The sequence below is a fragment of the Streptomyces sp. NPDC039736 genome (genome assembly GCF_055596485.1).
In genome coordinates this window covers 601,798-659,006 of the sequence record NZ_JBVIUQ010000003.1, presented here as the reverse complement: position 1 = coordinate 659,006, position 57,209 = coordinate 601,798, and the positions used below count along the sequence as shown (strand labels likewise).

Annotated in this window: 42 protein-coding genes (1 of these 42 running past the window's edge); 15 read left to right on the top strand and 27 right to left on the bottom strand. The window is 75.2% G+C overall.

Going from position 1 to position 57,209, the window contains the following annotated elements; translation table 11 throughout:
• On the top strand, positions 1 to 330 hold the 3' end of the coding sequence (locus ACZ56L_RS12430; RefSeq protein WP_345227970.1) for a DUF5914 domain-containing protein. Its footprint begins 642 nt before the window's first position; 330 of the gene's 972 nt are visible here — the last part of the coding sequence; its start codon lies off the left edge, out of view; the stop codon is at positions 328 to 330.
• Between the two features lie 58 nt (positions 331 to 388).
• Here ACZ56L_RS12430 and ACZ56L_RS12425 read toward each other — a convergent pair whose 3' ends face one another.
• From ACZ56L_RS12425 to ACZ56L_RS12405, 5 genes are all read right to left on the bottom strand, one after another.
• Positions 389 to 1,939 (bottom strand): FAD-dependent oxidoreductase, encoded by a 1,551-nt coding sequence (locus ACZ56L_RS12425; RefSeq protein ID WP_471063601.1) that lies wholly within the window; start codon positions 1,937 to 1,939, stop codon positions 389 to 391.
• On the bottom strand, positions 1,936 to 2,691 hold the full coding sequence (locus ACZ56L_RS12420; RefSeq protein WP_471063599.1) for a class I SAM-dependent methyltransferase: 756 nt from the start codon (positions 2,689 to 2,691) through the stop codon (positions 1,936 to 1,938). Before ACZ56L_RS12420 ends, ACZ56L_RS12425 begins: the two co-directional genes overlap by 4 nt.
• 58 nt (positions 2,692 to 2,749) lie before the next feature.
• Positions 2,750 to 3,982, bottom strand: coding sequence for a lycopene cyclase family protein (locus tag ACZ56L_RS12415; RefSeq protein ID WP_345227329.1), 1,233 nt, complete (start codon positions 3,980 to 3,982; stop codon positions 2,750 to 2,752).
• Positions 3,983 to 4,102: 120 nt separating this feature from the next.
• Complete coding sequence (locus ACZ56L_RS12410; RefSeq protein WP_345227332.1) at positions 4,103 to 5,113, bottom strand: MerR family transcriptional regulator; 1,011 nt, start codon at positions 5,111 to 5,113, stop codon at positions 4,103 to 4,105.
• A 51-nt stretch (positions 5,114 to 5,164) separates the two neighbouring features.
• A complete protein-coding gene (locus ACZ56L_RS12405) occupies positions 5,165 to 5,761 on the bottom strand; it encodes an anti-sigma factor domain-containing protein (protein ID WP_471063596.1) in 597 nt (198 codons plus the stop codon).
• A gap of 380 nt (positions 5,762 to 6,141) precedes the next feature.
• Between ACZ56L_RS12405 and ACZ56L_RS12400 the strand changes: the two genes are divergently transcribed.
• Together ACZ56L_RS12400 and ACZ56L_RS12395 are read left to right on the top strand one after the other, a co-directional pair.
• The gene (locus ACZ56L_RS12400) at positions 6,142 to 6,765 is read left to right on the top strand and encodes a sigma-70 family RNA polymerase sigma factor (RefSeq protein WP_345227336.1); all 624 of its coding nucleotides are present in this window, start codon (positions 6,142 to 6,144) and stop codon (positions 6,763 to 6,765) included.
• 66 nt (positions 6,766 to 6,831) lie between these two features.
• Positions 6,832 to 9,798 carry an AfsR/SARP family transcriptional regulator gene (locus ACZ56L_RS12395; RefSeq protein ID WP_471063593.1) on the top strand — a complete coding sequence of 989 codons (2,967 nt, stop codon included), beginning with the start codon at positions 6,832 to 6,834 and terminating at the stop codon, positions 9,796 to 9,798.
• A gap of 131 nt (positions 9,799 to 9,929) precedes the next feature.
• On the opposite strand, the gene ACZ56L_RS12390 is transcribed toward ACZ56L_RS12395, so the two are convergent.
• Positions 9,930 to 10,313 (bottom strand): peptidase inhibitor family I36 protein, encoded by a 384-nt coding sequence (locus ACZ56L_RS12390; protein WP_345227340.1) that lies wholly within the window; start codon positions 10,311 to 10,313, stop codon positions 9,930 to 9,932.
• Between the two features lie 263 nt (positions 10,314 to 10,576).
• Between ACZ56L_RS12390 and ACZ56L_RS12385 the strand changes: the two genes are divergently transcribed.
• Positions 10,577 to 11,752, top strand: coding sequence for a serine hydrolase domain-containing protein (locus ACZ56L_RS12385; protein WP_471063591.1), 1,176 nt, complete (start codon positions 10,577 to 10,579; stop codon positions 11,750 to 11,752).
• On the opposite strand, the gene ACZ56L_RS12380 is transcribed toward ACZ56L_RS12385, so the two are convergent.
• The 8 genes from ACZ56L_RS12380 to ACZ56L_RS12345 form a co-directional block, all read right to left on the bottom strand.
• On the bottom strand, positions 11,724 to 12,359 hold the full coding sequence (locus ACZ56L_RS12380; protein ID WP_345227342.1) for a 2'-5' RNA ligase family protein: 636 nt from the start codon (positions 12,357 to 12,359) through the stop codon (positions 11,724 to 11,726). The two genes, ACZ56L_RS12385 and ACZ56L_RS12380, sit on opposite strands and share 29 nt — an antisense overlap.
• A gap of 112 nt (positions 12,360 to 12,471) precedes the next feature.
• On the bottom strand, positions 12,472 to 13,149 hold the full coding sequence (locus ACZ56L_RS12375) for an esterase/lipase family protein (protein ID WP_471063854.1): 678 nt from the start codon (positions 13,147 to 13,149) through the stop codon (positions 12,472 to 12,474).
• A gap of 120 nt (positions 13,150 to 13,269) precedes the next feature.
• Entirely contained in the window at positions 13,270 to 13,431 is a 162-nt protein-coding gene (locus ACZ56L_RS12370; RefSeq protein ID WP_345227347.1) for a carbohydrate-binding protein, read from the bottom strand.
• Positions 13,432 to 13,525: 94 nt separating this feature from the next.
• Entirely contained in the window at positions 13,526 to 15,409 is a 1,884-nt protein-coding gene (locus ACZ56L_RS12365; protein WP_471063588.1) for a hypothetical protein, read from the bottom strand.
• A complete protein-coding gene (locus ACZ56L_RS12360) occupies positions 15,406 to 19,215 on the bottom strand; it encodes a vWA domain-containing protein (protein WP_471063586.1) in 3,810 nt (1,269 codons plus the stop codon). Before ACZ56L_RS12360 ends, ACZ56L_RS12365 begins: the two co-directional genes overlap by 4 nt.
• A 3-nt stretch (positions 19,216 to 19,218) precedes the next feature.
• The gene (locus ACZ56L_RS12355; protein WP_468689074.1) at positions 19,219 to 20,421 is read right to left on the bottom strand and encodes an ATP-binding protein; all 1,203 of its coding nucleotides are present in this window, start codon (positions 20,419 to 20,421) and stop codon (positions 19,219 to 19,221) included.
• Positions 20,418 to 25,709 carry a hypothetical protein gene (locus ACZ56L_RS12350; protein ID WP_471063584.1) on the bottom strand — a complete coding sequence of 1,764 codons (5,292 nt, stop codon included), beginning with the start codon at positions 25,707 to 25,709 and terminating at the stop codon, positions 20,418 to 20,420. Before ACZ56L_RS12350 ends, ACZ56L_RS12355 begins: the two co-directional genes overlap by 4 nt.
• Positions 25,706 to 26,566 carry a DUF4132 domain-containing protein gene (locus ACZ56L_RS12345; RefSeq protein ID WP_401761999.1) on the bottom strand — a complete coding sequence of 287 codons (861 nt, stop codon included), beginning with the start codon at positions 26,564 to 26,566 and terminating at the stop codon, positions 25,706 to 25,708. The genes ACZ56L_RS12350 and ACZ56L_RS12345 overlap by 4 nt, the downstream gene beginning before the upstream one ends.
• A 368-nt stretch (positions 26,567 to 26,934) precedes the next feature.
• On the opposite strand from ACZ56L_RS12345, the gene ACZ56L_RS12340 reads away from it, so the two are divergent.
• Positions 26,935 to 27,597, top strand: a complete 663-nt coding sequence (locus tag ACZ56L_RS12340; RefSeq protein WP_471063581.1) for a class I SAM-dependent methyltransferase — start codon at positions 26,935 to 26,937, stop codon at positions 27,595 to 27,597.
• Positions 27,578 to 29,146, top strand: a complete 1,569-nt coding sequence (locus ACZ56L_RS12335; protein WP_471063579.1) for a DUF4246 domain-containing protein — start codon at positions 27,578 to 27,580, stop codon at positions 29,144 to 29,146. The genes ACZ56L_RS12340 and ACZ56L_RS12335 overlap by 20 nt, the downstream gene beginning before the upstream one ends.
• A 144-nt stretch (positions 29,147 to 29,290) precedes the next feature.
• Here ACZ56L_RS12335 and ACZ56L_RS12330 read toward each other — a convergent pair whose 3' ends face one another.
• Positions 29,291 to 29,446, bottom strand: a complete 156-nt coding sequence (locus ACZ56L_RS12330; RefSeq protein WP_345227363.1) for a DUF6131 family protein — start codon at positions 29,444 to 29,446, stop codon at positions 29,291 to 29,293.
• Between the two features lie 340 nt (positions 29,447 to 29,786).
• Here ACZ56L_RS12330 and ACZ56L_RS12325 point away from each other — a divergent pair, with 340 nt between their 5' ends.
• From ACZ56L_RS12325 to ACZ56L_RS12315, 3 genes are all read left to right on the top strand, one after another.
• Positions 29,787 to 30,845: an alpha/beta hydrolase family protein gene (locus ACZ56L_RS12325; protein ID WP_471063577.1), complete on the top strand. Its 1,059-nt coding sequence runs from the start codon at positions 29,787 to 29,789 to the stop codon at positions 30,843 to 30,845.
• A gap of 379 nt (positions 30,846 to 31,224) precedes the next feature.
• The gene (gene uppS / locus ACZ56L_RS12320; protein WP_380837151.1) at positions 31,225 to 31,914 is read left to right on the top strand and encodes a polyprenyl diphosphate synthase; all 690 of its coding nucleotides are present in this window, start codon (positions 31,225 to 31,227) and stop codon (positions 31,912 to 31,914) included.
• Positions 31,911 to 33,419 (top strand): oxygenase MpaB family protein, encoded by a 1,509-nt coding sequence (locus ACZ56L_RS12315; protein ID WP_471063575.1) that lies wholly within the window; start codon positions 31,911 to 31,913, stop codon positions 33,417 to 33,419. The genes uppS and ACZ56L_RS12315 overlap by 4 nt, the downstream gene beginning before the upstream one ends.
• Positions 33,420 to 33,465: 46 nt before the next feature.
• Here the strand turns inward: ACZ56L_RS12315 and ACZ56L_RS12310 are convergent, their stop codons facing one another.
• Complete coding sequence (locus tag ACZ56L_RS12310; protein WP_345227373.1) at positions 33,466 to 33,978, bottom strand: MarR family winged helix-turn-helix transcriptional regulator; 513 nt, start codon at positions 33,976 to 33,978, stop codon at positions 33,466 to 33,468.
• 39 nt (positions 33,979 to 34,017) lie between these two features.
• Here ACZ56L_RS12310 and ACZ56L_RS12305 point away from each other — a divergent pair, with 39 nt between their 5' ends.
• The gene (locus ACZ56L_RS12305) at positions 34,018 to 35,352 is read left to right on the top strand and encodes an MFS transporter (RefSeq protein ID WP_471063572.1); all 1,335 of its coding nucleotides are present in this window, start codon (positions 34,018 to 34,020) and stop codon (positions 35,350 to 35,352) included.
• Positions 35,353 to 35,398: 46 nt separating this feature from the next.
• On the opposite strand, the gene ACZ56L_RS12300 is transcribed toward ACZ56L_RS12305, so the two are convergent.
• Entirely contained in the window at positions 35,399 to 36,268 is an 870-nt protein-coding gene (locus ACZ56L_RS12300; protein ID WP_471063570.1) for an SCO4651 family lipoprotein, read from the bottom strand.
• 224 nt (positions 36,269 to 36,492) lie between these two features.
• Here ACZ56L_RS12300 and ACZ56L_RS12295 point away from each other — a divergent pair, with 224 nt between their 5' ends.
• Complete coding sequence (locus ACZ56L_RS12295; protein WP_471063568.1) at positions 36,493 to 38,217, top strand: thiamine pyrophosphate-dependent enzyme; 1,725 nt, start codon at positions 36,493 to 36,495, stop codon at positions 38,215 to 38,217.
• Between the two features lie 26 nt (positions 38,218 to 38,243).
• Here the strand turns inward: ACZ56L_RS12295 and ACZ56L_RS12290 are convergent, their stop codons facing one another.
• A complete protein-coding gene (locus ACZ56L_RS12290) occupies positions 38,244 to 39,260 on the bottom strand; it encodes a DNA topoisomerase IB (protein ID WP_468689057.1) in 1,017 nt (338 codons plus the stop codon).
• Positions 39,261 to 39,384: 124 nt separating this feature from the next.
• A complete protein-coding gene (locus ACZ56L_RS12285) occupies positions 39,385 to 39,723 on the bottom strand; it encodes a hypothetical protein (RefSeq protein ID WP_468689056.1) in 339 nt (112 codons plus the stop codon).
• 167 nt (positions 39,724 to 39,890) lie between these two features.
• Between ACZ56L_RS12285 and ACZ56L_RS12280 the strand changes: the two genes are divergently transcribed.
• Positions 39,891 to 41,534 carry a PP2C family protein-serine/threonine phosphatase gene (locus ACZ56L_RS12280; protein ID WP_401762016.1) on the top strand — a complete coding sequence of 548 codons (1,644 nt, stop codon included), beginning with the start codon at positions 39,891 to 39,893 and terminating at the stop codon, positions 41,532 to 41,534.
• A gap of 8 nt (positions 41,535 to 41,542) precedes the next feature.
• On the opposite strand, the gene ACZ56L_RS12275 is transcribed toward ACZ56L_RS12280, so the two are convergent.
• Positions 41,543 to 42,799 (bottom strand): cation:proton antiporter, encoded by a 1,257-nt coding sequence (locus ACZ56L_RS12275; protein ID WP_345227386.1) that lies wholly within the window; start codon positions 42,797 to 42,799, stop codon positions 41,543 to 41,545.
• A gap of 329 nt (positions 42,800 to 43,128) precedes the next feature.
• Here ACZ56L_RS12275 and ACZ56L_RS12270 point away from each other — a divergent pair, with 329 nt between their 5' ends.
• Entirely contained in the window at positions 43,129 to 43,842 is a 714-nt protein-coding gene (locus ACZ56L_RS12270; protein WP_345227388.1) for a S1 family peptidase, read from the top strand.
• Positions 43,843 to 43,915: 73 nt separating this feature from the next.
• Here ACZ56L_RS12270 and ACZ56L_RS12265 read toward each other — a convergent pair whose 3' ends face one another.
• The 5 genes from ACZ56L_RS12265 to ACZ56L_RS12245 all read right to left on the bottom strand — a co-directional run bounded on the left by ACZ56L_RS12265 (position 43,916) and on the right by ACZ56L_RS12245 (position 52,119).
• Entirely contained in the window at positions 43,916 to 45,190 is a 1,275-nt protein-coding gene (locus ACZ56L_RS12265) for a hypothetical protein (RefSeq protein WP_471063564.1), read from the bottom strand.
• A 121-nt stretch (positions 45,191 to 45,311) separates the two neighbouring features.
• Positions 45,312 to 49,448 carry a protein kinase domain-containing protein gene (locus tag ACZ56L_RS12260; protein ID WP_471063562.1) on the bottom strand — a complete coding sequence of 1,379 codons (4,137 nt, stop codon included), beginning with the start codon at positions 49,446 to 49,448 and terminating at the stop codon, positions 45,312 to 45,314.
• 1 nt (position 49,449) lies between these two features.
• Positions 49,450 to 50,097, bottom strand: a complete 648-nt coding sequence (locus ACZ56L_RS12255; protein WP_345227396.1) for a hypothetical protein — start codon at positions 50,095 to 50,097, stop codon at positions 49,450 to 49,452.
• Between the two features lie 70 nt (positions 50,098 to 50,167).
• Positions 50,168 to 50,755: a hypothetical protein gene (locus ACZ56L_RS12250; protein WP_345227975.1), complete on the bottom strand. Its 588-nt coding sequence runs from the start codon at positions 50,753 to 50,755 to the stop codon at positions 50,168 to 50,170.
• Positions 50,756 to 50,934: 179 nt separating this feature from the next.
• Positions 50,935 to 52,119 carry a zinc-dependent alcohol dehydrogenase gene (locus tag ACZ56L_RS12245; RefSeq protein ID WP_401762023.1) on the bottom strand — a complete coding sequence of 395 codons (1,185 nt, stop codon included), beginning with the start codon at positions 52,117 to 52,119 and terminating at the stop codon, positions 50,935 to 50,937.
• A 216-nt stretch (positions 52,120 to 52,335) separates the two neighbouring features.
• Between ACZ56L_RS12245 and ACZ56L_RS12240 the strand changes: the two genes are divergently transcribed.
• Together ACZ56L_RS12240 and ACZ56L_RS12235 are read left to right on the top strand one after the other, a co-directional pair.
• Positions 52,336 to 53,340 carry an SDR family NAD(P)-dependent oxidoreductase gene (locus ACZ56L_RS12240; protein ID WP_345227400.1) on the top strand — a complete coding sequence of 335 codons (1,005 nt, stop codon included), beginning with the start codon at positions 52,336 to 52,338 and terminating at the stop codon, positions 53,338 to 53,340.
• Positions 53,341 to 53,439: 99 nt separating this feature from the next.
• Positions 53,440 to 53,859, top strand: coding sequence for a hypothetical protein (locus tag ACZ56L_RS12235; protein ID WP_468689043.1), 420 nt, complete (start codon positions 53,440 to 53,442; stop codon positions 53,857 to 53,859).
• A 28-nt stretch (positions 53,860 to 53,887) separates the two neighbouring features.
• Here ACZ56L_RS12235 and ACZ56L_RS12230 read toward each other — a convergent pair whose 3' ends face one another.
• Together ACZ56L_RS12230 and ACZ56L_RS12225 are read right to left on the bottom strand one after the other, a co-directional pair.
• Positions 53,888 to 54,754, bottom strand: a complete 867-nt coding sequence (locus ACZ56L_RS12230) for a PRD domain-containing protein (RefSeq protein WP_345227405.1) — start codon at positions 54,752 to 54,754, stop codon at positions 53,888 to 53,890.
• Positions 54,755 to 54,978: 224 nt separating this feature from the next.
• Positions 54,979 to 57,120, bottom strand: coding sequence for a glucose PTS transporter subunit IIA (locus ACZ56L_RS12225; RefSeq protein ID WP_401762029.1), 2,142 nt, complete (start codon positions 57,118 to 57,120; stop codon positions 54,979 to 54,981).
• Between the last annotated feature and the right edge of the window lie 89 nt (positions 57,121 to 57,209).

Sequence of the window (57,209 nt, the reverse complement as noted above, 5' to 3'; positions counted from 1 at the left end):
GCGGGGCGCGCGGTGGTGCCGGTGCGGGCGGTCTTCACCGCGCCCGAGCCGCGCACCGTCGTCATGCACATCACCCGGGGCGAGGGCGAGGGGTCCGTCGTGGAGACGCACGCCACCCCGCTGGGCCCGGACGCCTCCGGCCGGCCGCGCACCGCCGTCGTGGAGGCGGTCGTCGCGGCCTCCGACCGCCGGGGCTTCGCGGTGGCGCGGGCCGCCGCGCCCGTCCTGCGTCCGCTGATGCGGGCGGCGGCGGGGCGGCTGTGGCGCGACGACATCGCCTACGCGGAGCGCCGCTGGGCGCTGCGCAGCACCGGGCGCTTCCCGGGCTGAGCCCGTCGGCCCGGTGCCGTACGCCCGTCGGCGGCGCCGGGCCGTGCCCGTGCCGGTCTCAGGTGCCGGCGAGGCGGGCCAGGGCGCGCAGCACGGGCACCCGGCCCCGGTCGGGGACCGTCCACAGGGTCTGGCCGCGCAGCCCCCACTCCCGCAGGAGCGCGTTGGCGGCGAGGAACCCGGTGGTGGCGGCCCGCTCCATCAGCGCGACCGGCAGCGAGGTGCGCACCAGGTCACCGGCGAGCACCACCGCCGGGTCGGGGGTGCGCACGCCGGGCCGCGCACGGTGGCCGCCCACCTCGAACAGGGGGCAGTCGGCCCGCCATTCGTGCCGGGCGTCGACCACTTTCGCGTCCCGGGTCTCGGGGTACACCCGGTGGAGTTCGGCCAGCGCCCGGTTCTGGACGGTCCTGCGGTCGGCGGCCGGATCGACGGCGTACGCGTGGAGTTCGACGACGGAGCCGCCGGTGCGGGCGGCCCAGCGGGCGGCCTCGCCCTCCCAGCGGTCCAGCACGCTGACGTTGTCCAGCGGACCGAAGCCGCCGGTGCCGAGGAAGCCGGGGCGGTCCGCCGCGACGGGACGGTCCAGCCAGAGCCGGGAGACCAGGAAGGGCGGGGCGGTGCGCAGCCGGCCGATCCGCTGCCGCCAGGCGGCGTCGCCGAGCGACGGGGAGCCGTCCACCACCTTGCGCAGGCCGCCGGTGTCCAGGGCCAGGACCAGTCCGTCGTACGCCTCCTGGCCGGTGGCGGTGCTGACGGTGACGCCGCCGCCGCGCGCCGGGGCGGCGGCGAGCACGGGGGTCCCGGTGCGCAGCCGCACGCCGTGCCCGGCCAGGTAGTCGCCGAGGGGGTTCCACAGGGCGGCGGGGAAGGGTTCGCGGGGCACGTCGAAGAGCAGGCCCTCGCTGGAGCCCAGGAAGTAGATGTGGAACATCAGCACCAGTTCGGCGGCGGACAGTTCGCGCGGGTCGGCGAAGAAGCTGCGGGAGAACACCTCGAAGGCGAGGTGTTCGGCGGCCTCGGGGAAGCGGATGCGGTCCAGGAAGTCGCGGGCGCTGACGTGGTCGAGCCGGTCGTACACCTCGGGGACGCGGACGTCGAGCAGCGGCAGGGCGGCGCGGGCGTCCATCCGGGCGAGGTCGCCCCAGCCGAAGGCGGGGCTGAGCGCGACGAAGCCGAGCGCGCTGAACGGCGGGGTGCGCGGCACCCGGGCGAAGCTGTCGCGCAGGCCGTCGCTGTGCTGGAGGGGGTAGTCGGGCAGGCCGGTGAGGGAGTCCAGGTGGGGGTCGACCCGGCGGAGCAGGCCGCGGAGGTTGTAGTACTGGCGGAAGAAGGCGTGGAAGCCGCGGCTCATGGTGGCGGTGGAGCCGTCGGCGAGTTCGACGGGCCAGCCGGCGAGGCGTCCGCCGAGGGTGTTCTCGCGTTCGTACAGGGTGACGCGGACGCCGCGTTCGGCGAGGGCGGTGGCCGCGGCGAGGCCCGCGATGCCGCCGCCGACGACGGCGGCCTCGGGCCCCGGGCCCTGGGCGCGGGGGCGTCCGGCGGGGCCGGGGACGGTCACCGCGCGGCGGTCGCGGCCCCTGCGGGGTGCGGGCGGGCGGGTCCTCATCGGGCGGCCTCCGCGGGGACGGCGGCGGACCGGGGAGCGGCGGGCCGGGGGGCGGCGGCGAGCACGGTGTGGACGATGCCGGTCTGCCAGCCGGGCATCGGCAGCGCGCGCACGGAGGTGAAGCCGGCCCGGCGGAGGCGTTCCGCGCACGCGTCGGCGGTGTCGAAGTCGACGACGCTGCGCAGCAGGTGGCGGTAGAGGTCGCCGTCGCCGAAGGCCCGGCCGGCGGGCAGCACGATGCCGTGGCAGACCGCGCTCCACACCAGGCGGTCCAGGGGCCTGCCGCTGAGGGTGTACTCGTGCACCGCGAGCCGTCCGCCGGGGGCGAGGAGGTCGCGTACGGAGGCCAGCACGGCGTCCGGGTCGGCCACGTTGCGCAGCAGGTACGCGGCGAGCACGGCGTCGAACGGGCCGTCCACGCCCGCCTCCCGGAGCCCTTCGGCGGGGGCGTGCACGAAGGTGACGTTCGACGGCCAGGGCTTGGCCCCGGCCTGGTCGAGCATGCCCCGTGAGGCGTCCGCGGCGACGATCTCCGCCCGGGGCGCGACCCGCAGCAGGGCGGCCGTGGAGGCGCCGGTGCCGCAGCCGAGGTCGAGCAGGCGCAGCCCGGCGCCGCCGTCGGGCAGCCCGAGCCGGCGGGCGGAGCGGCGCAGGTGGGAGTGGTAGCCGGGGTTGGCCGCCGTCAGCCGGTCGTAGGTGCGGGCGGCGTGGTCGAACGCGGTGGACAGGTCCTCGTCGCGGAGCAGGCTCATGCGGTCCTTCCGGGGGTGGTGGGTGGGGGCGGAGGGGGTGGTGCGGTCGTGGGCCCGGTCACGGCCGGGGGTCGGGGCGGCGGCGCAGCCAGGGCAGTTCCACGGCCGTGCGCAGCATCGGCAGGACGGGGGTGCGCAGGCCGACGGCGAAGTCCTCGGGCCACGAGGTGCGGCCGTCCAGGAAGCGGAGCATGCGTTCCGGGCCGACCTCGCGGAAGAGGCCGGTGAAGAACCGCGATCCGTCCACCCGCCCGGTGGCCAGGGCGCGCAGCAGGACGCCGTCCATGGCCCGGGAGCGCGCCGGGTAGGCCGGCGGCGGCTGCGGCAGCCGGCCCCGCGCCCAGGCGTCCGCGACGGCCCGGCTCTGGCGCTGCACGGCGGCGAAGGTGTAGCCGGTGGACGGCCGGGTGGCCCCGCCCGCCGTGCCGATGCGGAAGGCCGAGGAGCCCGTGCGGCGCGGGAAGCGGGCGTCCGTCATGGGGATCACCCCCTGCTCGACGCCCGTCACCTCGAACGCGCCGAGCTCCAGGACCTTCGCGGTGTAGTGGCGCAGGGCCCGGTCGTACCCCTCGTCGTCCAGCGGCCGCGCGGAGAACTCCGTGTACTCCACCAGTGCTTCGCGCGTCCCCAGCGGCAGCACGTACCCGAAGGACAGGCCGTGCGGCGGCTGCGGGGTGCGGAAGTCCATCAGGTCGGCGACGGCGGGGTCGAAGCACGCCGCCTCGGTACGGACGAACCAGCCCCGGAAGTGCTGGAGCAGCAGCGTGCGCGAGGGCGGCGGGACCGGCGGCGGGCGGGAGTCGAACACCCACCGGGCGCGCAGCCGCAGCGGTGCGCCCGCGGGGTCGCGGCCCCGGACGACGGCTCCCGGGCGCAGGTCGTCGACGCCGTCGACCGTCGCCGCCACCCGCCGCACGCCCGGCGCCGCGTCGATCCGCTCGTACACCATCCGCTCGAAGTCGGTGGAGCGGAGCATCTTGTAGCGGGAGGGCGCGAGCGGGCAGCGCACCTCGTCCCCGGTGCGTCCGCGCAGGCGCAGCCGGTCCCAGGACGCCGTGAGCACGTCGTCGTACGCGCCGCCGGGTCCCTCCCAGAAGCACCAGGTGCGCTCCGGCGGCCGCAGCGGGCCCGGCGGCGCGTCGAGGAGCGTCACGTCGGGGGTGCGGCGGCCGGGGGCGGGCGCGCAGAGCCGGTGGGCGAGGGAGAGACCGGCCGCACCGGCGCCGATGACGGCGATCTCCGTGTCGTACGCCGCCCGGGGGCCGGGGGTGCGCGGGTGCGAGGGGGGCAAGGCGGGCCTCCGTTCCTTCCTCTCGCGGCGAAGTGCTGGGCACCCGCCCTTCCGTTCGGGGGGCCCGTTCGGATGCACCGGAACCGTGCGGGAGCGGGAGGGGCACGCCGGGGAGGCGGATCAGCGGGGGGAACGGCCGGGCGGGGGGCGGCGGCCCGCGGTGAAGAGGGCCACGCGCGACTCCACCGCCGCGACGGCCTCCGCGAGACCCGGCGGGCGGGCCAGGCCGGTGGCGCCGGCCCAGCCCGGGCCGAGCGCGAGGACGGCGGGTTTCCTGCGGGCCCCCCGCGGGCCCCATTCGGTGTGCGCCACCCGGTCCGCGAGGGCGCGGTCGGCCGTGCCGCGGGACTGCGCCCACAGGCCGACGACGACGGGCCCGGTGCGCTCCACGGCGGCGAGCAGGCACTCGGCCGGCAGCGCGGCGCCGAACATGCGCACCAGGAGGGTGCGTTCGGTCAGGGCGGCCGCCAGGACCTCCAGGGGCAGCGTGTGGTTCTCGTCGGGCATGCAGGCCAGCAGGGTGGCGGTGCCGTGGGGGCGGCCGGGGGCGAGCGGCGGGCAGGCGCGGCGCAGCGCGCCGGAGACGTGCCAGGACAGGAAGTGCTCGACCTCGACGTACCGGTCCGGCTCGCCCTCCCACTTGCGGCCCGCCGCGTGCAGCGCGGGCATGATCACTTCGGTCCAGGCGGTGATCAGTCCCAGGTCCCGTATGGCGACGGCCAGCAGTTCGTCCAGCGCCGTGCCGTCGAGCCGCAGCGCCGCCCTGGCGACGCCCCGGCACTCCGCCCGCACCCTGCCGAGCGGCAGGCCCGCGCCGGCCCGGCCGGACGCGGCCGGGCGCGCGGGGCCCGTCCCCTCCCCGGGGGGCGGGGTGCGGACGGCGGCCGCCAGGCGGGCCGCCTCGGCGGGCGGCACCCCGGTCGCGGTCAGCGCGCACATCCGCTCCAGGCGGGCCATGTCCCGCGCGCTCCACCGGCGGTGGCTGCCGCTGGTCCGCGTCCGGGCCCCGATGCCGTACCGCCGGTCCCAGGAGCGGACGGTGGTCGGCGACACCCCGAGCCGCCGGGCGACCTCGCCGGTGGAGTAGGTCGCCTCGTCCCCCGTGTCCGCCCCGGGCGCTGTCCTGTTCACGGGCCGAACCGTACGCCGTGGGCCGGGCGGGGTGTCGTACCGAGGTGGCCCTCAGCGCCCCAGGTCGCCCCGCAGCACGCTCCTGCCGGAGTGCGCGGGGTCGCCGTCGTGGTCCTGTTCGGACACGTCGACGAGGGGGTGGGCGGCGAGGTCGACGCCCGCCGGCGTCGCCAGGGCGGCCGTGCCGTCGGGGCGCAGGGCGCCGAGCGCGACGCGTTCGCGGTGCGCGCGGTCCATCAGCCACACCGCGTAGTAGCCGCCGGTGGCGGGCAGGCCGGTGGTGGCGAGGACGACCTGCCGTCCGCCCGCGGGCCCGTCGCGCGTGTGGACGGTGCCGCCCGCCGCGCGCGCCGGGGCGAGGCCCACCAGGGGACGCCGGACTTCCGCCGGGGCCCCGGCGGCGGCGGGCGCGTCCGCTTCGGCGAGGCGCGCGGCGACGGACTCCCAGAGGGAGGCGGGGGCTTCGACGAGCAGGTCGTCGACGGTGATCCCGCGCGCCGTGCGGACCACCTCCCGCAGGTGGCCGAGTTCCGTGCGGCAGCGGGCGCAGGTCCGCAGGTGGTCGCCCGGGGAGGGGCCGGGGACGCCGGGGTCGGCCGGCCCGAGGGCGAGCGCGGCGAGCTCGTCGGGGTCCAGGTGGTCGGGCATGGGGCCTCCGCGCGAGCTGGGGACGGGGGCGGGGCGGGGGGCGCGTCGGTACGGGAGACGGCGTGGCCCGCGGGGGCCGTGGACCCGTTTCCTCGGGCGGGTCCGCTCGGGGCGGGCGGACGGTACTCGTGGCTACCGGGTGTGGCGGGCCGCCGGATGCACGACGGTGTGTCAGTTTTGGGCGACGCATCGGTTCACGGCGAGGGACGCGGACGGAGGGACGACCGGCTCTGCGGCACTGAGCTGGGAACTTCCTTCCGGAACCACGGCTCCCGCTCCCCGCGCATTTCGATGCTTAACCGATGCGACTTGGGTTGTGCGGCGCTTTGCCGAAGGTTGGGAGGCGTCGTGATCCGGCTACGTTCCGCGAGGAGTGCACCATGCCCCCAGCTCCGCCGGCTCCCCATCGGGCGCCCGCCACCGCACGGCCCGTTCCGTCCGCGCAGGACCGGGCCGCCGAGGCGGCCATCGCCGCCGGGCTCGCCCGGGGGGACGAAGCCGCCCTGGCCGCGGCGTACCGGCAGTGGGGTTCCCTGGTGTACTCGCTGGCCCTGCGCGCGCTGCGGGACCGGCAGGACGCGGAGGACACCGCCCAGCAGGTGTTCCTGGCCGCCTGGCGGGGCCGCACCGGGTACGACCCCGCCCGGGGCTCGCTGGGCGGGTGGCTGGTGGGCATCACCCGGCACGCGGTGGCCGACTGCCTCGCCGCCCGCGCCCGGCAGTCGAAGCTCGCGGGACTGGCCACCGCCCAGCAGGAGGAGGCCCTGCGGCACCCGGGGCCCAGCGAGAGCGAGGACGCCCTGAACCGGGTGGTGCTGCTGGAGACGCTGGGGCAGTTGAGTCCGGTCCAGCGGCGCCTGCTGGGGCTGGCCGTCTGGGGCGACATGACCCAGACGCAGATCGCCGAGGAGACGGGGCTTCCGCTGGGGACCGTGAAGAGCCACATCCGCCGCGCCCTGCACGCGCTGCGCCGCATCATCGAGACGCCCACGCCCTCGGTGTGAGGGACGGGACGCGCACACGTCACCCAAAGTAGCGGTACGGTCACGTCAGGTCCTAGGCTCGTCCGAATGGGCGCACAGTACGAGTTCGGACTTCTGGGACCGCTTGAGATCCTGCGCGACGGGCTGCCCGTCGGGCTCGCCGCCACCCGGCTGCGGGTGCTGGTCGCCGCCCTGCTCCTCGACGCCGGCGGGGCCGTCCCCGTGGACACGCTCGTGGCACGGATGTGGGGCTGCGACCCGCCGCGGGGCGCCCGCAACACCCTGCAGAACTACGTGCTGCGACTGCGCCGCGCGCTGGGCCCCGAGCTCGTCCGCACCCACGGCCGCGGGTACGCGATCGACGTCGACCCGACGGCCCTGGACACGCACCGCTTCGCCGGACTCGTACGGCTGGGGGCGCGGGCGCTGGAGTCGGGCGACCCCGCGGGCGCGGCGGCACTGCTGCGCGAGGGGCTGGGGCTGTGGCGCGGGGAGCCGCTGTCGGACCTGCCGGGCGAACTGTTCCAGGACGTCGTCCCCGGGCTGGTGGAACAGCGGCTGCACGCACAGGAGTTGTGCATCGACGCGGACCTGGGCCGGGGGCGCCCCGCGGACGTCCTGCCCGAACTGTGCACGCTCACCGAGCGGCACCCGCTGCGCGAACGCTTCTGGGCCCAGCGGATGCTGGCGCTCTACCGGTGCGGACGGCAGGGCGAGGCGCTGGCCTGCTACCGCAGGGTGGGCGCGCTGCTGGCCGAGGAGCTGGGCGCGGACCCGGGGGCCGGCCTGCGGGAGACGCACCAGCGCATCCTGACGGCCGCTCCGGAGCCGGCCGCCGTCCTGAGACCGGCCGGCGCCGAGAAGCCGACCGCCGCCCCGGAACAGACCCCTCGTCGGGGTCGGGCCGACGCGGCCGAACCGGCCGGCGAGCCGGGCGGTGACGCCCGCTCCGGTTTCGGGCCGCCGGGGAACCTGCCCGCGGAGACGACCACCTTCGTCGGCCGCGAGAGTCAACTCGCCGCTCTACGGGACCTGTTGGAGCGGTCGCGGCTCATCACCCTCACCGGCGTGGGCGGTGTGGGCAAGACCCGGCTGGCCCTGCGCGTCGCCCGGCAGGCGGCCCCTGCCTTCGCCGACGGAGTCTGGCTCGCCGACCTCGCCACCCTCTCCGAACCGGCCCTGCTGGACCGGGCGGTCGCCGACGCCCTGGGCGTGCGGGACCAGTCGGCCCGCCCCGCCGCCGACGCGGTCGCCGCACACCTGCGCACCCGCAGCGTCCTGCTCGTCCTGGACAACTGCGAGCACCTGGTGGACGAGGCCGCCGCGCTCGCGCTGCGGCTGCTGCGGGCGGCTCCCGGGCTCCGGGTCCTGGCCACGAGCCGCGAGCGGTTCGGCGTACCGGACGAACACGTCCTGGTCGTTCCCGGCCTCACCCTGCCGGACCCGCAGAGCACCGCGCCCTCGGAGGCGCTGCGGCTGCTCAGCGAGCGCGCGGCGGGCTGCGCCCCCGCCTCGGCGCGCGGCTACGCCGACAGCGCGCCCGCCGCCGAGCTCTGCCGGCGGCTCGACGGCATCCCGCTGGCCATCGAGCTGGCCGCCGTCCGTCTCTCCTCGCTGACCGTCGAGCAGGTCCTGGCCCGGCTGGAGGACCGCTTCCGGCTGCTGGCGTCCCCGCGCACCGGCTCCCCGCACCGGTACCGGCACACCCTGCGCGGCGTCATCGACTGGAGCCATTCGCTGTGCTCCCCCGGCGAGCGCCTGCTGTGGCACCGGCTCGCGGTCTTCACGGGCGGCTGCGACCTGGAGGCGGCCGAATCCGTGTGCGCGGGCGACGGCATCGCCGCCCACGAGGTGCTGGACCTGCTGACCGCCCTGGTCCACAAGTCCGTGGTCGTCGTCGAGGAGACGGGCGGCGCGGCCCGCTACCGCCTGCTGGAGACCATCCGTCAGTACGGCAGGTGCCGGCTGGAGGAACAGGCGGGCGCGGCAACGGAGTTGCGGCTGCGGCACAGCGCCCACTACCACCGGATGACGGTGCGGGCCGCCGCCGAGTGGTGCGGGCCCGCCGAGGTCGACTGGCTGCTGCGGCTCCGCGCGGAGGTGCCCAACATCAGGGTCGCCCTGGAGTTCTGCCGCACCCACCCGGGCCGGGCCGCCGTCGGCGTGGAGACCGCCGTCCATCTCACGCGCACCCGGTTCTGGTTCTTCGGCTGCACGCCGAGCGAGGGGCGGCACTGGCTGGAGAGCCTGTCCGGCCCCCGCGAGGACGTGCCCGAGGAACTGCACGCCCTGGCCACCGCCATGAAGGCGTGGATCGCGCTCTGCCAGGGCGACCGGCCGGCGGCGCGGGAGTTCACCGACGCCTGCCGGGCGGCCGGGCGGCGGGCGCGGACCGCGCCCGTGCTGTACATCGAGGGCGCCTACGACTTCCTCGTGGACGGCGGCCCCCGCTCCGTGGAACTGTTCTCCCGCGCCCGGGACGCCTTCCGCTCCGCCGGGCACACCGGCGACGCCCACATGGCGACCATGATGTGGGCCATGGCCGCCGCCTTCCTCAGCCCCCGGGAGACGGCGTGGTTCGCCTGTCGTACGTACCTGACCGAGGCGGAGGAGAGCGGCGCCGCGTGGGCGTGCTCGTGGGCCGTGTGGTGCACGGGCCTGACCGAACTGCTGCACGGCGAACCGGGGCGCGCCCTGGGCCTCCTGCGGGACGCGCTCGTCCGCCAGCGCGCCATCGACGACAGTTGGGGCCCCGTGTGGGGCGTGGAGACGATCGCCTGGACGGCCGGCGCGCTGGGGCACCCGCGGCACGCGGCCCGCATCCTGGGCGCCGCCGACCGGCTGCGCCGCGTCACCGGCGTCACGCTCACCGGCATCCGGCCCTTTCACCGCGAGCACACGCGTACCGACGCCCTGGCCCGGGAGGGTCTGGGGCCGGCGGTGTACGCGCAGGAGTGGGGCCGGGGCGCGGCCGCTCCCGACGGCATCGCCCTCGTGCTCGCCCTCGTCGACGAGATGCTGTCGCACGCCGGGCCCGACGGTCCGCCGGTCTGAGCCGGCACGGCGCCGCCGGGCCCGGCGAGGTGCGGTGAACACGCGGTGACGCGCGACGGAGTGCGGCGGGGGTGCCCCGGCGCTGTCGGCCGAGGGGACGCGGAATCCCCTCGGCCGGCGCTCCGGTTCCGTCAGCAGGCGCGGACGGAGGACACCCGGTCGCCGATTCCGTGGAACTGAATGGGACCGACGTAACTGTCGAGGATCCGGGTCAGTTCCCCGCCGTAACCGGGACGGTCGTACAGGCACCAGGTCTTGCCCGAGATGTTCTTGACGGAGCGGACGTTGTTGTCCAGGGCCCCGCCGGCCACGCCTCCCAGGTCGAACACCCCGCGCTCCATCGTGATCACCCGGCCGTCGCCGTGGTCGCCCGTGTAGATGCAGAAGCCCCACGGCACGCAGTGCCAGTCCGCGGGCGGTTCCTGGGCGGGGGCGGGGGTGGCGGCGAGCACCCCGGCGGCCGTGAACAGGGCGGTGACCAGCACGTGGGCGAACTTCGTCTTCTTGGCACGCATGGTGGAACTCCGTTTCGGTGCGCGCCGGGCGTACCTCGCCCGGCGCGGGAGCGGTCTTCTCTGACGGCCTTCACGCTTCCAGCCGTCGCTCTCACCCCGCTCACTCGCCGGTCACAGCCGCTCCGCCGACGTCCGGCGCTCAACCCCCACCGGCCCCACGCGGTCCTGTGGAGCAGAGGGTTCCGGTCGTACGTCTGACGGCCGTACGCTCGCTCGCACCATCTGCACCTCCCGCACCTCCCCCAGAGCAACAAGGAGCACGGATGACGTTCATGACGGTACGGAAGACCGCACGGGCCGGCGTGGTGACGCTCGCGGCGGCGGCGCTGGCGGCGACCGCCCTCGCCGTTCCCGCCCAGGCGTCGACGGACGCGTCCCGCGGCCCGGCGGGCCACGACGCGACCCGGCGCGCGATGGACGCCTCGGTGAAGGCGGGCATCCCCGGCATCACCGCGCAGGCGCGGGACGCGCGCGGCGTCTGGAAGGCGGCGTCAGGCGTCGGCGACCTCACCACCGGCGCGCCGCGCGGTGTCAACGACCGGTACCGGATCGGCAGCATCACCAAGACGTTCGTGGCGACGGTCCTGCTCCAGTTGGAGGCCGAGGGCAGGCTCGACCTCGACGACACCGTCGAGCACCACCTCCCCGGCCTGGTCCGGGGCAACGGCAACGACGGCAACAAGATCACCGTGCGTCGGCTCCTCAACCACACCAGCGGTCTGTTCGACTACCTGGCCGACGAGGAGTACCTCAACACGTACATGCGCGGCGACGGCTACCTCAAGCACCGCTACGACACCCTGTCGCCCCTGAAGCACGTGAAGGTGGCGCTGCGCCACCCGCCGTTGTTCGCACCGGGCAAGAAGTTCTCGTACTCCAACACCAACTACGTCCTGGCCGGGCTGATCCTCGAGAAGGCGGGCAAGCGGTCGTACGAGGCCCAGGTCCGGGACCGGATCATCAGGCCGCTCGGGCTGACGGCCACGACCAATCCCGGCAACGGCATCCACGTTCCGCGCCCCAGCAGCCGCGCCTACTCGAAGCTGTTCGCGGCACAGCCCGACCGGATCGACGACGTCACCGAGATGAACGGCTCGCAGGGCTGGGCCGACGGCGACATCATCTCCACCAACGGCGACCTCAACCGGTTCTACCGCGCCCTGATGCGCGGCCGGCTGCTGCCGCCCGAGCAGTTGAAGGCGATGAAGACGACGGGCCCGTCCACCGGCCTCCCCGGCATGTCGTACGGGCTCGGCATCATGAAGATGCGGACGAGCTGCGGCACCACGCTCTGGGGCCACGGCGGCGGCATGGTCGGCTCGCTCTCGTGGGCCCTGACCACGGAGGACGGCCGCCACCAGTTGGCGTACAACCGCAACGGGGACTGGCAGCGGCAGGCTCAGGACCCCGTCACGGAGGCGGAGTACTGCCGCTCCTAGGAGCGGCGGGCCCCGTCTCCGCCCGGGGGGCGGGGCCCGGCCGCCGGCGCAGGGGGTGGGCGCGGGTGTCGTGCCAGCGCCGGCCGTCCCAGGTGATCAGGTCCACGTGGCGCACCCGCGTGCGTACCGGGAGGGACGGCGCGAGCTGCTCCTCCAGCGCGTCGTACGCGCGGCGCCAGACGTCCGGGCCCTCGCCCTTGGTGACGGTGAGGTGGGGGTCGAGTCCCCCGTCGCCGAAGACGCCCCAGTAGGGGACGGCCCGCGGCCAGCGGGCGGTCAGTTCCGCGCGCAGGGCGGTGACCGGGGCGTGCGGGCTGGGGACCAGGTAGAGCACGCCCGGCCAGCGCCGGAAGGTGTCGAAGGTCAGGTCGAAGGAGTCGTACGAGGCGACGATCGCGGCGAGTTCCCGTTCGGCCTCCTCGGTGAGGAGGCTCTCGTGCAGGAATGGGAACAGGACCGTCACATGGGCCGGGAAGCCGGCCCGCACGAGGTGGTCGGCCTCGGGAACCTTGATGGTGAGCGCGGTGTCCCCCACCGCCAACGGCCAGCCGACGGCCCCGCTGTCCTCGCGCTGCCGCGTCCCCGCCCGTGCTGTCTCCGTCGCCATGCCATCCATGATCGCTGGTCCGGGTGGGCGGGTGGGCGGGTGGGCGGTGCCTCTGTCCCGGGCGGCGGGGCGGGTGGGTGGCCGATGCCCCTGGTCCGGGCGGGCGGGCCCGTCACCCCAGGTGTGACTTGACCTGTTCGTAGATCTTCCGGTCCTCGTGGAGGCCGCTGTGGTCCAGGCAGTCGGTGGTGGTGTTGCGGGCTCCGGCCAGGGCGACGCTGTCGCGCGGGCTGACGGTGTTGTCGCAGGGGGAGGCCCAGGTCGCGTAGCGGGGCGCGCCGGGCGTCTCGTCACCGGAGTTGAGGGCGCTCAGGAACTCCGAGCCCGGCCGCATCTCCACGCACGAGGTCTGGTGGCACCAGTTCGCGAGGGTCGTTCCGTGGTTGGGCCCGGCGAGGGAGACCCAGGCGTCCACCTTCGCGGCGCCGGCGAACTTCTTGAGGTAGTGGCGGGAGGAGAGGCTTCCCATGGAGTGGGCGACGACATCGACCCGGCGTGCGCCGGTACGGTCCAGGACGCGCCGGATCTCCTCGGCGAGCCGGGCCGCGGTCACGGTGTTCGACTGGGCGGTGTCGTAGGTCCACTGGTCCAGGCGGTTCGACGGCACCCCGTCGGCCCGGAAGCGGCTCGCCATGGTCTGCCAGATGGAGCCGTCCGAGTTCCACCCGTGGACGAAGACGATCGGGTCGGGAGCGGCTGCCGGGCGCGGGGGCTGGGCGGGGGCCGCGAACGCGGTGCCGGGGAGGAGGGACACGTACGCGAGGAGGAGCGTGCACGCGCTCCGCGTCAGGTTTCTGATCACCGGAACTGTGTAGCGCGCACACGGTCCGGGCAGCACGGCCCGGCGGCAGAATTCACCCGTACGACAGCACGTTCCGCCGCGGCGGCGCGCCCGGGCGGGCCCGTCCGGTCAGATCGTGTAGCGCTGCCAGAACGTGACGGCGCTCCTGGGGTTGTTCGCCGAGTTGGACTTGTGCGCCACCAGGCAGAGGTAGTGCTTGCCGTTGAGGGTGGTGCGGTCGTTCACCGCGTACTGCTGATTGACTTTCCACGCCGAAAATCCTGCGGCCATGTGCCGGCCCCCTTCCCACCGCCGGCGCGCTGCCGACGTTCCAGATCATCCCACGGGGCGCGCGGGCCGCGGCACGCGCGCTGCCGGACCGGTGCTAACCGGGGGCCGGGGCCGGCTGCGCCTCCTGCCAGGCCGCCGCGCACAGGGACTCGGCGACCGCGGCCGTGTAGCGCGCGGAGGCGAGCCACTGGATGGCGAACCCGTCGGTGTCGGCGGGCAGCAGGCGGCCGAAGTGGTCGCGCTCGCGGGGGGCAGCCGCCGCGCACAGCGCGGTGAGCAGCCCGGCAGCCGTGGGCAGGCCGGCGCGGCGGACGCGGCCGGCCTCGGCGGAGACGTCGCCGAGCGTGCCGAGGGCGGCGCGGCCCGCCAGGACCGCCTGTTCGACCCGGCGTTCCAGGAGGTACGGGGCCGAGGTCGCGCCGGGTGCGGACGGCGGGAGCGGGACGGAGGGCGCGGGGGCGGGGAGGTCGGCGCGGCTCAGGCGGTCGAAGCCGAGGTCGAGCGTGCCCTCGCCGGTGGGGTGCGAGCAGGCGAGGAGGGTGAGCCGGGGGTGGGGGGCGGGCACCAGGCGGCCGATGATCCGCAGCCGTGTTCCCGGGGCCGCGGCCAGGAGGTTCAGGTTGTCGCGGTGGGCCAGGGCGGGTTCGTCGTCGGCGGCGGCGAGGTGGACGGCCGGGCCTCCCGGGAGGCACCGGGCGAGCAGGCAGGCGCCTCCCGGCTCCGCTGCGGCGCCGAGGAGTTCGACCTCCAGGAAGAGCAGGTCGCTGCCGCCGGTGGCCGGGGCGTCGTGGCGGGAGGAGAACCGCAGGGCGCGGGCGGCCTGTTCGGAGGGAGGCGTCTCCCACAGGGCGGCGAGCGGTGGTTGCGTCCAGGCCGTGCCCCGGGCGGCGACCGCCTTGACGCCCTTGCCCGCGCCCAGCCGTCCGTCCGGTGAGACCGTCGCCCCCGAGACCGCCAGGCCCGCCCGGCCCAGCTCGCGGTGGGTGAGCGCGGTGTCGCCCAGGCGCACGGCCCGGTCGGCGACGCCCAGAGCGCGTCCGGCGCCGCCGGGCGCCACGTCGCCGACCGTGAACAGGCGGCCGTCCGCCGCGGCGACCCAGGTGCGGGCGCCGCCGTGCCCGGTGTCGGTGATCACGGGTTCGGTGAACAGGCCGTGGAGGCGGAGCGATCCGTCGGCGCTGTACGGGCGGCGGGCCTGGCCCCGTGCGGCGGCCAGGTCCGTCCCGGACGCCGTCCGCACCCGGTGCGCGGTGCCCAGGAGCTGGGCCAGGGCGGTGACCAGGTCGGCGGTGCGGTAGGAGGGGTCGCCGGTGCGGGCCGCGCGCAGCAGCGTGACGACGGACAGGGCGGCGCCGGCGGCGCGCGGGAGCTGCCGGAGGCGGGCGGTGTGCGCGGCGCGCAGGAGTGCCGACTGGGTGACCGCGCCGGCTCCGTCGACGCCGGACTCCAGGACGGCGGCCCCCGCCGACCAGAGGGCGTCGGCCGCGGCACGCTCGGCGGGACTCGCCGTCTCGGGAGGGGAGGCGGGGCCGGGGGCCGGGGTGGGACCGGCTGCGTCGGCGGCGCGGGCGGGCTCATCGGCGGGGGCCGACGGGGGGCCCGGCACCGGGTTGGCACCAGCGGCGGCCGCTGCCGCTTCCGTCGCCGGGGCGTCGGTGCCGGGCTCCTCGGCGGGGGCCGGCGGCGGGTCCGCCACCGGGGCCGCGCAGGCGGCGGCCGCGCGGTGGACGCAGGACGGGGCGAGGAGGCAGCCGCAGCTGAGGGCGTCCACCGTGCGCACCGCCCCGCCCGGGGCGTACAGGCGCAGCTCGGTCTCGTCGTCCACCGCGATCGTCACCGTGTCCCCGTCCCGGCGGGCCGGGCGGGCGGCGAGCTTGGCGACCGCCGCGTCCAGGCGCTTGCGCAACCGGGGCGAGAGGTCCTCGACCAGCGTGGCCGTGACCTCCGGTGCGACGGGCGGCAGCGGGGTGGTGGTCATGCGGTCTTCTCCCCTATCCAGCGGGCCAGTTCGAGTGGGCTGAGGGCCGCCACCGGCATCCCGGCGGCCACGAGCTGCCCGGCGACGCCCGTGGAGTAGCGCGGCCGGCCGGCGTCGTCCAGGCTCGCGCAGCCCAGGACGTGGCAGCCGGTGGCGACCAGGTCGCGCACCTCGGCCAGCAGCCCGCCGAGCGGGGCGCCCTCCTCGAAGTCGCTGATGACGACGACGAGGGTGCGGCTGGGCACCTCGACCAGGCTGCGGGCGTGCCGCAGTCCGGCGGCGATGTGCGTGCCGCCGCCCACGCTCACCTCCAGCAGGAGGGAGAGGGGGTCGTGCACCTGGCCGGTGAGGTCGACGACCTCGGTGGAGAAGGCCAGGAAGTGGGTGCTCAGGGTCGGCACCCCGGCGAGCACGGACGCGGTCAGCGCGGACCAGATGGTGGACGCCTCCATGGACCCGGAGACGTCGGTGACCAGGATCAGCCGCCAGTCGGCCGAGCGCCGAGCGCGGCTGCGGAACACCGGTTTCTCGGGGATCACCCGGACCGTTCCGTCGGCTGTCCGGCGGGCGGTGGCGAGGTTGGCGCGCAGGGTGCGGGGCAGGTCGAGGCGGCCGCCGGGGCGGTGGGTGGGCCGGGCCGTCATGGCGCCGGTGAGGGCGGGGCGCAGCCGGGTGGCGAGCTGCCGGGTGAGTTCGTCGACGAGGTGGCGGACCAGCGGGCGCAGGGCCGCGAGACGGGCTTCGGGGAGGCCGCCGGCGTACCGCAGGACCGTGCGGAGCAGCGCCACGGACGGGGTGACGGCCGCCGGGTCGAGTGCGGCGAGGACGTCCTGGCGGCCCGTCGTGGCCGCGGCGGCGAGGACTTCCTCGCGGATGCCGGGGCCGAACAGCGCGGCCAGCTCCTGCGACCATTCGCGCACCCCGGGGAACGAGGGCTCGCGGCCGCCGCGCCCTCCGGTGCCCGCGTCGGGCATGCCCGCGCGGGAACCCTCGCCGTGTCCCGTGCCGTACAGCTCGTCCAGCGCGGTCGCCAGACGGGCGGCCCCGGCGGGCAGTCGGCCGGGACGCCTGCCGAGGACGAGCCGCCAGCGGTCGGCGGGCGCGATGGTCCGCGCGGCGGTGCGGGGGGCGGGCGGGCCGCCGGGGGGCGGAAGGGGGCCGTCGTCGGGGGCGGGGGGCGGGACGGGCAGGCCGAGGCCGGCCAGGAGGGCGCGGGCCGAGAGGTCGGCGGCCGCCCGGCGGGCCAGTTCGGCGGGGTCGTGGCCGCCGGGGAGGTCCACCCGTTCGCCCAGCCGGTCCTCGACGGTGTCCAGGAGCCGGTCGCGGGCGGCGGGGCTCAGCGTGTCGAAGCCGCCGCGCAGGGCGGGCAGCCGGGCCAGGAACGCGCTGTCGTCCAGTTCGACGACCCGGCGCAGCAACGGGTCCAGCGCGCCGGTGCCGACGGTCAGGAGGGGGCCCGCCACGGTCAGGAGGCCGGTGAGGCGGGCGGTGAGCGCCGACCGGGAGGAGCTGTCGGCGGCTCCGTCCACCCAGGAGGCGACGCGGCCGCCGAAGGTGTCGGCGTCCTCGTGGCCGGTGAGCACCCGGACCGCCCCGGCGGCGGCGGCGATCAGCGGGGTGCCGTCGGCGGCCAGCCGGGCGAGGGCGTCGGTGAGCCGGATGCCGCCCAGCCGGTCGGCGCGCTGGGCGAGTTCGAGCAGGGCGCGGGCGTCGGCGGGCTCCTCGGAGCCGGTCAGGCCGTCGACCTGGCGGACGGCCGCCGCGGTCAGCAGCTCCGCCGCGTGCGCGGTGCGGGCGGCACGGGCAGGGGCGGAGGTCGTGCCGGGGTGGGTGTCGGGGGCGGTGGAGGTGTCGGCGGGGGTGTCGGTGGCCGCGGCCGGGGTGTCGGTTGCCTCGGCGGGGGTGCCGGGGGTGGGAGGGACGCCCGAACCGGAGGGCACGGCGGGAGCAGGGCGGCCGGGGGAGGCGCGGTGGCCCTCGGGTGGGGCGAGGCCTGGCAGGTGGCCGGCGTCGATGCGGTCCAACAGGTCGAGTCCGGCGAGGAGTTCGGGCAGGGTGGCACTGGCGGGGAGCACGTCCGCGAGTTCCGCCAGGCGTGCGTCGGCCAGGGCCGGGAGCCCGCACTGGGCGGCCTCCGTGAGGCCGCGGACGACCTGTGCGGTCGTCGGGCCGCCCTCCGCGCGCTCGGCGGCGTGCCATTGCCGCAGCAGGCCCTCGGCCGCCTGGGCCGGGGTGACTCCGCGCGCTCCGGCCGCGGTGAGCATCGCGGCCGTCGCCGGGGTCCAGCGCACCTGCCAGCGCGTGGTGAGTCCCTCGGTGCCCGCCGCGCCGGTGACCGTCTGCTCCTGCGCGTAGGGGATGCCGCACACCGTCAGCCGGCGCAGCAGCAGTTCGCGACGCCGGTCCAGGGCGGAGCGCGCCGGGTCGAGCCGCAGGTCGCGCGGTGTCCTCTCGTACGCGTCCGCGGGGCCGGGGAGCGAGAGCGCCGCGGTCTCCGCCTCGACGGCGGGGCCCAGTCCGCCGCGCGGCGCGGCGGGCGCGGGCCGTCCCGTACGCCCGCCGACCAGTACCTGTTCGAGGGCGCGGGCGACGGCGCGTCCCGTGCCGTAGGTCTCGCCGCGTCCCAGCACCGTCTGCACGGCTTCGAGGAGTTCACCGCGGCCGGGGGCGGGCAGCGCGCGCAGGCGGGCGAGGTCACCGGCCACGCGGACGACCTCGCGCGCGTCCGCCGGGCCGTAGGGGTGACCCTGTTCGCGCAGGGCGGCGCAGAGCCGGACCGTGGTGCGGATCAGCGCCTCGTGCAGCGCGGCCGGGTCCCCGGCGGCGTCCAGGACGGTGTGCTGCCACTCCGGGTCGCGGATGCCTGCCGGGTAGCCGGACCGGGAGTCGAGCAGGGGGTACGCGTACGGGACCAGGGAGACCGTGCAGGCGGCGGGGGCGCCGCCGTCCGGCCCCGGCCCGTGCGACGGGTCCGGGGTCCCGGGTGCGTCCGTCGCGTACGGCACGAGGCCCCCTTCGGCGGCCGGAAGCAGCGCCGGGGTGTGGAACGCGCCCACGACCACGGCGGGCCGCTGTCCGTCCGCCAGGGCCTTGGCGAGGTGGCCGCGCATGCACGCCTCGCGTGCCAGGTCCGTGCCCGGCACTCCGCCGTGCGCCTCGGCCTCGTGGCGCAGCGCCCAGCCGGTGAGCAGGGCGGCGCGGCGGATCGCCTCGGGGGTGGAACCGGGTGCCTGGGCCTCCACCAGCCGGTCCCACAGGTCGTCGCCGTCCCGGCCGGTGAGCCGGGACCGGAGTGCGGCGGACAGCCCGGCCCCCTCCCCCGGGCCGGCGGTGGGAGCCGGTCCTTCCGGTCCGCCCCGGGCCCAGGCCCGGTCGGCCAGCGGGAGGTCGCAGGCGACGGCCGGGACCCCGTTGCGCGCGGCCCAGCGCAGGGCGACCAGTTCCGGTGAGAAGTCGGCGAACGGGTAGAAGGCCGGGCTCCGTTCGTCCGCCGGCCCGCTTCCGTCGGCGGGCACGGCGGCCAGGGCCACCGGGGCCCGGGTCTCCTCGTGGGCGAGCCAGCCCAGCCAGGGCTGGAACTCGGCGGGCAGTTCGACGAGGAGGACGTCGGGGGCCGCCGCGTCCAGCAGTGCCGGGAGGGCGGCCGCCAGCGAGGGGGCGTGGTGGCGCACGCCGACGAGGAACGGCGCGCCGGGCCCGGCCGCCGCGAGGGCCGCCACGGCGGCCTCCGGGGCGGGGGACGGTGTCCGGGTGGCGGGCCGTGTCGCGGCGGCCGGGGGCGGCGCGGGGGCGGTCGGGTGGTTCATCGGTCAGTTCTCCAGCACCGCGCGCAGGTCCCACAGGGCGCGCCAGGTGGCCGAGCCCTGCTCCGCGCGCCTGCGCACCGGGCCGTCCCAGTACCCCAGCAGCCGGGCCGCGTCGGCGGGGTCGTCCTTGCGTACGACGCCGAGCAGGTGGCCGGGCAGGAGGGACAGCACGTCCCGGTCGCCGGGGAAGTAGGCGGCGGCCAGGCCCAGGGAGCCCGCGACGGAGACCGCCTCGGCGGTGCTCATGACGGTGGAGGGGCGTTCGACTTCCCAGCCCTCCACGGAGCGGCCCTCGCGCAGGTCCCGGAAGGCGGTGACGAGTGCTTCGAGGATCGCGTCGTCCACCTGGTAGGCGGCGCCGACGCGTTCGACGGCCGCCCGGGACTGGCGGCGGACGAGCGCGGTCTCCGCCGCCACGTCGCCGATGGGGCCCACGGTCTCGAAGTTGAAGCGCCGCTTGAGCGCGGCGGACATCTCCGAGACGCCCTTGTCCCGCAGGTTGGCGGTGGCGATGAGGGTGAACCCGGGGGCCGCGTGCACCTGCGCGCCCTCGGTGCCCGCGAGTTCGGGGACGGCGATGCGCCGCTCGGAGAGCAGGGAGACCAGGGCGTCCTGGACCTCCGGGAGGCAGCGGGTGACCTCTTCGACGCGGGCGACGGCCCCCCGGGTCATGGCGGTCAGTACCGGGGAGGGCACCAGGGCCTGCCGGGAGGGGCCCTGGGCGAGCAGCAGGGCGTAGTTCCAGCCGTACTTGAGCTGGTCCTCGGTGGTGCCGGCGGTGCCCTGCACGGTGAGCGCGCTGGTTCCGCAGACCGCCGCCGAGAGGAGCTCGGAGAGCATGGACTTGGCGGTGCCCGGCTCGCCCACGAGGAGCAGGCCGCGTTCGCCGGCGAGGGTGACCACGCACCGTTCGACCAGGGCGCGTTCGCCGACGAACTTCTGCTCGACGACCAGGCGGCGCGGTGTCCCGGCGCCCGGCCGTGCGCCCTTGGGCAGGGCCAGGGCCTCGCCCGCGCTGCCGGTCACGAACGTGACGACGGCGCGCGGGGTCAGCAGCCAGCCGGGCGGCCGGGGCCCGGTGTCGTGGGCGGCGAGGAAGGCCAGCTCGGTGGCGTAACGGTCCTCGGGCAGGGTGACCTGGCGGTGTTCCCCGGCGGGTCCGGCCGGGGGCGCGGGGGTGGAAGCGGTGGCGGTGTCGTTCGTCATCGTCGGCGGCCCTTCCGGGGTGCGCGGGTGTCCAGTTCTTCGAAGGCGGGGGCGTCGCCGCCGCGCACCCGTGCCCAGGCGGCTGCGTACAGCGCGGGCACGGACAGGTGGGGGACGGTGCGGGCGGAGCCCGCCACCGGGTACAGGCCCTCCTTCCAGGTCTCCAACGGCAGGCCGGGGGCGCCGCGTTCGAGCCAGCCGCAGGGGAGGAACAGGCTGCGGCCCGCGCGCGAGCGCTTGGCCTCCACGACGAGGTCGGTGGCGGCGAGTTCCGCCCGGGCCTTCTTGACGCGGGCGGGTTTCCATCCGGTCCAGCGGACGCAGTTGCGGTCCGTCGGGTCGGGCAGGGCGAGCAGCATCAGGTACAGGGCGGCGGCGTCCGCGCTCAGGCCGAGGGCGGCGGCGGCCTCGCTCACCGTGCCGGGCACCGTGCGGGCCGGGTCCTGGGCCGGGTGGTGGGGGGAGCCGTCGGGGGCGCCCGCCGCGACCAGCGCGTCGGTCTCCTCGCTCAGCAGGGCGCGCAGGGCGAACAGGTCGTCGGTGCGGTGGGGGCTGACGGTGCCCTCGACGAGGCCGAACGCCGGGTCGTCGGGGCCGGTGAGCCCGGCCGGGCGGATCAGCAGCCGTTCGTTGTCCCCGTGGCCGGGGGCGAGGAGCAGCGCCGTACCGGCCCTGACCAGGCCGTCGGCGGCCGCCCCGCCGGTCTCGGGGAGTCCGTGGGCGGCACGGATCGCGAGGCCGATCGAAGTCCCCGACTCCGTCCAGTCCAGGCCGAGTTCCAGCACCAGGAGCGGGTCGGCCAGACGCTCGCGCAGGACCGCCAGAGCGGCGGGCAGGTGTGCCCGCAGGGGATGCCCGTACGGCAGTGCGTAGGCGAGGGTGCTCAGGGCGGTCCGGGCGCTGCGGAGCACACCCTGCGCCGGTACCCGGCGCAGCTTCGGGCCGCCGGTGCCGTCGGGTACGTCCGTGCCGTGCGCGAGCCAGCTCCGGGCGCCCGCGTTGAGGATCAGGTCGACGGCCTCCGGGGTGGTGCCGGTCAGGTCGAGCTCCAGTTCCTCGGGGACGCGGACGAGGGAGGCCAGCCGCTCCCGCCAGACCTCGGCCGCGGCCCGCACGTCGGGGCCCGTGGCCCACAGCTCGGCCGGGTCCTCGGGCAGCAGCGCCCGCAGCAGGGCGTGCCGGTCGGCGCGGGGCAGGGCGTTCAGGTTGTTCTGCGCGGCCTCGAAGGCGCGGGTCTTCACCCCGAGGAGGGCGAGCGCCTCGGGGCCGGGCTCGCTGACGGCCGCCGACAGCAGGGCGGCGGACTGGAGGGGGCCGATTCCGGTGGCGGTGTGGAACGCCTCGGCGGCTTCCGGGCGCCAGGGGGCCGGGCCGTGCTCCCGTACCAGCGCGACGAGCCGGGTGAGCCGGTCGCGGCCGACGCCCTGGGCGTACACGCGCTCGCCGCCGACGGTGAAGCCGGGGACGGGGCCGAACACACCGGTCGGATCGTGGTCCAGGGCGGTCCAGCGTGCCGCGTCGCGGCGGTCGTTGTAACCCCGGTCGGCGATGATCACGACGGTGCGGGGACCTCGGCGCAGCACCTGGCCGAGGCGGGGCACGCACTCCTGCCAGCCTGCTGCCCGGGCCGCGAGCGGCTCGACGAGCTCCACCCGCCGGACCGTGCCCGCGGGGTCGGCCAGCGGGCCCGCGGCGAGGGTTTCCAGCAGGACGAGGAGGCCGGCGCGGTGTGCGGCGGAGGTGGTCTGCGAGGCGGCCCGGAGGGCCAGCCGGGGCAGCGTGTCGAGGAGGGAGGTCCAGGTCTGGGCGTCGCCGGGCACGGTGCACTCGTCGCGCTGCCAGCCGTCGACGGCGGGGAACGGCGTCGTGGCCGGGACGGGCGGGCCGAACGCGGGCTCGCCGCCGAGGACGTGGTTGACGGCGAGGATCTGCCGGATCGTGGTCCAGCGGCTGTCGCCTCCCCACCAGCCTCCGTGGATGCGCTCGGAGTTCCAGGCGGTGGCGTCGCGCAGCGTGGTGTCGTCGGCGTGTTCGGGCTCGTGGTCGAAGAACATGCCCTTGACGCGTGCGGTGTCGCGGGGTGCGGCCGGCCGGTCGGGCTTCGGCGGCTCCAGGTAGCGGGCGGCGGCGGCCGATCGCTCCACCGCGTTCCTGACGAGCGCGGCGACGCCCGCGCGGAGCCGGGCGTCGGTCACCTTGGGCAGCACCCGCGCGACGGCTTCCTCGCTCATCTCCTGCACGGTGGGCCCGGTGTACTTCTCCGCGGCCCGGAAGGCCTCGTGATGGCGGGCGACGGCGGCGGCGACCTGCCGGAACAGCTTCCGCACCCGCGAGTCCGTCAGCTTCCGCAGCGCGGCGGAGCCGCGTTCGTCCCTGGGGCGCAGGGCGTGCCAGTAGGGGACGGGAGGCACGTAGGGGGTGCCCGCCGCGTCGTTTCCGCCGCGGGAGTCGGCGGTGACGGACCACAGGGGGCCGCCGGTGCCGTCCGTGTCCGCCGGGTGCGCTTCGACGGACCGGTGGTGCAGGACCGCGACGGGCCGTGTTCCGCCGGGCAGGCCGAGGGCGCCGAGCGGCACCCGGGAGCCGCCGTCGGGCAGCGGGTCCGGCAGGGCGACCGTGCGGCCGTCGGGGGTGCCGGTGACGATCCGGTGCCCGTCGGCGGGGGCGGCGGTGCCGGGCTCGGTGACCGTACGGCGGACCCAGCGGCCCAGGACCGCGCCGTCCGTGCCGAACGGGGTGCTCTCCAGGCCGGGTTGCAGGGGCAGCACCTGGCAGTGCTCGGCGAGCAGCCGGGTGCCGTCGAGCACCCCGGAGCGCAGGAACGCGGGGAGGGACGCGCGGCCGTGCGTGCCGGTGGCCGGGTCGTACTCCAGCCACACCCGTCGGGTGCCCTGGCGGCCCTCCCGCCACAGGGCGGCGCCGTCGCCGATGACGACGCGCTGGGGCGGGAGGGCGGTGTCTCCCGCGTGCAGGGCCTTGCCGCCGGTGGCGCGGCCGCCGCCGGGCAGCGGCAGGCACACGTCGTCGAGGGCGCCGGAGCCGCCCCAGCGGAGGGACTGCTCGCCGCCGACGGTGAACACCTCGGCGGGGCGGTGCGACCAGTAACCGCGCATGGCGCCGTCCTCCCACCACATGACCAGCAGCTCCCCGTCGACGTAACGGAAGGCGTAGGTCCGCCACGGGTCGTCGGTGGCGGGCACCCGCAGGGTGTGCCGCAGCAGCACCCCTTCCGGGCCGACGACGACGGCCCGTTCCAGGGTGTTCAGGACGAGCGCGGGCCAGGCGCCGGTGACCCCGACGCTCTCCGACCTGCGGTGCTGCCGGCGCGTGCCCGCGGGCCGCTCGATCTCGGCGGCGAGTTCGGCGTACGTCTCGTCCAGGGCGGGCCAGCCCAGTTCGTCGAAGACGCCGGTGCGCAGGGTGGACGCGAGCAGCGGCAGGAGGTCGTGGCGCTTGAGGAGGCGCACGGCCTCCGGGGCGACGTCCGCGACCACGGAGCGGAACGGCGAGAGCCGCTGGAGTGCGGCGCGCAGCCCGGGGAGTCCGCGCGCGGCCGTGTATTCCCCGGCGCGTGCGGTGAGCCACTCCCGGAGGATCTCCGAGAGCACGGGGTGCGCCGCCAGCTCGGCCAGGCCGGTCTCGAACGAGTGCTGTCCGCGCTGCCCGCCGAGACCGCCGACGGCCCGGCTCAGCAGGGCGCGGAACAGGGGATGCCGGGCGACGGCGGTGAGGTCCCGCGCGCCGGGCGCGGTGTCGGTGAGCCAGTTGCCGACCGGAAGGGCGGGCGGCTGACCGTGGCCCGTGCCGTCCTCGTCCGGCTCGGCGACGGGGATGCCCGAGGCCAGGCAGAGGTCGAGGAGGTCCAGGTCGGCGTTGCGCTGCCAGCGGCCCTGGAACAGCTCGACGGGAGTGCCGTCGGCGCGCAGCCGGTGCGCCATCCGGGCGGCCAGGTCGAGGGTCTGCGGGCTGCGGCCCGCGGTGGCCCGGTCGCGTCGGCGGTGCGCCTCCCAGCGGGCGAGCCAGTCCGCCGGGGAGACCGTGGCGGAGGGGGCCTGGCCGGAGGCGGTGGAGGTGTCGGGGAGGGCCGTCAGCAGGTCTTCCGCACCGCACTCGGCCAGCAGCGCCAGCCACTGGGACTCGCCGTCCGTGTCCTGGTCGCTCTCGCTGAAGCTGTCGGGGAAGAAGCCGAGGAGCCGGACCCGTACGGCCGCGTCCTCGCGGGCGAGGGCGACGAGGGCCGAGCGGTAGGCCGTCCAGAACGAGGCGGGGGCGCGGACGACTCCCGGGGACCCGATCAGGTCGGCCACCAGGTCGCGTTCGGCGCTCGCGCGCTCCAGTCCGGCGGCCTTGACGAGGGCGCGCACGTCCTGCGGCAGCGCCGCGTACGGCGGCATGCCGGCGGCGCAGCGCTCGACCAGCAGACGGCGGAACTGCGACCAGGCGGAGGCGGGTTCGAGGCGGGCCGCCAGGTCGCGCACGTACTGGCGCAGCGCCTTGACGGTCAGCGCGCCGGCGAAGGCGAACTCCAGGAAGACGGCCCGCTGCCGGTCCTCGTCCACGACCAGCCCGTGCACCCGCTCGGCCTCGCGGGCCTTGCCGAAGAAGGAGGCGGCGTAGCTGGTGTTCTCGGCCTGGAGGAAGAGGCGTGCCACCTGTTCGTAGTAGGTGGGCAGGAAGTGGGGTACGGCCCGGCCGAGTCGGGTGCCCAGGGCGTCGAAGCCCTCCTTGGCGGCCCCGGCGCGGGTTCTGGCCTGTCGGCCGAGCCGTTCGATGTCCTTGACCAGGGCCAGCGCGTGGTGTCCGTTGGCCGGGTCGTTGACCAGGGCCCAGGCCGGGAAGCCGAGCGTCTCGCGGCGCACCTGGCCCACGACGGGGGCCTCGGCGGTCCGGGCCAGGCCGAGGAACTCCAGGGCCAGGTCCTCGGCCTCGCCGAGGGTGCCGGGCACGAGCCGGACCACGGGGCGGTCGCCCAGGGCGGGGTGGGTGTAGGTGCGGGCGGTCAGCGCGTCGGCGTCGTCCCGGTCGGTGGTGCGGGCGGGGAGGATCGCCCCGGCGTCCAGCAGGGCCGCCGCGCGGGCGCCGGCGGCGGGCGTCGCGGTGTTCACGCCCGAGGCCTGGGCGGGGAGGGGCGTCGCGCCGGGAGAGGCGGCGCCGGCCGTCGTGGCGTTCGCCGCCGGGGAGCCGGCCGTCGCGGCGTTCGCCGCCGTGACGTTGGCCGTCGTGGCGTTCGCCGCCGCGTTGTTCGTCGTGGCGTTCGTCGCCGCGTTGTTCGTCGTCGTGGTGCTCATGCCGCCCGCTCCTCGTCCTCGACGTCGCGGCCCGCGTAGAGCGCCGCCGCCATGCGCATGCCCTCGGACCACGCGACGCGGCCGACCTCGGCGGCCGTCAGCGCGCGCCCCGAGGGGTCGGTCCAGCCCAGCGGGCCCGTCTCCGTGTCGTACTCGCCGTATCCGTCGTTCTCGCCGATCCAGATGCGGGCCTCGACGGTCGCGCCGTCCTCGACGACCGGGCAGACCGCGTATCCGCCGCGCGAGCGGTAACCGAGCTGGGTGACGCGGCCGTGCAGGAAGCGCAGTTGCTTGAAGACGCCGCCCGCGTAGGTGTCCACGGAGGTGGTGTCGGGGGCGAGCCCGGCCGGGCGGCGCCACACCTCGCGGAACAGTTGCTCCACGTTCTGGCGCACTTCCAGTTCGACCGCGAACTCCCGCAGGTCCTCGAGGTCGTCGAGGAGAACGGGGTGGGGCACGCTGACGACGTCCGGAGTGATGCGGACCGTGTCGCCGTCCAGGTCGACGAGCCCGAGGCCGCGCTCGGGGTCCACGTCGCGCAGGAACCCGGCGACCCCGCCGTCCGCACCGGTGACCACGACGTCCCGCAGGGCCGCCTGCCACGCCGGGTCCGGCCAGACCCGGGCGAGCACGGCGGTGGGCACGGGCAGCGAACGCACCATCCACTGCTCGACGTCGGTCCTGCACCGGCGTTCGTGCCGGTCCAGCCACTCCGTGAGCTGCCGGAGCCCGACGACCGCCGGGTCGTCCTTCAAGCCTGCCGGGACGGACTTCAGCCGCCGGCCCTTCCCGTTGCGGCAGACCACCTTGCCCGCCTCCAGGGCGACTTCGTAGTCGCCCGCCGGAACCCACCCCATGCGCTGTTCTCCCCGCTGTCTCGAACGGTGCTGTCTCGAACGGTGTTGGCTTCGAACGGCCGCCGGTCCGGCGGCACGTTGCTGCGTCCCGTCAGCGGCAACGCACCGTGACGAGTGGAACAGACTGTAGGTGTCACCACTGACAATGCGTTCGGGCGGATGCCGGATCGGCCAGCGAGGGGGAACGACGCGGACGGTCTTCGACGGTGCGTTGAGCGCCGGTCACCGACAGTTCCAGGTGGAGGGGCGCCTCGGTCCCGAGGACGGCGAGCGGTCCTGAGCCGGCTCGCGTGTGATCATGCAAGGGACCGGGACGGCGTCCCCGCCCGCCGGCGGCGCGGCGGGACGGAGAGAAAGGGGTGCCGAGCATGTCCGAACAGCGGGACCGCTGGGCGCAACTGACCGACGGGCAGGCCGGGGAGGACTACGCCCGGCGTTTCGCGCGGCTCGCGGAGTCGGGCCACGACGTGCACGGCGAGGCCGCCTTCTGCGCGGCCCTGCTGCCGCCCGCCGCCCGCGTGCTCGACGCCGGCTGCGGCACCGGCCGGATCGCCGTCCGGCTCGCCGAGCTGGGCCATCGCTGCACCGGCGTGGACATCGACTCCTCCATGCTCGCCGTCGCCCGCCGCGAGGCCCCCGCCCAGGAGTGGCTCCTCGGCGACCTGTCCCGGCTCGACACCCTCGGCCTGGAACCGGACTTCGACCTGGTGCTCGCCGCCGGGAACGTCGTCCCGCTGCTGGCCCCCGGCACCGAACCCACGGTCGTACGCCACCTGGCTTCCGCCCTGCGCCCCGGCGGGCTGCTGGTCACCGGCATGGGCCTGGACGCGGCCCATCTGCCGCTGCCGGAGCCGACGGTGACCCTGGCGGAGTTCGACCGCTGGTGCGCCGACGCCGGGCTCGTCCTGCGGCAGCGCTGCGCCACCTGGGACGCCGACCCCTACGAGGACGGCGGCGGTTACGCCGTGAGCGTGCACGCCCGCCCGGCCGCCCGCCCGGACGCCGGGCCAGATGGCGTGTCGGACCGCTGACGTATCCTTCCGGCCGTCCCACACCGACGGTAAGGACCGATCCGTGACTGACCTTTCTGCCTTCCCGCTGCCCTTCCTCGCGTCCCCGACGACGGCGTACGCGAAGCCCCGCACGCTGCGGGAACTGGACATGATGCGGTGCAGCGCCCTGATCCGCTCGAAGCCGCAGTGGTTCGTGAAGAGGAACGACCCCGAGATCGTCGCCCGGTGGACGCGCGAAGCCCTCGACCAGGGCATGACCGAGGCGCAGATCCGGTACGTGCTCGACGAGCTGGCGTACTACGCGGGGCTGCGGGACGAGCGGACCGGCGCGGAGGCGGCGGCCGTCGACGGGGTGTGGCACTCGGACACCCTGGTCGAGGACGGACTGCGGGAGCGGCTGCGCGCGGCGGTGCGGGTCCTGGAGGAGGTCCCCGAGGAGGAGAAGGACTGGCACCCGGGCTCGGACGGCCAGGTGCTGGACCTCATACATCCCTCGCTGTTCTGCCTCGTGCAGGGGGTGAGCGGGGGCCCCGAGCGGGCGTGGCAGCACCCGGAGGTGCGGGGCGCCCAGTTCGAGTACTCGAAGCGGTTCCAGTGGCTGCCCACGGACGTGGAGGTGGCCGAGGACGGCACGGTCGCCTTCCGGTCGTACGTGAACAACGTCCACCCGGTGGACCACCGCGAGCTGGCCGCCGTCCTGCCGGAGCTCTTCGCCCGGGCGCGGCCCCTGCTGGAGAACGTGCTGACGGACCTGCGGCACCCGCGCCCGCTGCGCATCCAGGCCGACCCGTACTCGTGGTACGACGGCACCGAGCCCGTCGAGCCGGAGGGCGAGGACGGGGACGAGGGCTACGAAGAGGCGTACGCGGCGTACGAGACGGCGCAGGACAACTGGTGGTACGACCGGGTTCCGGCCGTACCGGACGCCCCGGAGTTCGTCGCTCCCGAGCCGGTCCCGGCGGACGCCCGGGTGGACCTGCGCGGCCGGCGTCTCCAGGTCATCGTGAAGCTGGCCACCCTCCACCTCACCCCGGAGAAGCCCGAGTACGCGGGCGGCTCCTGGCACGTGGAGGGGATGATGAACGAGCGGATCGTCTCCACCGGCATCTACTACTGGGACAACGAGAACATCACCGAGAGCCGGCTGGGCTTCCGGGCGGCGCTCGACGACCCGGAATACGAGCAGAACGACAGCAACGGCATGAGCGACGTCTACGGGCTGAACGACGAGGACCCGCTCAACCAGGAGCTGGGGGCGGTGGCCACCCCCGAGGGGCGCTTCCTGGCCTTCCCCAACACCCTTCAGCACCGCGTCGGCTCGTTCCGCCTCGCGGACCCGACCCGGCCGGGGCACCGCAAGATCCTCGCGTTCTTCCTGGTCGACCCGTCGGCTTCGATCGTCTCGACCTCCGACGTCCCGCCGCAGCAGCCGTGGGCCGAGACCTCGACGATGACGCTGGAGCAGGCGAAGGACTTCCGCGAACAGCTCATGCAGGAGCGGAAGTTCTTCGTCTCCGCGCACAACAACGAGCTCTACGAGCGCGAGTTCTCCCTCTGCGAGCACTGAGGCACCGGGGCGCCCGAGCGGTTGAGCCGTCGGGCGGACGAGCGGACGCGGTGGTGTCGCGCCCTCAAGTTCCTGCCGCGCCCGGTGACCCGGTGACGTTCCGGGTCCCCGGGCGCGGCAGGGGGGCGGGCACCGCTGTCGCGGCTAGAAGTAGTGCTTGCGGCCGCCGATCGCGCGACCGGTCGCGCCGAGGATCCACAGCACGGCTCCGACCACGACGAGGATGCCGCCGACGGTCGTCAGGAGCGACACGTGGGCGAGGATGCCGATGATGAGGAGGATGACGCCGAGGACAATCATGGGAATTCCGATCTTCAAGACTTCGGTGCGTACGGCCTTGCGCCGACCGCGGGGCAGCAACCGCTTCGCGCCGGTCAGGCGCTCGATTTCTGCGGTGCGACGATCATGTGCCCACCTCCTGGCACCTCATGCGCCGACGTGACATCTGTCTGTGCGCTGCTCGCACGGCGGCGATCGTATTTCTTATTATCGCCCTACAAACGGCTATATACGACATTTCATGAATATTTGACCGCGAAGCTCCTCCGCAAAAAACTATCGTTCTAGCGACGACCGTTCCGACAGTGATAGCTTCGGGCGTCCCACGCCCATCGAAGCATCCGAGCAGAGGCGGTCGCCCATGCGCCCGAAAGTCCCGTCCCGACGGCGCGGGTTCCGTGTCGTCGCGTGGTCGCTCGTCGCGGCCCTGGTCATGGCCGCCGGTCTCGGTGGCGTGGTGCTGTGGCAGCACACGTACGCCATGGTCGAGCAGCGGGTCTCGATCCGTCACGGCGGGCACACGCTGCACGGCGTCCTGACGCTGCCCCGGGACGGCCGCGGACGGCACGGTCTGGTCGTGTACGTCCACGGGGACGGGCCGGTCGACGCCACCCACGGCGACGGGTACAGGCCCCTGTGGGAGGCGAACGCCAAGGCCGGGTACGCCTCCCTCTCCTGGCACAAGCCCGGTGTCGCGGGCGCGCCCGGCGACTGGCTCGGCCAGTCCATGGACGACCGGGCCGACGAGGCCGCCGCCGCGATCGCCTGGGCGCGGAGACGCCCGGACATCGACGGCGACCGGATCGGGCTGTGGGGTGCCAGCCAGGCGGGGTGGGTCGTGCCGAAGGTCGCCGCCAGGACGCGGGTCGGCTTCGTCGTCGCCGTGTCACCGGCGGTCAACTGGCTCCGGCAGGGCCGTTTCCACCTGCTCGCGGAGCTGCGGGCCGACGGCGCGTCCCCGGCCGTCGTGAAGAAGGAGGTCGCCAGGAGCGATGCCACCCGGCGGCTGCTGGAGCGCGGCGCCTCCTTCGCGGAGTACGTCCGCGCGATGGACGGTGACACGCGCGGCATGACCGCCGCGCGCTGGGGCTTCGTCGCCACGAACTACACCGCGGACGCCACGCGGGACCTGCGGGCCCTGCGGGGCGTGCCGGTGCTGCTGGCCCTCGCCGGCCAGGACGTCAACGTGGACACGGCCGACACCGAGCGGGTCTACCGCCAGGTGCTCGGCGCACAGGGCGCGTTGCGGGTCGCGCACCACCCGGACGCCGGTCACTCGCTGGTCAGGCGGACCGTCGAGCGCTCGGAGCTCAGGACCACGCTCACGGCGCTCTTCGCCCCGCGGGCCCTCTTCGCCGACGGGTTCCTGGACGGCCAGCGGCACTTCCTCCAGGGGCTCGGCCGTTCCACGGCACGGTGAGCCGGGCCCGTGGGCGACGGGACCGGGTCACGGGGACGCGCGCCGGGAAACCGCGCCGGGCGTCGTCCGCGGGGTGTGAGCAGGTATTTCTCGGACTGGCGTACCAAGAGTGAACCCCCCGGCCATCCCGCACTCCGCGTGAGAGCGCGGTGACATGCTGTTCCCGTTGATCGGATCAGCAGACGGCATCGCCGCGCACGCCCCGGTACCGGCATGGCGGAGCGGGCCCTTCGCGGGGTCCGCAGGGGGAGGCGCGGGGATGCCCCGGGAGGGCGCGCGCATGCAGCAGACAGTCGGCGACGGGGCCCCGGCCGCCGTGGCCCCTCCGCGGAAAGAGACCGACGGGCGGCGGCGCGTGCCGCGGCACGTGGCCTGTGTCATGGACGGCAACGGGCGGTGGGCGCAGTCGCGCGCCCAGCCGCGCACCTTCGGGCACAGCGCCGCCGAGGCGGCCGTGATCGACGTCATCGAGGCGGCCCGGTCGGCCGGCGTGGGATGGCTGAGCCTGTACGCGTTCTCCACCGAGAACTGGGGGCGGCCCAGCACCGAGGTCGACTTCCTGATGCGGCTGGTGCGGCGCGTGGTGCGCAAGCACGCGTTCTTCCTGCACGCGCGCGGCATCCGCTGCCGCTTCCTGGGCGTGAGCGATCCCCGCATCCCCGCCGAACTGGCCCAGGACTTCGCCGACTTGATGACCCTGACCGGCGACAACCGGGGCATGACGCTGACCGTGGCCTTCGACCACGGCGGCCGCGCGGACATCGTCGCGGCGGCGCGCTCGCTCCTGCGCAGCGGGACCCCGGCCGAGGCCGTCACCGAGCAGACCTTCGCGGACCACCTCCCCTACCCGGACACGCCCGACGTGGACCTGGTGATCCGCACCTCCGGGGAGCAGCGCATCTCCAACTTCATGCTGTGGCAGGTCGCGTACGCCGAGTGGGTCTTCCCGCCGGTCCTGTGGCCCGACTTCCGCGCTTCCCACTTCCTCGAGTGCCTGCACGCCTACCGGTTGCGCGACCGCCGCTTCGGCGGCGTGCTGCCGGACGAGATCGGAGCATCCCGACCATGACCCTCCAGGACGACACGGACCCCACCCGCCCCGACGGCGCCCCCTTCCGCAGCGGGCCCGTGGCGAGCCCGGACCCCCGGTTCGGCTCCTTCTTCGACGACCCCCGGTGGGTCCTGGCCATGATCCGGGCGACGGTGCTGGAAGCCGCGCACCCGGCGATCGGGGCCGCCCTCATCGAGAACTCCACCTTCGTCGCGCACCCCTGGCGGCGGCTGCGCAACACCTACCTGAGCATGCAGCGCATGGTCGGGGCCGACGGGCCGACGCGGGAGCGGGAGGCGGCGCGGCTCAACCGCATGCACGCCCGCCTCAAGGGGACCGACGCCCGGATGCGGCCCTACGACGCCATGGACCCCGATGCGCGCGCCTGGGTGGTGGCGACCCTCTTCGAGAGCTCGGTGACGATGTTCCGGCTGAGCGGGCAGCCGCTGGAGCAGGAGTTCATGGAGGAGCTGTACGCCGAGTTCCGGGGCACGCTCACCCTGATGGGCGACGAGCCCGGGCATCTGCCGGAGACCCTCGCCGCGTTCTGGCCGTACTACGACCGGGTGGTGGCCGAGGAGTTGGAGAACACGGAGGCGATGCGGGTCATCCTCTACCGGCTCTTCGACCACCTCCCCGCTCCCCCGCTGCTGAGCGGCCTGCCCACGCTGTGGGCGACCGGCCGGGCCGTCGTCGCCCCGGTGGTGGGGGCGATCGCGGTGGCCTCGCTGCCGGAACCGTTCCGGCGTCGCGCGGGGCTGCCCGAACTGCCGGGCGCGCAGACCCTGATGCAGGGCGCCTATCTGGCGGTCGGGCTCGCCCGGTTCCTGCCCGCGCGCTGGATCGCGCCCGAGAACGTCATCGACCTGCTCTCGCTGACGCCGGACAGCGACGATCCGCGGGCCAGGACCCTCGCGGCCGTGCGCTCCCGGATCAAGCGGGCCGGCGCCCTGATCCGGCTGGTCTCCCCGCTGCCCGACCCGCCGGAGCCCACCGGGTACGCGACGCCGCCGGCCGCGCGGGCGAACGCGCACCGGCAGGAGACGGAGGAGTTCTTCCGGCAGGTGCTGGACCAGACCGGCAACGGCTCGCTGGACTGGCCGGACCTCGCCGCGATGGCCCGCGAACTGGCCAGCCGGCTGGACCTGGACGAACCCGAGGAGACCCGGCTGTACCAGGCCTTCGCCGACTGGTGGCGCGAGCTCCAGGCGGCCCTGGACACCGACGGCGACGGCAGCGTCAGCGCCGAGGAGTACGCCGCCGCCGCGCCCTCCCTCGCGGGTCCCGCGCTCATCAGGGTCGCCGAGGTCCTCTTCGACGTGACGGACAAGGACGGCAGCGGGCACATCGACGCCGCCGAGTACCGCACGCTGTTCCGCACCGCGTTCCGCCGCGACACCGCGCCCGCCGCGGGGGCGCCGGGGGCGACGTACACCCGCAGTGCCTTCGTGAAGGAGTTCCTGGCGTTCATGTCCGGCCGGCAGCGCACCACCCCGTTCGACCCGCTGCTCGCGGAGGCGTGAGCGGGGCGCGGACACCGGGGCCCGGGGCCGCCCGGCCGGGCGGCCCTCAGGCGTCGCTGGCGGGGGAACCGCCGGAGAGGCTGTCGGCGAGGCGGGCGAGCAGGGCGGCGAGGTGGTCCCGATCCCGGGCGCCCAGTCCGGCGAGGAGCCGGCGCTGGTTGTCGAGGTGGGCGGCGATGAGTTCGTCGGTCAGCGTGACGCCCTCGGGGGTGAGCGTGATGAGGCGGCTGCGCGAGTCGGCCTCGGACACCGTCCGGACGACCAGGCCCCGGGACTCCAGGCGGTCGACGCGCTTGGTGATCGCGCCGGTCGTGACCAGGACCGTCCGGCTGAGGTCGCCCGCCGACAGCGCGTAGGGCTCGCCGGAGCGGCGGAGTGCGGCGAGCACGTCGAAGTCGCCGTTGCCCAGGCCCGCGGCGGCGAAGGGCGGGCGCAGCCGCTGGTCGAGGTCGTCGGCGAGGCGGAAGAGACGGGACGTGACGAGCATAGGCGTCACGTCCAGGTCGGGGCGCTCGCGGTGCCACTGTTCGACGATGGCGGTGATCGGGTCTTCCGGCATGCCTTCACTCTATCTTCCACGGATGATAAAACATCTTCCATGGAAGATATAACCGTGCCCGGAACCGCCGGGACCGCCGAACCCGCCAGAGCCGCCGAATCCGCCGACGGCACCGCGTCCGTCCGTGCCGACACCCGCCGACGGCTCGTCTCCGCGAGCCTGGTCGGCTCGGTCGGGGACGGCATCTACGTTCCGCTGACCATGCTGTTCGTCCATTCGCTCACCGGACTGTCGCTGACCTCCATCGGCACCGGGCTGACGGTCGCCGGGCTCGGCGCGCTGGCGTTCATGCCGACCGCGGGCATCCTCATCGACCGGTTCGGCGGACGCCGGGTGCTCATCGGCGTGCTCGCGCTGCGCGCGCTCGGCTTCGCCGCCTACCCCCTCGCCGGCTCCTACCCGGCCTTCCTGGGCATCGCCCTGGTGGTCGCGGTCGGCATGTGGGCCTCTTCGCCCAGCCAGCACGCGCTGATCGGGGACCTGGCCCAAGGGGCCGAGCGGGACCGGCTGCTGGCGTGGGACCGGAGTCTGCGCAACGCCGGGATGGGGTGCGGCAGCCTGGCGGCGGCGGGCATGCTCGCGTTCCGGGGCACCGCCGGTTTCGTCGTGGCGGCCGAGGCGCTGGCCGTGGTGTTCGCCGTCGCCGCGCTCCTGGTGTCCCGCCTTCCCGACGCCCGGGCCGGTGCGCCCGCTCCGCGCTCCCGCGAGGGGTACCGGCAGGTGCTCGCCGACCGGCCCTACCTGCTCGTCACCGGCGCCAACTTCCTGATCGCCTTCGGGTACACCGCCCAGGCCATGGCCGTGCCGGTCTTCCTCACCCGTGACGTCGGCCTCCCCGACGCCCTGGCGGGGGCCGTCTTCGCCCTCAACACCGTGCTGGTCGCCGCGGCCGGGGTGCCCGTCGCACGTCTGACCCTGCGCGGCAGGCGCACGCGCGCCGCGGCGCTGGGCGCGGTCGTCTTCGCGCTGTCCTTCGGGGCGTTCGCCCTCCTGCCCCGGCTCACCGGCGGCTCCGGGGCCCTGGTGGCCGTGCTCGCGGTCGCCGTCCTCTACACCGCGGGCGAGCTCATCCACTCCGCGCCCTCGCAGGGACTGTCCGTGCAGGCCGCGCCCGGCCACCTGCGGGGCCGGTACCTGTCGGTGTACCAACTGTCCTGGTCGCTCTGCCGCACCGTCGCGCCGATGCTGCTGGGATTCCTGCTCGACGCACGGCCGTGGCACCTGTGGTCGGTGCTCGCGCTGATGGTGCTCGGCGGGGCGGCGATCCTGCTGCGGGCGGAGCGGTCGCTGCCGGCGCACGCGGTCGGCGCCGGCAGCGTGCGGCAGGCGGTCGCCGCCCGTGGTCCCGGCGCCGGGGAGCCGTTGCGCACGTGAGCACGGGGCCGGGGCCGGTCCCGTGCACGGGAGCCGGCGGGGCCCGTCAGCCCGGGAGGGGGCCGCCGATGGAGCCGGGCGCGGCGGGCTGGGCGCGCCGGGGCAGGGGCGGCAGCTTCACGGTCCTGCCGTGGGCGGTCAGGTTCATGGTCGTCTCCACCTTCGCCGCGCCGAGGTCGCAGCTCAGACCGATGCGGGCGATCCGGCCGTCCTCGGTGACCCAGACGTCGGCGAACGCCGGGAGGCCGTCGCCGGCCTCCTTCAACGGACCCTCCATCAGGGCGCGCCGCTCCCGTGCCATCCCCAGCAGCACGGCGTCGGCGTTCAGTCCGCCCCGGTAGTGCGTGGTCGCGACGCCGTTCACCTTCTCCGGGCCCACCTCGGTGACGTGGTGCGCCATGGCCGCCCGGCGCAGGACGTGCTCCGGGTCGTTGAGCGGCGAGCGCATCAGGTAGTGCGCCTCGGCCTCGCCCCGGGAGGTCGAACGCCAGGCGGTGTCGCCGGTCCGCTCGTTCGGCATCCGTACGTAGACGGTGTCCCCGTTGAAGATCTCGTCCAGCGGCACCGCCTTCCCGGCCTGGGCGCCGGTCTGCGCCAGCGCGGTCTTCAGGGTGCCCTTGTCGGCCTTCATGTCGAAGGCTCCCTTCACCGTGATGGTGAAGTCCTGGCCACTGCCGGTCAGTCTGATGGCCTCGTCGATGCGGGCCGTGGTCTTCCCGGCGGCGGCGACCGCGGCGCGCACCGCGGCGGCCGGGTCGGCGGTGGGGGCGGGGGACGGGGTCCCGGCGGATGACGTCTGCCCGGCCCGCCCTCCTGACGCGGGCGCCGTGCTGTCCGTACCGGCAGAGCAGGCCGTACCGAGGACGGCCAGGGCGCTGATGCCGCTGATGCTGATGAGACGGGCTGAACGCCGCATGGAACTTCCCCGTTGGTGCTGATGGGGCAAGGCGGAGTCCCCCCTTGCGCTAGAACAGAGATTCTATTGCGTCGGGAGGGCCGAATTCGCCGGTCGACGGGGTGCGTTGGACGCACACCGCGGCGGCCGCCGCCCGGACGGCGGCACGGGGCGGCGGGAGGGGTGTGGACGACGTCGATTCGCGGGCAGGCGTGTTCGTACACGCGACGAAAGGAAACCCGACCATGGCTCGTACCGTTGGCCGTCTCTTCGCGGACACCCTTGAGGAGCTCGGTGTCCGGCACGTCTTCGGGGTGGTCGGTGACGCGCTGAACCCGCTCACCGACGCCATCCGGACGTCGGAGTCCGTGTCCTGGGTGGGATGCCGGCACGAGGAGGCCGCCGCCTTCGCGGCCGGGGCGCAGTCGCAGCTCTCGGACACGATCGGCGTGTGCATGGGCACGGTCGGGCCGGGCGCCGTGCACCTGCTCAACGGGCTGTACGACGCGGCCAAGAGCGGCACGCCGGTGCTGGCGATCGCCGGGCAGGTGCCGCTGGCCGAGGTCGGCACCGACTACTTCCAGGAGGTCGACAACGACCTGCTGTTCAAGGACGTGGCGGTGTTCCGGGCCACGGTGACCTCGCCCGAGCAGTTGCCGGGGCTGCTGGAGGTGGCCGTGCGCACCGCGATCGGCCGGCGGGGCGTGGCCGTGCTGACCGTGCCCGGCGACATCGGTGACAAGGAGCTGCCCGCCGACCGGCCGCTGCGGCTGTCCCTCGTCGGTTCCGGCAACCGGCCCGACGACCCCGCGCTCGACGAGGCGGCGCGCCTGATCAACGCGAGCGGTGACGTGACGCTGCTGGTGGGACGGGGCGCGCGGGAGTCCCGCGCGGACGTGCTGGCCCTGGCCGAGCGGCTGGGCGCGCCGATGCTCCTCACGCTCAAGGCGAAGGAGGGCTTCGAGGGCGACAACCCCTACCAGGTCGGCCAGACCGGGCTGATCGGCAATCCGGCGGCGGCCTGGGCGATGGACCACGCGGAGACGCTGGTGCTGCTGGGGACCGACTTCCCCTACCGGGACTGGTATCCGGAGGGCAAGAAGGTCGTCCAGGTGGACCGGGTGGCGGAGCACATCGGGCGGCGGGTGCCGGTCGACGTCGGGCTCGCGGCGGACGTGGGGCCGACCGTGCGGGGGCTGCTGGAGCGCGTCGGGGCGCGCAAGGAACGGGAGCATCTGGAGTCGGCCCGCAAGAAGTTCCTGAAGTGGCAGGAGGGACAGGCCAAGCTCGCCGAGCCCGGGCACGACCGGGGGCTGGTGGGCAGGATGCGCTCGGCGTTCGACAACCGGGACCACCTGGTGCGCCCGGAGGCGCTGGCCGCCGCGATCGACCGGGTGGCGGCCGACGACGCCGTGTTCACCTCGGACACCGGCATGGCGACGGTGTGGCTGTCGCGGTTCGTCGAGATGCGGGGCTCGCGCCGGCTGCTCGGTTCGTACAACCTCGGGTCGATGGCGAACGCCATGCCGCAGTCGATCGGCGCGCAGTTGCTGGACCGGGACCGGCAGGTCGTGGCGTTCTGCGGGGACGGCGGGCTGTCCATGCTGCTGGGGGACCTGATGACGATCCGCACCGAGCGGCTGCCGGTCAAGCTCGTCGTCTTCGACAACCAGCGGCTGGGCATGGTGAAGCTGGAACAGGAGCAGGCCGGGCTGCCCGAGTTCGGCACGGTCCTGGACAACCCGGACTTCGCGGCCGTGGCGCGGGCGCTGGGCATCACGGGCATCCGGGTGGAGCGGGCCGAGGACCTCGCGGAGGGGGTGCGGCGGGCGTTCGAGGAGCCGGGGCCCGTGGTGCTGGACGTGCTGACGAACCCGGAGGAGGTCGCGGTGCCCGCCAAGCCGACCGTGCAGCAGGGCTGGGGATTCGCGATCGCGAAGGTCCGGGAGAACCTGGACAGCTCGGGCTGAGCGTCGCCCCGGGGCCGGGCCGCGCGTCATTCCAGCAGCAGCCCGCGCACGGCGTCCTCGACCGGGCCCCTGGTCGCCGGGTGCCCGGCGGCGGCGTCCTCGCCGAGGCGGTCCAGGTCGTCGGCGATGGTCCTGTTCCGCTCGAAGAGCTCGACCACCCGGGGATTGATGTACGAGGCGCGGCACACGGCCGGGGTGTTGCCGAGGTAGTGGCTCACCTCGCGCACCACCCGGGCCACCGCGCGCTTGCGGGCCGCCGGGGACAGGCGTCCGGCCCGCACCGACACCGCGAGTCCCACCGCGGCGAGGACGGTGGCGTGCCAGGTGCGGAAGTCCTTGGCGGTGATGTCCGTCCCGGTGAGCTCGCGCAGGCAGGCGTTCAGGTCCGCGCTGGTGACGTCGTGCCAGGCGCCGCCCTGCCAGTACCGGAAGAGCTGGCAGCCGTCGGAGCGCCGCCGCAGCAGAGCCCGTACGACGTCGTGGGCGGGGGCGTCCACCAGGGCGCGCACCTGCCAGTTGGCGCCCTTGCCGGGGTAGGAGAACGCGATCTCGCCGCGGCGGCACTCGACGTGCTCGGGGAGCATGGTGGTGAGTCCGTACGTCTCGTTGGCCCGGGCGTAGGCGGAGGTGCCGATCCGGAAGAAGCCGAGGTCCAGCAGCCGTACCGCGCAGGCCAGGACCCGCTCGCGGGACAGCCCGCGGCCCGCCAGGTCCTCGGCGACGCGTTCGCGGAGCTGCGGGAGGGCGGCGGCGACCTGGAGGACGTGTTCGTGCTTGGACTGCTCCTGCCGGGCGCGGAACTCCGGGTGGTAGAGGTACTGGCGGCGGCCCGCGGCGTCGGTGCCCAGCGCCTGGACGTGGCCGTTGGGCCAGGGGCAGATCCAGACGTCCTGCCAGGCCGGCGGGATGGCCAGGGCCCGGATCCGCTCCTTGTGCGCGGGGTCGGTGAGGGGGGCGCCGGTGGCGTCGAGGTAGCGGAAGCCCCGGCCGTGGCGCACGCGGCGCCAGCCCGGGGCGTGGGTGTCGGAGGTGCGCAGACGCATGGCGGGTCTTCCCTGTGGTCGGTCGTTCGTGCGGGGGCCCGTTCGTACGGGGGGCCGTGCCTGCGGGACCCGTTCGTACGGGGGGCCGTTCGTACGCAGGTCCGGAAGCGCCGGGGTACCCGGCCTACCGGGAGGCGGGGTCCGTGCCGGCGTCGAGTTCCGCGAGTCCGGTCTCCCAGCGGTGGCGGCGTTCCTCGTCGGTCTGCTCCCACCAGGGGGTGCCGCGCTCGCCCAGGGCCACCTTGGCGCTCTGCACCCGGGCGCGGGCGGCGCGTTCGGCCGCCGCGTCCTCGGCGCGCAGGGCGGCGCCGACGGCGCGGCGCGCCGCCATCAGGTGGTGGCGCAGCCGGTCGGCGACGTCGGCCGGGAGTTCGGGGTCGGTGGCCCGCCAGCGGCGGCCCTTGATGAGGACGTAGCGGCCGTCGGGAGTGTGCGGCGGCGGGGCGGGGTCGGTGGTGCTCACGGGTCACCGGTTCCCGTTCGCGCCCCGAACCAACCACGGACACCCACCGGGCAGGTGAGCCGGGTGCGCGGGCCGACCGCGCGCGGGAACCCGCCGGAGGCCCTCCCCGGGCGGAGTCAACGGCACAAGGGCTGAATCCAGGTGGCGCGGCGTGCCATGCTCAGGGCATGACTGACCGCGATGAGCCGGGAGCGGCTCCGTCGAGTGTGGACGGCTGGAGCGCCGTGGACGGCGATCCGGTGTTCGCCGCCGGCCGCTGCCTCGTGCCCCGGGTACGCACGGCGGAGGACGACGGCGCCTTCGCCGTGCCCGCGTCCGCGGTGCAGGAGATCCTGAACGCGCTGCCCGGCTCGGCCACCTTCCTGCTGCCCGTGCGCGGGTCCGACGGCGCGGTCGTCGACTTCCGGATCGCGGCCGCTTCACCCGATGCGGTCGACATCGGGTCCCGCCGGGGCCCGGAGATGGTCGGCCTGAGCGTGCTGGAGACGTATCCCACGGTGGCGCAGAGCGAGCTGTGGCAGGGGTACCTCACGGCGCTGGAGGGCGGCGGGCGTTACGAGAGCAAACCGTTCGAGTACGAGGAGGTGCTCGCCGGCATCCCGCACCGGTCGCGCTTCACGGTGCGCGCGGCGGCCTGCCGGGGCGGTCTGCTGGTCTCCTGGGTGCGGCTGGACACCGGGGAGCGCGAGCAGCGGCGGCTGACGGTGATGCAGCGGCTGGCCGGGATGGGGTGGGCGGACTGGGACCTGGTGCTCAACGAGATCACCTGGTCGGACGAGGTCTTCGCGGTCTTCGGCCGGGACCGCTCGCTGGGTCCGCTGACGTTGCGGGAGCTCCCCGGGTGCGCCGTGCCGGAGGATCTGCCGGGGGTGGCCGAGACGGTGCGGCGGCTGCTGGGCGGGGGCGCCGCCGTCGACCACACGTTCCGCGTCACCACGCCCGGCGGGGAGACCCGGCACGTGCGGATCGTCGCGGAGGCGGAGCTCGACGCCCGGGGGGCGCCGGTGGAGGTGCACGGGTTCTTCCAGGACCGCACCGCGGTGTCCCGGGCCGCGCAGCAGGTGCTGGAGCACCAGCAGGCGGCCTCCGCCCAGCGCAGTCTGCTGGCCGCCGAGAAGGACCTCGCCGCCCGCCTCCAGCACGCCCTGCTGCCGCTGCCGAAGCAGTCCCTGCGCCTGGCCGGGCTGACGGTGGATGTGGCGTACCACCCCTTGCAGGAGGGGCTCAACGTGGGCGGCGACTGGTACAGCGCCATCGAACTCCCCGACGGCAGCGCCCTGCTGGTGGTCGGCGACGTCGCCGGGCACGGGCTGGACGCGGTGGCCACCATGGCGCAGTTGCGCTTCACCGCCAAGGGCATGGCCATCACCGGGACCCCCCTGCCGGAGATCCTCACCCGCCTCAACACCTTGCTGCTGCACACCTCCGGGCGGAACTACGGCACGGCCACGATGATCATGGGCCGGTACGATCCCGCCACCGCCCGGCTGACCTGGGTGCAGGCCGGGCACCTGCCGCCGCTGCTGCTGCGCGCGGGCCAGCCCCGCTACCTGCCGGTCCCCCGCGGCATCCTGCTCGGGGCGATGGCGGCCCCCTGCTACGAGGAGGCCACGCTCCAACTGCTGCCCGGCGACCACCTGCTGCTGTACACGGACGGCCTGGTCGAGGTGCCCGGCCGGGACATCTACGAGGGGCTCGCCCGGCTGGCGCGCGCCGCCGCCGACCAGGTGGGCAACGACCGCGTCCTGGACGCGCTGGTCGGTCCTGAGTCCCGGCACGACGACACCTGCGTGCTGCACGCCGCGCTGTGACCGCGGCCCTATGAGGCCGCCTTCTCCCGCCTGCGGTCCAGGCGGGAGACCACGGGCCCCGACGTGACGCCGTGCAGGACGACGGAGACCAGCACGGTGAAGGTCACCACGGCCCACAACTCGCTCTCGGGCACCGGGAAACCGGTCTGGCCCAGCGCGTAGGCGAGGTAGTAGAGGGAGCCGATGCCGCGGATGCCGTACCCCGCGACGACCCAGCGTTCCACACCGCGCGGGCTGCCGCCCAGCAGGCCGATCCAGCCGGTCAGGGGGCGGATCACCAGCAGCACCGCGAGTGCGACGAGCGCGCCGCGCCAGGTGAGTCCGGCGAGGCCGCCGGAGGCGATGTAGGCGCCGACCAGGAACAGCACCGCCGCGGTGAGCAGACGCTCGACCTGTTCCACGAAGTCGTGCAGGACGTTGTGGTAGCCGTGGGAGCGTTCGGCCGCCCGGATGGTGCAGGCGGTGGTGAACACGGCCAGGAAGCCGTAGCCGCCGGCGAGTTCGGTCGTGCCGTACGAGAGGAAGGTGGCGCCCAGCGCGACGAAGCCCTCGCGATGGGCCGACAGGCGCAGCACCGAGGAGCGGGGCCGGAAGAACAGCCAGCCGAGCAGACGGCCGACGAGGATTCCGCCGAGGACGCCGACCGTGCACTTGACCAGGACGTCCTGGAGCGCCCAGCCGCCGATCCAGCCCGCCGACCAGCCGCCGCCCGCGGCGGCGGCCAGGGCGACCGCCGCGTAGACGAGGGGGAAGGCGAGACCGTCGTTGAGGCCCGCCTCGCTGGTGAGGGCGAACCGCACTTCGTCCTCGTCGTCCTCGTCCGACGTGGGCTCCCCCACCCGCACCTCCGCGGCGAGGACGGGGTCGGTGGGGGCGAGGACGGCGGCCAGCAGCAGGGCCGCCGCCGGGGGCCAGTCCAGCAGCCCCCACGCGAGGAGGGCGGTGACGGCCACGGTCAGCGGCATGGTGATGCCGAGCAGCCGCCAGGTGGTGGACCAACTGCGGCGTCCGACCGGCCTGTTGAGGGCGAGGCCGGCGCCCATCAGCGCGACGATCACGCCGATCTCGGTGAGGTGCTCGGTGATCTGCCGGTCGGCGACCGGGTCGATCGCCGGAAGCTGAAGGGGCAGCAGGTACACGCAGAAGCCGCCCGCCAGGAAGATCAGCGGCAGCGACACCGGCCGCCCGGCGAGCGCGCGGGGCAGCACCCCGGTGAGCAGCGCGCCCACGCCCGCGCAGGCGTACACCCCGTCGGTGAGGGTCACATGGTCTCCGTCCTCGGCTCGCCTCCCGCCAGGCCGGTCACCCGGGCGTGGACTCAAGTTCGACGCTACGCCTTCGTCCGCCCGCTCCCCCGCTCACGGATGCCGTGCGTCGCGTGTCGTGATCGTCTTCCTCCTGCCGCCGGTTTCACACGTATGTACGTGAAATCCGCCCCGCGTGGGACGGCGGGCCGGGCCCGGGTCCCGGCGGGGGCACAAGCCCGCGTTATGCCCAGTCGTTAGTACCCGGCGCCCCCTGCCGTCGCGCACCCTGGGGCCGTCGACCCCCACGCGCACGCCACCCTCGGCGTGTCCCCACGAAACGAGGAACCATGAAGATAGCCCGGCTGGTGCCCACCGCCTTGGCCGCAGCGGTCTCCGTCATCGCCCTGCTGTCCCCCACCGCCACCGCAGCTCCGACCCCGTCCGCCACGGGCACCCAGCCGATCATCGGCGGCGGTTACGCCTCGAACGCGCCGTGGGCCGCGCGGCTCTTCTCCAACGGCAGAGAGACCTGTTCCGCGACGATCATCGCGCCCACCTGGATCCTGACCGCCAAGCACTGCGTCTCCGGCGGCGGCCTCTCCTTCCGCATCGGCAGCCTCGACCAGCACAGCGGCGGCACCACGGCCAACGGCGCCCAGACGTACACGCACAGCTCCGACCTGGCCCTGGTGCGGCTTGACCGCTCGGTGTCCGGCACGTACTCGCGGCTCGGGCAGCCGGGTTCGGTGTCGGTCGGGCAGAGCGTGCAGGTCTACGGCTGGGGCGCCACCTCGCAGTGCGGCTCGGAGATCAACTGCCAGTCCCGGATGCTGAAGGTCGCCAACGTGACCGTCACGGGCGGTTGCAGCGACGCCTACGGCGGCTCGGCGATCTGCGCCCGCCGGGGCAACGGCATCACCGCGGGCGGCGACTCGGGCGGCCCGATGATGGCCAACGGCAGCCAGGTGGGCGTCGCCTCCACCAGTGACCGCCAGACCACGACCGCGTACACGAACGTCACGGCCTACCGGTCCTGGATCCGCTCGGTGGCGGGAGTCTGACCTCTCGCCGCGCGCAGTGCCGTCGCCGGGCGCTCCCCCGCCGGGCGGCGGCGTCGTGCCGGGGCCCGGCCGCTCAGGTCGCCGTCCTCTCCCCCCGCCCGCCCGGTCCCCGTAACGGCGGCAGGTCGGGACGGCGGATGCGGGAGCCTATTTGGCGGGCCGTCGGGAGCACCGTGTCGACCCCCAGACGCACGACGACGACCAGCGTCGTGACGCCGAGGGCGGCGCCCCGGGCGTGCAGTCCCGGCAGGGTGAGCACGCCCGCCAGGAGCAGCGCGGCCAGGGTCGTCGCGACCGCCCCGGCCAGGGTGACGCGCAGGTGGACGTACGAGAGGTACTCGGCGGTCGGCCGCCCCGACCGGATGCCCGGGACGAAACCGCCCTGCCGTTTCATCCGGTCCGCGATCCCGACGGCGTCGAACTCCAGTGCCCCGCGCAGGAACACCCCCACGAGGACGACCAGGGCGTACGCCGCCACCAGCCAGGGGGCCGGCGGGGCGGGCAGCAGCAGGAGCAGCGAGCCCAGCAGCATCGCGTCGAAGCCGCCCCTGCCGCCGTGGATCGGGACGTACGCCGTGGCGCCGCCGTACGCCCTGCGGCCGATCATGCGTTTCGCGTACTGGACCGGGACGCGGCGCGCGCTGTGGCGGACGGTGACGACCAGGGCCGTGGCGAGTGCCAGGGCGAGCAGGAGGGCCAGGGGGGCGACCGCCCCGGCCCAGCCGCCGTGGGCGCGGGCCACCTCCCGGACCTGGCCGGGGAAGACCGCCGCGACCTGGGCGAGGAGCAGGAGGGACAGGCCCTCGCCGAAGCCGCGGTGGGTGATCGTCGCGCTCAGCCACAGCACGGCGGCGGTGCCGGCCGTCAGGCAGGCCACCAGGGTGATCTGCGTGAGCGCGCCGGTGTCGCGCAGGACGTCCGTGCCCGCCCCGGCGAGCGAGGGCCGGCCGTTGACGGCCATGCGCACGACCAGGACGGCGGACCCCGCGCCGAGCAGCACGGCCACATACCGGGCGCAACGCGCCAGCAGCGCCTCCCCCGCCCGGCCCGCCTCCGCCGCCGCGCGCAGGCGCGGGAGGAGAAGCCCGCCGAGCACCAGCACCCAGTGCGCGGCGATCATCGGCAGGACGCCGAACGCGAAGACCGAGAGGTGCGCGAGGCCGCCGCCGGTGAGCAGGTCGAGGAGGCCGGGGAGTCGCCCGCCGGGCCGGTCGGCCGCCGCGACGGCGGTGACGTCGACGCCGGGCAGCGGCAGGTGCTGGCCGAGGCGGAACAGCAGGACGGCCAGCAGCGTGACGAGCAGCCGCCGGCGTACGTCGGGCATCGTGAAGACGCGCGTGAGCAGCATCGTGTTCCCCTCTTCCTCGTGCGTGGGGCCGGGCGGGCGGGTCGGGCCGGGGTGCGGGTCGGGCCGGGGTGCGGGGCGGTGGGTCGGGCGCACCCGGGTGGGGTGCGGTGGGGCCGGGGCGTCAGGCGAGGCCGTGTTGCTGGAGGCGGCGGAGGTGGGAGGCGGCTCGTTCCGAGCCCTTGGCGACGGCCTGGCGGTACCACTGGGCGGCCTCCGCCGGGCTCCTGGCTTCGAGCACCTCGCCCAGGTTGAGCATGCCCATCGGCTCCCCCGCCTCGGCCGAACGCCGGTACCACTGCTCGGCCTCGGCCCCGCGGTCGCTGTGCCGCAGGATGTTGCCCAGGTTGTTCATGGCCTGGGCCTCGCCCTTGTCGGCGGCCCTGCGGTACCACTGCTCGGCCTCCGCGTGCCGCTCCAGCCGCTGCATCAGCAGGGCCAGACTGAACATGGCGGGCGAGTGCCCCTTGTCGGCCGCGGCGCGCAGCCACTTCTCGGCCTCCGGGAGCCGGTCGCTCTCGTTGAGCATCATGCCGAGCACCAGCATCGCCTCCTCGTCGCCCTTCTCGGACGCGCCGCGCAGCCACCGCTCCGCCTCCGGCATCCGCCCTTCCCGGTAGGCGCGGAATCCTTCCTGCACCATCGCCGCCGGGTGTCCCCCCTCGGCGGCGCGGCGCTCCCACGCCGCGGCCTCGGCCGGCCGGCCCGTCCGCTTGAGGACGACGGCGAGGTTGTTCATCCCCAGCGGGCTGCCGAGGTCGGCCGCCCGGCGGAACTCCCGCAGCGCTCCCTCGGTGTCGCCCCTGTCGAGCAGGGCGACGCCCAGGCGGATCATCGCGTCCGGGTCGCCGGTCCGCGCCTCGCGGGCGTGGCGGGCCTCCCAGGTGTCGAGACCGGGGTCGGCGGTCATGCGCACCAACGCCCGGAGCAGCGGCTCCAGTTCGGTCCTGCGGCGCCCGGCGGCGCGCCCGTGCTCAACTCGGCCGTACGACACGGCAGTTCCCTCCTCCGGCCCCGCTGTCCCCACTGTCCCGGCGGTCCCGGCGGTCCCGCTCGGCTCTGTCCTCTCGGACGCCGCCGGGTCGACCGCCAGTTCCCAGTCGAACTCCCAAGTCTTCAGGTCTCCTTCGGCGTCCGCGACCAGCGCCCAGCAGGCGTCCGGGCCGAGCACGGCGTCCTGGCACGCGCCGTCGAGTGCGCGCAGGCAGCGGCCGGTGTCCAGCGACCACACCCGCAGCGCGCCGCGGCTGTCGCGCGAGAGCGCGAAGCGGCCGTCGGGGGTGAGCCGGATGGCCCGTGAGCAGTCGGGCTGGCCGTCGAACTCCCTGAGGCACCGGCCGGTCCGGATGTCCCAGAGGCGGATGCGGCCGTCGCCCCGGCCGCCGCAGGACACCAGCAGGCCGCGCCGCTCGTCGACGGCGATCGCCGCCACGGGTGCGGTGTGGCCGCGCAGCTCGCGCAGGCGGCGGCCGGTGGTCAGGTCCCAGATCCGCACGGTGTCGCCGGGGCCGGCGCTCGCGGCGGTCCGGCCGTCGGGGGCGAGCCACAGCCCGGGGTCGTGGCCGTGGTCGCCGTCCAGGGTGCGCAGGCACGTGCCGTCCGCCAGGTCCCACAGCCGTACGCGCCGGTCGGCGCTCCACACCAGGGCGCGCGTCCCGTCCCCGGTGAAGGCGGCGGCCGCCGCGCCGAGAGTGAGGCGCAGGGAGGCCCGCCGGGCGCCGTCGGCCACCGACCAGGCGTCCAGGGTGCCGTCGGCGTTCGCGGTCAGCACGGTGCGGCCGTCGGCGGTGAAGCGGACGGTGCGCAGGACGTTCATGCCGTACGTCTCCGGCAGCCCGCCGATGACCGTGCCGCGCTCGCCGGTGGCCACGTCGAGGAGGTGGAGGTCGTGCGGAAGGCGGACGGCCGCCGTGCGGCCGTCCGGGGACAGCGCGAGGTTGGTGCGGCCCTCGAACCTGCCCAGCGTGCGCGAGGGCCAACTGGCGAGCAGGCCGGTCCTGTTGACGTACGGTTCCCGGCCCAGGGCGCGCCAGGCGGCGAGGGCGTGGGGGTCGCGTTCGTGGCCGGGGACGGCGCGGGCCCGGATGAGCCGGTCGAGGGCGGCGGCCGGGCGGCCGCCCCGCCGGTCCTGTTCGGCGGCGTCGACCAGGGCCGCGACCCTGCTCTGCAAGGTGCTCAGTTCGTCGTGGCGGCGCGGGCGGCTGAGCCGGGCGGCCGCCGTGTACGTCCCGGGCAGCCGGCGGCGGCGCACGGTGCGGTCCTGCCCGGCGGAGAGCAGGTGCAGCCCGTCGTCGAGGAACACCACGGCCTCGACCGGGCCGTCGTGCCCCCGGTAGGTGCGCAGGACGCGGCCGGTGGCCACGTCCCACAGCCGGACCCCGCCGTCCCGGCTGCCGCTCACCAGGAGGCGGCCGTCGGGGCTCAGGTCGACGCAGGCGGCGGAGCCGGGGAGGGTGCGCAGCAGCTCGCCGGTGGGCGGGGACCACACGTGGGTGCCGTCGTGGGTGGCGCAGGCCGCGGTGCGTCCGTCGGCGGAGAGGCACAGGGGCGAGGGGAAGAGGCTCCGCACCGGCGCGTGCGTGCAGGCGCGCGCGCCCTCCGGGTCGCGCACGGACACCGCTCCGCCGGGCCCGTGGAACACCAGGCGGCGGCCGTCGGCGGTCGCCTGCGTCGGCCCGTGGTGGAAGCCCTCCAGGGTGTAGCGCACCCGGCCCGTGGTGACGTCCCAGCCCAGGAGCGTGCCGTCGCTGGTGCCCGCGACGACCAGGCCGGGGCCGGGGAGGTAGCGGGGCGGCCGTACGGCGGTGTCGCCGGAGCGGTAGGCGGGGGTGAAGGTCCGGAGGCAGTGGCCGCGCTCCGCGTCCCACAGCCGGACCAGGCCGTCGGAGCCCACGGCGGCGACCCGCCGCCCGTCCTCGCCGAGGTCCACCGGGCCGTGGCTGCCGTCGAGCCGGCGCAAACAGCGACCGGTGGCGAGGTCCCAGAGGCGGACCGTGCCCCGGACGACGGTCAGGGCGCGGCGGCCGTCGCGGGTGAGCCGCACCTTGGTGCCGTTCGTGGGGTGCGACAGCCAGGGCAGCTCGCGCACGTCGTCCCGGGGGCCGGTCGCGCCGCGCTCGCGCTGCACCTCGGCGAGGAGGGGGCGCACCCGGTCGGCGTCCTGGGCGTCGGCGCGGGCGGCTTCGAGGGCGGTGACCAGGTCCTCGTCGGTGACCGCGCCGCGCCGCCAGCGGGCCAGGCCCGCGTTGTAGGTGGCTTCGGGGTGGCGGGGGTCGCAGGCGAGGGCGGCGGCGAAGGCGGCGTCGGCCTCGTCGGTGCGGCCGAGGTCGAGGAGGGAGAGGGCCCGGTTGTTGAGTTCGTCGGCGCGCAGCCCGGCGGCGCGGGGCCGCGTCCGCGGGTAGGGAGTCCCGGTCAACCGGGCATACAGCGCGCTGAGTTCGTCGGCGACCGCGAGCATGGACGACGGCCGTTCGGCCGGGTCCTCGCGCAGGCAGCGCGCCAGCAGGGCGGCGACCTCCGGCGGCAGCGGGAGGGGCCCCTCGTGCTCGGCCCGCCGTGCCGCGAGCGACTCGCCCGCGACGGGGCCGATCAGCCAGGTCACCTCGCCGGTGAACATCTCCAGCAGGGAGACGGCGAAGCTGTAGACGTCGGTGCGCACGCCCAGCGGTCTGCGCAGGGCCTGTTCGGGCGAGGCGTACGCCATGGTCATGCCCGCGGCGGCCGCCTCGCCGCCGGTCGCCTCGCGGGCGCGGGCGATGCCGAAGTCGGTGACCTTGGCGGTGCCGTCCGCGTCGAGGAGGACGTTGGCGGGTTTCACGTCCTGGTGGACGAGGCCGGCGTCGTGGGCGTGCTGAAGGCCCCAGGCGGTCTGCACGGCGAGGTCCAGGACGCGGGCCAGGGCCCGGGCGGGGCCGCCCTCGTACAGGCGGCCGTCCCGGATCAGGTCACGCAGGCTGCCCCCGGGGACGTACTCGGCGAAGACCCTGGGAACACCGCCGAGGACGCGTACGTAGTGGCAGCCGCAGACGTGCGGGTGCAGCCCGAGGGACACCCAGGTCTCGGCCTCGCGCACGAAGTCCCGCCGCTGTTCGGCCGTGCGGAACAGCTCGGGGCGCGGGCACTTCACGGCCAGGTCCGAGCCCCATTCGCGGTGCCGCACCCGGTAGACGAGGCCCATGCCGCCGGCGGTGTGCACGCCGGTCACCTCGTACTGGCCGGCGACGACGTCGCCGAGCTCCCACAGCTCCCCGGCGGGCGGCACCTCAGCGGGTCCGGAAGGCGGGCAGCGCCTTGAACTCCCGGGCCACGGCGGCGCTTTCGCGCACGGTGCGCGCCCACGCCCGCGCCTTGGTGAGCGGGTGGCGGGGGAACTGCTCGTCCCACGCGGGATCGTCGCTCGGCTCGTACGGCAGCCCGGGGTCGTACGGGTGGCCGCCCCGCCGCCGGTCCGGGCCGCCCGTCTTCATGCTGACCAGCGACTCGCGCACGCCGCTGATCTCCCACTCCTCGAACTGCCCCGTCAGCACGGCGGTGCGGTCCTTCTTGGCGAGCACGAAGGAGGCCCGGAACAGCCGTCCCGTCGCCGATCTGGGCAGCTTCTCCGCCACCAGCGTGTACAGCGCCAGGCACCCGTCGAGCACGACGGCGTCCGCCTCCAGGAGCCGTGCGGTGGGACGCGGGTCGAGGCCGGTCGCCGGCCCCGGCACCGGACGGGCGGCGTGGGTGTGCGCCAACTCCCGCCGCAGCACCTCGATCTCGTACAGCCAGTGGGTGCTGCGCGGCAGGGCCTCGTGCACGCCGAGCACCACGACGTCCCGGGTGTGCGGGTCGAACCACCGGGTGCCGTCGAGGGGTTCGAACCCGGTGGTGTCGAAGGTGATCGGCCGCGTTTCCCAGTCCGCTTGAGCCACGCGCGCAAATTAACACGCGCCCCTCGGCCCGCACCACGGCTGTTTCGCGTCGCCCGCCCGCTCGCCGGCGTCACTCCACGTCCGCTTCACCCGCCCCGAGTTCGATCGTCGTGGTGATCCGCGTGAGGGCGGGGTCGCGGGGCACCGAGCCGAACCCGAAGCGGACCGGCGGCTGCACCGGGGCGAGACCGCCCAGGTCGACGCCCTCGAAGGTGCCGGAGAGCCAGGTGACCGGGTGCAGGTCCCGCGCGCCGTACCACTCGCGGCGCCCGCCCCCGGCGCTGCCGCGGGTACGGACTCCGGGCAGCACGAACCGTACGGACAGGTCCGTCACCGCGCACCACGCAGGCTGGGCGGCCAGCGGGCCGGGCACCGCCCGGAGCAGCCGCCCGAGCGGCCCGCGCCCGCCGACCCGGAACCGCAGGTCGAGCGGGCCCGCCGAGACCGCCCAGGTCCCGTCCGCGACGCTCACCCGGACCGGCGTGACGCGGACGGCGTCATAGGTGTACGTACGCCGGATGAACTCGGCGGTCCCGGGGGTGGGGGCCAGCAACAGCCGCTCCCCGTCGGCCCGTTCGACCATGACGTCGCTGAGCGGGCCGAAGGGGGACCGCGGCCAGTGCCCGAGCACGATCCGGGTGCCTGCGGTGGTGCCCATTCCGGCGATCCAGCCGTCGAAGCGCAGCCTGCGGCGGGGGGCGGTGGTGCGCGGTTTCGGGTTCACCCCTCCATGGTGTCCCCGGTTCGCCCCGGTGTCACGGCGTCGGCTACGGCTTGAGCAGGGTCTTGACCATGGCGTCGGCTACGGCTTGAGCAGGGTCTTGACCATGGCGTCGGCTACGGCTTGAGCAGGGTCTTGATCATGCCGTCCTCCTTCGCCTGGAACATCTCGTACGCCTTGGGGCCCTCCTCCAGCGGCATCGAGTGCGTCGCGAAGCCCTCGACGCCCAGCGGGTCCTCGTCGGTGAGGAGCGGGAGCAGGTCGTCGACCCAGCGGCGGACGTTCGCCTGGCCCATCCGGAGCTGGATCTGCTTGTCGAACATGGTCAGGAGCGGCAGCGGGTCCGCCGCCCCGCCGTACACCCCGGCCAGCGAGATCGTGCCGCCGCGGCGGACGATGTCGACGGCCGCGTACAGCGCGCTCAGCCGGTCCAGGCCCGCGGTCTCCATCAGCTTCTCCGCGAGCGCGTCCGGCAGCAGCCCCACCGCCCACTGCGCGGCCTTCGCCACCGGCGCGCCGTGCGCCTCCATGCCGACCGCGTCGATCACCGCGTCGGGGCCCCGCCCGTCGGTCAGCTCGCGGATCGCCTCGCCGATCTGCTTGCCGTGGCGGCGCAGGTCGATGGCCTTGATGCCCCGGCTGTGCGCGCGGGAGAGCCGGGCGGGCACCAGGTCCACGCCGATGACCAGGCCGGCGCCCCGGTGCTGGGCGATCCGGGCCGCCATCTCGCCGATCGGGCCCAGGCCCAGCACGGCCACGGTCCCGCCGGGAGGCACATCGGCGTACTCGACGGCCTGCCAGGCGGTGGGCAGCACGTCGGAGAGGTACACGAAGCGCTCGTCGGACGGGCCGTGCGGCACCTTCACCGGGAGGGTGTTGCCGAACGGCACGCGCAGCAGCTCCGCCTGGCCGCCCGGCACCTGGCCGTACAGCTTGGTGTAGCCGAAGAGGGACGCGCCCATGCCCCGCTCGCGCACCTGGGTGGTCTCGCACTGGGAGTGCAGGCCCCGGTCGCACATGTAGCAGCGGCCGCAGGAGACGTTGAAGGGGACGACGACCCGGTCGCCGGGCGCCAGCGCCGTGACCTCGGCGCCGACCTCCTCGACGATGCCCATCGGCTCGTGGCCGAGGATGTCGCCGGGGTCCAGGAAGGGGCCCAGGACCTCGTACAGGTGCAGGTCGGAGCCGCAGATGCCGGAGGAGGTGATCCGTACGATGATGTCCGTTGGGTCCTGGATCTGCGGATCGGGGACGGTCTCGACCCGTACGTCGCGCTTGCCGTGCCAGGTCAGTGCTCGCATCTCTGCCTCCTGCGGGCGGTGGCGGCGGCCACGCGGGGTGTCCGCCGTTCCTGCCCTGTTCTCGGTCGATTCGACCCGGCTGGGTCCTGTGCCCGGTTTCCCCTGTCGGCGTCCGTCACACGTCGGACGTGAGGGGACGCCGCTGTGGGGTACGCGGAGCGGGTTCGACGGCTCGCGTCAGCTCACGTCCGACGGCCCGCCCTCCAAGGAGATCTCATGTCGTACACACCCGCCACCGGCGCCGCCCGGGACCTCGACGGGCTCTCCGCCGTCGTCACCGGTGGCTCCCGGGGCCTCGGTCTGCTGCTCGCCGACGAACTGCTGCGGCGGGGCTGCGCGGTGACCGTCGCCGCCCGCGACAAGGCCGAACTGGAACGCGCGGCGGCCCTGCTCCGGGCCCGCCGGCCGGGGGCCGCGGTCCGTACCGCCGTCTGTGACGTACGGGACCGCGGGGCCGTCGCCGAGCTGTTCCGGGGGGCGAGGGAGGCCCGCGGCAGCGTCGACCTCGTCATCGGCAACGCCGGGATCATCCAGGTCGCCCCCGCCGAGACGGTCGGGACGGCCGGGTACGAGGACGCGATGGACACCATCTTCCACGGCGCGCTGCACACCGCGCTGGAGGCGCTCCCCCATCTGCGCGAGAGCCGGGCGGGCGGACGCCTCGCGCTCATCGGCTCGGTCGGCGGGCTGCTCGCCGTACCGCACCTGCTGCCGTACTCGTGCGCGAAGTCGGCCGTGGCGGCGCTGGCCGAGGGGCTGTACACGGAGGCGGCGCGCGGCGGGGTGTCGGTGACCGCCGTGCACCCGGGGCTGATGCGCACCGGGTCGCATCTGCACGCCGTGTTCGGCGGGGACCGGGAGCGGGAGTACGCCTGGTTCTCGGCGCTGGCGAGCACGCCGCTGGTGTCGATGGACGCCCGGCGCGCCGCCGACCGCATCGTGACGGCGGTCGAGAAGCGGAAGGTGCGCGTGGTGCTGACCCCGCTGGCCAAGGCCGCGGACAAGGCGCACGGTCTCGCGCCCGTGCTGACGGCCCGGCTGAGCCACGGCGCGGCGCGTTTCCTGCCCTCGGCCGACGGCGAGCCGGAGCTGCGGGAGGGCGCCGACGTGGAGGCGGCGACGCCGCGCTCGGCGCGCGAGCAGCTCCGGTCGCTGGCCGCCACCTTGAACGACCGGGCGGCGCGCGCCTACAACGAGCGCCGGCGCACTACCGGGACCTGACTTTCCCGGCAGGGCCGGTGCGTAGGTCCGCCGTGCCGGGGCACTCGCCACTCCATGCACGGACGACACGCACGCCACGCACCCAGCACTCCGCCGCACGTGTCTGCGTCGACCGGTGGGCCCGGCGCCAAGCACTCGCGCCGTCGGGGCCGCACCACCGGCCGTCTCCGACGGCGCCTCCTGGCGTACCGGGCGGTCGACTTCCGCGACACCCACATCCCGCAGGCCCCGTCCGGCCGGGTCTCCGAGGAATGCCTGCTGCTCGTCCACGTACGGCGGGTCGTCGGCCAGGTCCACTACCGGATGTGCGAGCGCTGTGCCCGGGGCGTCATCACGGACATCAGCATCGACGAACACTTCCACAAGACGGGCCTGGGCACCCGCGCCCTGTCCCATCTGCGCGCCCGCCACCCGGGCGTCACCTGGCGCAACACGCTCACCGGCCGCAGCACCCGGGACCTGGTGCGCCGGATGTGCATCCCGCCGGGCGACGCCCAGCCGTGCGCCCACACGGCCTGACCGGAGTCCCCGAAACGCCCCGTTCGGCTCAGGCCCCGGCGTCGGGGCCCGTCTCCGCGTCCGCGTCCATCGTCATCCGGGCCACGTGCAGCGCCAGGTAGGAGACCTCGTCCTCGCTCAGGCTCTCGCCCAGGCGCATCTCCACGATCGTCGCCAGGCGCTGCGCGGTGCGGGTCGCCTCCGGGTAGTGGCGGCGGATGCCCGTGCCGATCGTGGACTCGTGGCCCGTGAGCTGCCGGTGCTGCTGGATCCGTACGAAGAGGTAGCGCACGTGCGTGATGAAGCGCGCCGCGCTCATCGACTCGCGGGAGGCGTCCAGCCCGTACTGCCGCTGCACGACGGCCAGCATCTGCTGGATGACCCCGGTCATCGTGTACGTGAAGGACAGGTCGCCGGAGGCGAAGCCCGCGTTGACCAGGTGCAGGGTGAGGGCGGTCGCCTCGGCGGGGTCCAGCTTCGGGTCGACGCGTTCGTTGATCGCCGCGAGGAGGCGCTGCGCCTGGGCGTACTCGTCGGCGTACAGGGCCTGGGCCTCGGCGCGCAGCGGGTACTCCACGACGACGCCCCGCCTGGCCCGGTCCAGTGCCCCGGCGACGTGGTCGGCGACCGCGATGGCGAGGGTGGGGCGGGTGGACTCGCGGCCCTCGATGCCGACCTCGCCCAGCGCGATCACGACGGCCCGCAGCACTTCCTCGCCGACCAGGGCGAGCGCTTCGGCCAGGTGGTCGGGGTCGCGGCCGTCGGCGGGGACGAAGACCCGCACGATCAGCGCGGGGTCCACGGGCTTGCCCTGGCGGGCGTTGAAGCCGATGCCGCGCCCGGTGAGGATGACCTCCTGGCCCTTGTCGTCGCGCGCGAGGACCACGTTGTTGTTGAGGACACGCAGCGTTTTCAACGCCCGCTCTCCTTGGCTCGTCCGTGGTGGTTCGTCCGTGGTGGTACGTGCGCGGGTTTCGTCCGCGGGGTTTCGTCCGTGGAGTTTCATCTGTGGCCCGGTTTCCGGCCAATGATCATGCATTGCCCGCTCTACGGTCCATCCTCCCCCGAACCGTGTCGGTGCCCGCACGCACCCCCTGCGGGACGCGTGCGGGCACCGTGGCGCAACCTGTGCCGTCGCGGTCAGCGGCGCACGGTCACCACCGGCGCGCCGGCGCTCACGTCCTGCCCGGTGTGCGGCTCGACCGAGGCGAGGTCGGCGGTGTTGGGGACGGTCATGAGGGTGACGGCCGGGTGCCCGGCGGCACGAATGGCGGCCAGGTCGACCTCGGCGAGGAGGTCGCCCGCGCTCACCCGCCGGCCGGCCTCGACCCGTACGTCGAAGCCCTCTCCCTTCATCTGCACCGTGTCGATGCCGACGTGCACGAGCACCTCGACCCCGTCGGCGGTGCGGATGCCGAAGGCGTGCCCGGTGGCGGTGACGGTGACCAGTTCGCCGTCGACCGGGGCGACGACCCGGCCGTCGGCGGGCTCGACGCCCACGCCCTCGCCGAGCGCGCGGGAGGCGAAGACGGGGTCCGGGACCTCGTCGAGGCTGATGACGCGGCCCGCGACCGGAGCGACGAGGACGGTCTCCTTGCCACAGGCGCGGGGGACGCCGGACGCGGCAGCGGCGGCGGTGCCGCCGACGGACGGGGCGGCGGCCGACGCACCGGCGGCGGAGGCGCCGACGGCGGCGAGCTCACGGTCGTCGGCAGCGGCAGCGGCAGCGGGAGCGGCGATGTCGGCGTCGGCGGCGCCCGCCGCACCCGCGCCCTCCGCCGCGTCCCGCTCGGCGTTGGTCTCGGCGCGCTCCTGCGGCGTACGGAAGTCGGAGAAGTACACGAGGGCCATCGAGACGAAGAAGGCCGCGGTGATCGCGATGCCGTAGGTGGCCATCGGGGAGAAGACCGGGATGGTCAGCAGCGAGGTGAAGGCGAACGCCTTGGTGTCGACCCCGCCGAGGACGCCGACCAGCACGCCGCCGACGAGGCAGCCGACCAGCATGCGCGGGTAGATCCGCTTGAAGCGCAGGTGGATGCCGTACAGCGAGGGCTCCGAGATGCCGCCGAAGAGGCCCGCGGCGAGCGCGCCGGTGGCGGTCTGGCGCATCTCCTTCTCGCGGTGGCGCACGGAGAGCAGCAGCACACCGGCGGTGGCGCCGAAGCAGGCGAAGTTCCACGCGCCCATGGGGCCCTGGATGAAGTCGTAGCCGAGGGTGTTGATGTTGACCAGCATCAGCGCGTTGAGCGGCCAGTGCAGGCCCAGCGGGACCAGGAACGGGTAGATCAGCGGGATGATGATCGCGAAGACGATCGGGGCGTTGCCGTTCAGCCAGGACAGGCCCTCGCCGAGGCCGTTGCCCGCCCAGATGCCCATCGGGCCGATGAGGAAGGCGGTCACCGGGATCATGATCAGCATGCTGAAGAACGGCACGAAGACCATGTGCACGTTCTCCGGGAAGATCTTCTGGAGGCCCTTGTAGACGAGGGCGAGCAGGGCGACCATCAGCAGCGGCACGAAGACCTGGCCGCCGTAGTCGTTGAGCTGCATCGGCAGCCCGAAGACGTGCGCCACGCACTCCTGGGTGCCCAGGGTGCCGTTGGTGGTGCAGGTGATGCCGGGGATGCCGGAGTCCTTGTTGAGCATCCCGGTGAAGTTCGGGGTCATCACCGCGGCCATCACGGCGGCGCCGACCCACGGGTCGATCTTCAGCTTCTTGGCCGCGTTGTACGCGACGAAGATCGGCAGGAAGTACAGCACCGAGCGCCACATGGCGTCGACGAAGACCCAGGTGGCGGACTTGTCGGCGGCCCGGAAGTCGACCACGCCGAACGCGTCGAGCACGGAGGCGATCGCGATGATCAGCGAGGAGCCGAGCAGCACGCCCATCAGCGGGCGGAACGAGTCCGAGAGGTACTCGAAGAAGTTGTCGACCCAGCCGTAGCGGCCCCGGCCCTTGGCCCTGGCGGCGGCCTTGACCTCGGCGTCGGACTGCGGGCGGGGAGTGCCGCCGCCGGTCATCGAGGGCAGGCCCGTGATCGCGGAGTAGACGCGGGCGACGGCTCCGCCGATGACGATCTGGAAGCGGTCGCCGGACTGGGCCACCGTCCCCATGACGCCGTCCAGGGCGTCGAGGGCGGCCTTGTCGACCTTCTCTCCGTCGTGGAGCTGGAAGCGCAGCCGCGTCGCGCAGTGCGTGAGGCTCTCGACGTTCGCGGCGCCGCCGACACCGCGGAGAATCTTCTCCGCGAGTGCCTCGGGTCCCGTTGCGTGTGTGTTCATGATGCGTCCTTGCACCTGTGGGCACGTGCCGTGCTGGATCGGTCCGCGACCTCGTCCGCCGGATACGCGCCGCGTGAGGACAAAAGCCA

Bases quoted from the DNA above. Each gene is read 5' to 3' on its own strand.
- ACZ56L_RS12425 (WP_471063601.1), bottom strand. From the start codon at position 1,939: ATGAGGACCCGCCCGCCCGCACCCCGCAGGGGCCGCGACCGCCGCGCG.
- ACZ56L_RS12420 (WP_471063599.1), bottom strand. From the start codon at position 2,691: ATGAGCCTGCTCCGCGACGAGGACCTGTCCACCGCGTTCGACCACGCC.
- ACZ56L_RS12405 (WP_471063596.1), bottom strand. From the start codon at position 5,761: ATGCCCGACCACCTGGACCCCGACGAGCTCGCCGCGCTCGCCCTCGGG.
- ACZ56L_RS12400 (WP_345227336.1), top strand. From the start codon at position 6,142: ATGCCCCCAGCTCCGCCGGCTCCCCATCGGGCGCCCGCCACCGCACGG.
- ACZ56L_RS12395 (WP_471063593.1), top strand. From the start codon at position 6,832: ATGGGCGCACAGTACGAGTTCGGACTTCTGGGACCGCTTGAGATCCTG.
- ACZ56L_RS12390 (WP_345227340.1), bottom strand. From the start codon at position 10,313: ATGCGTGCCAAGAAGACGAAGTTCGCCCACGTGCTGGTCACCGCCCTG.
- ACZ56L_RS12385 (WP_471063591.1), top strand. From the start codon at position 10,577: ATGACGTTCATGACGGTACGGAAGACCGCACGGGCCGGCGTGGTGACG.
- ACZ56L_RS12380 (WP_345227342.1), bottom strand. From the start codon at position 12,359: ATGGCGACGGAGACAGCACGGGCGGGGACGCGGCAGCGCGAGGACAGC.
- ACZ56L_RS12370 (WP_345227347.1), bottom strand. From the start codon at position 13,431: ATGGCCGCAGGATTTTCGGCGTGGAAAGTCAATCAGCAGTACGCGGTG.
- ACZ56L_RS12365 (WP_471063588.1), bottom strand. From the start codon at position 15,409: ATGACCACCACCCCGCTGCCGCCCGTCGCACCGGAGGTCACGGCCACG.
- ACZ56L_RS12360 (WP_471063586.1), bottom strand. From the start codon at position 19,215: ATGAACCACCCGACCGCCCCCGCGCCGCCCCCGGCCGCCGCGACACGG.
- ACZ56L_RS12355 (WP_468689074.1), bottom strand. From the start codon at position 20,421: ATGACGAACGACACCGCCACCGCTTCCACCCCCGCGCCCCCGGCCGGA.
- ACZ56L_RS12350 (WP_471063584.1), bottom strand. From the start codon at position 25,709: ATGAGCACCACGACGACGAACAACGCGGCGACGAACGCCACGACGAAC.
- ACZ56L_RS12345 (WP_401761999.1), bottom strand. From the start codon at position 26,566: ATGGGGTGGGTTCCGGCGGGCGACTACGAAGTCGCCCTGGAGGCGGGC.
- ACZ56L_RS12340 (WP_471063581.1), top strand. From the start codon at position 26,935: ATGTCCGAACAGCGGGACCGCTGGGCGCAACTGACCGACGGGCAGGCC.
- ACZ56L_RS12335 (WP_471063579.1), top strand. From the start codon at position 27,578: ATGGCGTGTCGGACCGCTGACGTATCCTTCCGGCCGTCCCACACCGAC.
- ACZ56L_RS12330 (WP_345227363.1), bottom strand. From the start codon at position 29,446: ATGATTGTCCTCGGCGTCATCCTCCTCATCATCGGCATCCTCGCCCAC.
- ACZ56L_RS12325 (WP_471063577.1), top strand. From the start codon at position 29,787: ATGCGCCCGAAAGTCCCGTCCCGACGGCGCGGGTTCCGTGTCGTCGCG.
- uppS (WP_380837151.1), top strand. From the start codon at position 31,225: ATGGACGGCAACGGGCGGTGGGCGCAGTCGCGCGCCCAGCCGCGCACC.
- ACZ56L_RS12315 (WP_471063575.1), top strand. From the start codon at position 31,911: ATGACCCTCCAGGACGACACGGACCCCACCCGCCCCGACGGCGCCCCC.
- ACZ56L_RS12310 (WP_345227373.1), bottom strand. From the start codon at position 33,978: ATGCCGGAAGACCCGATCACCGCCATCGTCGAACAGTGGCACCGCGAG.
- ACZ56L_RS12305 (WP_471063572.1), top strand. From the start codon at position 34,018: ATGGAAGATATAACCGTGCCCGGAACCGCCGGGACCGCCGAACCCGCC.
- ACZ56L_RS12300 (WP_471063570.1), bottom strand. From the start codon at position 36,268: ATGCGGCGTTCAGCCCGTCTCATCAGCATCAGCGGCATCAGCGCCCTG.
- ACZ56L_RS12295 (WP_471063568.1), top strand. From the start codon at position 36,493: ATGGCTCGTACCGTTGGCCGTCTCTTCGCGGACACCCTTGAGGAGCTC.
- ACZ56L_RS12290 (WP_468689057.1), bottom strand. From the start codon at position 39,260: ATGCGTCTGCGCACCTCCGACACCCACGCCCCGGGCTGGCGCCGCGTG.
- ACZ56L_RS12280 (WP_401762016.1), top strand. From the start codon at position 39,891: ATGACTGACCGCGATGAGCCGGGAGCGGCTCCGTCGAGTGTGGACGGC.
- ACZ56L_RS12270 (WP_345227388.1), top strand. From the start codon at position 43,129: ATGAAGATAGCCCGGCTGGTGCCCACCGCCTTGGCCGCAGCGGTCTCC.
- ACZ56L_RS12265 (WP_471063564.1), bottom strand. From the start codon at position 45,190: ATGCTGCTCACGCGCGTCTTCACGATGCCCGACGTACGCCGGCGGCTG.
- ACZ56L_RS12250 (WP_345227975.1), bottom strand. From the start codon at position 50,755: ATGGGCACCACCGCAGGCACCCGGATCGTGCTCGGGCACTGGCCGCGG.
- ACZ56L_RS12245 (WP_401762023.1), bottom strand. From the start codon at position 52,119: ATGCGAGCACTGACCTGGCACGGCAAGCGCGACGTACGGGTCGAGACC.
- ACZ56L_RS12240 (WP_345227400.1), top strand. From the start codon at position 52,336: ATGTCGTACACACCCGCCACCGGCGCCGCCCGGGACCTCGACGGGCTC.
- ACZ56L_RS12225 (WP_401762029.1), bottom strand. From the start codon at position 57,120: ATGAACACACACGCAACGGGACCCGAGGCACTCGCGGAGAAGATTCTC.